Source organism: Candidatus Eremiobacteraceae bacterium (assembly GCA_035295225.1).
GTDB lineage: Bacteria > Vulcanimicrobiota > Vulcanimicrobiia > Eremiobacterales > Eremiobacteraceae > JABCYQ01.
Genome location: DATGJI010000026.1, coordinates 1 through 44,067 on the forward strand (window position 1 = coordinate 1; position 44,067 = coordinate 44,067).

The window sequence follows — 44,067 nt, forward strand, 5'->3', positions numbered from 1 at the left end:
TGATCACGCACCAGGAGGTCCGTTTCGGCGGCGACGGGGAGACGCTCGCGATCGTGCACGACTCGTCTTCGCGCGCATCGTTCGTGCCCGGCATCCTGATGGCGGTTCGTGCGGCTCGCGGCCTCAATCGCTTCGTCGACGGAATCGGAGAACTGCTGTGAAGCGCGGCGCGCGCATCGCGATCGTCGGTGCGACCGGACTGGTCGGTGAGTCGCTCTTGGCGACGCTGGAAGAGCGCGGCTTCGAACCTTCGAAGCTCGCACTGTTCGCAAGCGCTCGGTCGGGGGGTTCCACGCGCGCGGCGTTTGGCAAATCGTGGCCGGTGCGCGAACTCGCCGGCGCCGGCGACTTGGCGGGCGTCGATATCGCGTTTTTCGCCGCCGGATCCGCGACGAGCTCGGCGTATGCGCGCGCAGCGGCTTCGAGCGGCGCGCTCGTGATCGACAAATCGGCCGCGTTCAGACTCGACGAGAGCGTGCCGCTCGTCGTGCCGGAGATCAATGCTGCACGGGCGATCGGCGCCCGCCTCATCGCAAACCCCAACTGCGCCACGATCCCGCTTGCGTTGACGCTTGCACCGATCGCGCAAGAATTTGGACTCGTCTGGACGAGCGTCGCTACCTATCAGAGCGTCTCGGGCGCCGGGCGAGCCGCGCTCGACGAATATCGCGCACAGTGCGCGGGAGCGCAAGAGGTTGAGGCGCTGCCGCGCCGCGTCGCAGGGAGCGTCATACCAGAGAACGGTTCGTTCGATGCGGACGGCCACGCCGACGAAGAACGGAAGATCGCTGCGGAGTTGAAGAAGATACTCGAACTCCCAGATCTGCGCGTCTCGGCCACGTCCGTGCGCGTGCCGGTCGCCGTCGGGCACTGCGAGGCGGTTTCGTTCGGCACGCGGCGGCCGGCCACGCGGGCGCAAATCGCCGGCGTATTGCGTGCTGCGCACGGGCTGAAGTTTCTCGACGGCAACGGCTACGCCACGCCGCTCGACGTCGTCGGCACCGACGACGTCGTTGTCGGGCGATTGCGCCCCGACGATGCCCATGAGTCAGCGTGGCTCTGCTGGATCGCATGCGACAACTTGCGCAAGGGCGCTGCGACGAATGCGGTACAGATCGCCGAAGCTATCGGCGCGGCGAGCGGCGTCGCCACATGAGCGCGCAGGCGGCGCGCGACAGCCTTAAGATCGTCGTCTTGAAATTCGGCGGTTCGTCGCTTGCCACCGCCGAATTGCGCGGTCTTGCGGCCCAGCGCGTGATGGATGCGCTGCGGTCGGGTCACGCGCCGATCGTCGTCGCGTCGGCTATCGGGAGGACGCCGGATCCGTACGCCACCGACTCGCTCCTCGCGCTTGCGCAGACCGCGGCGGATGGACCGAACCGAGATCTGCTGCTTGCATGCGGCGAGACGATCGCTGCTGCGGTGTTCGCCGAAGTGCTCGAGTCAAAGGGCGTCAAAGCGCTCGCTCTGACCGGCGCGCAGGCCGGCATCACGACCGATGAATCGCACGGCGATGCCGCGATCCGCTCCGTCGACGCTCGGCGGCTGCTCGATCTCCTGGCGGCGGGCGTCACGCCGATCGTCGCCGGCTTCCAAGGCGCCACCGAGGACGGCATCATCACCACGCTCGGACGCGGCGGCAGCGATCTCACGGCGGTCGCGCTCGCGGACGCCCTGGGCAACGTACCGGTCGACGTCTATACCGACGTGGACGGCGTGATGACGGCCGATCCGCGGCGCGTGACCGATGCGCACACCATCGCGTCGCTCACATCCGAAGAACTATCCGAGCTTGCGTCGCACGGGGCGCGCGTCATGCACGACAAGGCGGCGGAAGTCGCGCATCGCTCTCGCCTGACGCTTCGTGTGCGGGGCCTGAAAAGCGGAGTCGGCACCGCGATCGACGATGACGCGGAGATCGACCGTGCCCATCCGGTCACGGGCATCGCGGCGGTGGACGGCTACACGTTCGTCCACGCGTCGCCTGAAGGCGCCGGCGGGGCGAGCGGCTGGGAGCGCGCGCTGTTCAAATCGCTTGCCGAAGAAAATATCAGCATCGACTGCGTCAATGTCAATGCAGCCGGCGTTTTCTTCATCGTCGCGGACGCACAGTTCGACGCGACCGAACGCGCGCTTGCGGGGCAGCCGATCTCGTTGCGCGCGCGCCGGGGATGCGCGAAGATCTCGATCGTCGGTGCCGGCATGCGCGGCACCCCAGGCGTCGTGTACCGCGTCGTCGATGCGCTCTCGGCAAGCGGCGTGACGATCATCCACAGCACCGATTCGAATATCACCGTCTCGGTGCTCGTGCCGGGGGCGCAAGCCTCGGTCGCCGAAAATGCGCTGCACGAATATTTTGGGTTGAAGGGGTAAAAGATGCGCCAAGGTCGATTCGGTCCGCTCATCACGGCGATGATCACGCCGATGAAGTCGGACGGTTCGGTCAACCTCGATGAAGCACGGCGACTCGCCGAATATTTGTGCGACAACGGCTCGACGGGGATCGTCGTCAGCGGCACGACCGGCGAGGGACCGACGCTCACCGACGCAGAGAAGATAGAGCTCTTTCGCGTAGTGGTCGCGGCTGTGGGCGACAACGCTTCGGTCATCGCGAACACGGGCGGCAACGACACGCGCTCGTCCGTGGAGCTCACGCGCCGCGCATGCTCGACCGGCGTGCACGGCATCCTCGCGGTCGGGCCGTTTTACAATAAGCCGCCGCAGGCCGGGCTCGTCGCTCATTTTCGCGCGATCGCGGATGCGTCCGTAGTTCCCGTGATGATCTACAATATTCCGGGGCGCACGGCAGTGAACGTCCTGCCCGAAACGCTCGTCACGCTTTCGGCGCATCCGCGGATTCGCGCGGTCAAGGAATCCAGCGGCGACCTCATGCAGATCGCCGAGATCGCCGCGAACCTGACGGACGATTTCGACGTGTACGCGGGCGACGATCACCTTGCTCTGCCCACAGCCTCCGTGGGAGGCTGCGGCGTGGTAAGCGTCGCGAGCCACGTCGCGGGGCGCGATATTCGTGCGATGTTCGCGGCATTCGCCTGCGGCGACAACGACGCTGCCCGCGCGCTGCATGCGAGCCTGCTGCCGTTGATCCGCGCGCTCTTCGCCGTGTCGAATCCGATACCGGTCAAGGCTGCGATGCGGCACTTCGGGTTCGACGTCGGCTCATGCCGGCCGCCGCTGTGCGACCTGAACGCCGAGCAAGAACGCGTTCTCGCCGCAGCGATCGCTCCTTGGTTGGCGACGGCTCAAACCACCGCCGCGGCGACGTGAGGCCAGGTTCAAGAACGACCATTGACCGGCGATAGCCCGCTCGTCGTCCTCGGCTGCCGCGTGGACGCCGTCGATGCGAGCTCAGCCGCCGAGACGATCACGAGTTGGATTCGGCAAGGCCGTCCGGCGCACGTCGTGACGCTCGGCGCGGAAATGGCGACGCTCGCTGCACGCGACGACGCGTATCGCGCGGCGATCAACGGCGCGGACCTCGTCGTGCCCGATACGGTCGGCATCGTCTGGGCCTCGCGCGTGTTGCGGCGGCCATTGCACGAACGCGTCGCCGGCATCGATCTCGTCGAACGCATCTTACGCGAAAGTCCGCCGGCTTCCATCCGCCTGTTCATCCTGGGAGCGGCGGCTGGTGTCGCGGAGAGCGCCGCGCAGGCGCTCGGCGGCGCGTTTCAAAGCGTGGTGATCTGCGGCATGCATCACGGATATTTCGATCGCGACCATGATGCGGAGCTCGCGAATGTGATCCGTGCATCTGGCGCGCGACTCGTGCTCGTGGGAATGGGTTTCCCGCTGCAAGAGGTCTGGATCCGGCAGAACTTCCAGACCCTCGGCGATGCGGTGTGCATCGGCGTCGGCGGAGCTCTGGACGTTTGGGCGGGTCGCGTCACGCGTGCGCCTGCGTCGTGGCGAAGAGCCGGATTGGAATGGTTCTATCGGCTTGTCCGCGAGCCGGCGCGGCTGCGGCGTCAACTCGCGCTGCCGCGTTTCGCGGCGCTCGTGCTCGCGCAGGCGTTGCGGGAGCGCGGCGCAAACCAAGCGCGCTGACCATGCGCGGAATGATTCTCGCGGGCGGACTCTCGACGCGTCTGCAGCCGCTGACGAACGATCTCCCGAAGCCGCTCGTGCCCGTGCTCGACCGGCCGGTGATCGGGCACGTCATCGACTATCTTGCCGTGCACGACGTCAGCGATCTCGTGGTCAACGTCCATTATTTCGCCGAGGATGTCGAGAGATATGTCGGCGACGGCGAGAACTTCAACGTCCGCATGTCGTACTTGCGCGAATCCACGCTGATGGGAAGCGCAGGTGCCGTCAAACAAGTCGAACAGCTTTTCGATTCGACGTTCGTCGTCATCGGCTGCGACGACGTGACCGACGTGGATCTTGGCGCTGCGCTTGCATTCCATCGGGAGCGCCGCGCAGAAGCGACGATCGTACTCGTGGAAGCCGATGACGTTTCGCAATACGGCGTCGTCGTCACGGAAGCGGACGGCCGGATCACCGATTTTCAAGAGAAGCCGGCCAAAGGAACCGAGCGCAGCAAACTCGTCAACACCGGCATCTACGTCTTTGAGCCGCAACTGCTCGCGCGCATTCCTGCCGCCACGTTTTACGACTTCGGCAAACAAGTGTTTCCCGAGCTCCTCGCGGCCGAAGCGCGATTCTTTGGAATGCGACAGCGCGCATATTGGTGCGACATCGGCACCCCGTCCGAATACCGTCGCGCGCACGCGAACGCGCTCACCGGCAAAGTGCGACTATCCATTGCGGACGGCGCGACGGTCCGCGACGGCGCGCTCATCGGCGCGGGTGCGACGATCGATCCGACCGTGCGCATCGAGGGTTTTGCGTCGATCGGCGCGGGATCCCGGATCGGCGCCGGCGCTATCATCGATTCGTCTATCGTGTGGCGCGGCGTCAAGGTCGGACCCAACGCGCATCTGCTCAATACGATTCTCGCTGACGACGTCGTCGTCGAACCCAATGCGTTCGTCGAAGGCGGCCTCTACGGCCGCGCCTCTCGCATTCGGTAATGTAGGGCGGACCTCTAAGGTCCGCCGGCGGACGATAAACGACCGCCCCACATTTCCAAAGCGGACGATAAACGTCCGTCCCACATTTCAAAAGGCGGACGATAAACGTCCGCCCTACATTTCCAATGAAAAGCGATTGCGTGATAACACGGCCTCATGCTCGCTCCGTTTGCCTGGATCGCAGGGATCGTGGCGCCGACGCGTTGCGCGGGTTGCGACGCTCTCGGCTCGACACTGTGTGAATATTGTTTGGCTGCGTGTATGCGTCACACGCCGGTGACCCGCGCTGCAAAGTCCGGCGCGCCATTCACCGTCGCTCTCGGCCCATATAGCGGCGCGCTCGCGCGAGCCATACGTCGCATCAAGTTCGGCGGCAGATGCGACGTCGCGCACACGCTTGGCTGTTTTCTTGCCGGGTCGATCGCGCTAAGCCTCGATATGGTAGTGCCGATGCCGCTGCATCCGGCGCGCATGCGAGAACGGGGATTCAACCAAGCCGCGCTCATCGCTCGCGCCGTCGCCGCGACACTTGGCGTCGCGCTCGAAAACCAAGCGGTTGTTCGCACAAACGCAACGGCACCGCAAAGCCGGCTGCCGCTCGCAGCGCGGCGCGCCAACGTCCGTGACGCGTTCGGCGCAGGGCGGCGGGCCACGCGTGTTCTCGGCCGACGCGTGCTGATCGTCGACGACGTCGTGACCACGGGGTCGACGTTAGCGTCGTGCGCCGCCGCGCTGCACTCGAGCGGTGCCGCGGCAGTCATCGGGGCGGCCTTGGCGATCCGACTCTGACCAACGTTCGGCCCGAGGGTAGCGCCCACAGCGGCGGCTAACAACCCGGCATGGACGATGCGAGATTCATGCAGCGTGCGCTCGAGCTCGCTGCGAAAGGTCGCGGCAATACAAGTCCAAATCCGATGGTTGGCGCGATCGTCGTCGCATCCGGCGGTGCGGTCGTCGGCGAAGGGTACCACGAGCGCGCTGGTTCCGACCACGCCGAGACGATCGCATTGCGAGCGGCGGGTGATCGAGCGCGAGGAGCCACGCTCTACGTCACGTTAGAACCTTGCGACCACCGAGGCAGAACGCCGGCGTGCACGCAGGCAATAGTGGAAGCGGGCATCAGGCGCGTGGTCGTTGCTATCGAAGACCCAGATCCGCGCGTGCGCGGAAAAGGCATCCAGCAACTCCGCGACGCCGGCATTGATGTCGCGGTCGGCGTTGAAGCAAGCGGCGCCGCGGCACTGAACTTCGCGTATCTCCATCACCGCAGCCGCGCGAGGTCGTTCGTGACGCTCAAAATGGCGGCGAGCATCGACGGGGCGATCGCGCCGCGCGCCGGCGTGCGCCACCGGCTGACAGGGGCAAAGGCCGCGGCGTTTGTCTACGATCTGCGCTTCGAACACGACGCGGTCTTGATCGGCGTCCACACGGCGATCACCGACAACCCGGAGCTCACCGTCCGTCCGGCACGGCCCCGCGCCGTGCCGTACTTGCGGATCATCGCGGATTCCAACGGCCGCACGCCGCTCGCAAGTCACGTCGTACAAGACGCCGCGACCACGCCGACAATGGTCGCCGCGACGACCGCGATCCCGGCGGAACGTCGCGACGCGCTGCTCGAACGAGGCGTGCAAGTCGTGACGTGCGCTTCCACGCCGGACGGCCACGTCGACCTCGCGGATCTCCTATCACAACTGGCGCAGCAAAATATTCTCAGCGTGCTGTGCGAAGGCGGACCGACCATCGCCACGGCCTTGCTCGCGCAAAAACTGGTCGGCAAGATCTACTGGTTCATAGCACCCGAGATCCTCGGCGCGGCAACGGTCGCTCCCGCCATCGACCGCGTTGCGGGCGCCGCTCGCCTGCACCTCGAATCTGCGGTGATGCTCGGGGAAGATCTTCTGGTCGAAGCGGTGCCCGCAACGTGATTGCGCCTTTGATCGCCGCGCTTCTCGTCACCTCACAGCCTGGACCGAATTCACGGCCGGTCCTTTCAGCCGAGCAGCGGCGTCGGATCGATTCGCTCGCCGCCGCGACCATGCTCCACCAACACCTTCCCGGCTTGTCGATCGCCATAGCGCGCAACGGCGCAATACTGTACGCCAACGGCTACGGCTACCGCGATGTACGGAAGCGCGCGCCGGCAGATCCGGGCACCGTCTATAATATCGCCTCCATGACTAAGCAGTTCACGGCCGTTGCCATACTGCTGCTGCAAGAAGACGGCAAGCTGAGCGTGGACGACAGCCTCGTGCGCTACCTTCCGGACTACCGCTACGCGCGGCAGATCACGTTGCGCGAGCTGCTCAACCACACATCGGGAATCCCCGACTACTCGATCGTGGACGGTGTGCCGCACAAAGCGACTGCTGCGCAGTTCGTCGACCTCATCAAGAACGCACCGCTCGACTTCTCACCGGGCTCTCGTTTTGAATACTCGAACACGAACTACGTCATACTCGGAATGATCGTCGAACAGGTCAGCGGCGAGTCGTACGGCAGCTTCCTCGCGCGACGTGTCTTCAGGCCGCTCGGCCTGCGCTCTACGAGTGCGCGCATGATCCCGCACGATCTTCCGGATGGTGCGGTCGGCTATACGTACGCGGGTGGCAAGATCGTCGAGGCGCCCCAAACAGCCGACGATCTCGGCTACGGCGACGGTACCGTTGATGCGTCGGTGACCGATCTCGTGCATTGGGATGCTGCTCTCGATAATGGAAGAGTCGTGAGCCGAGCGTCGTGGCGCGAGATGACGTTCTCGCCGCTCTCGCACGGGTATGGCATGCGCGGCGGCTACGGTTTCGGGCTCGACCTCGGGCATCTCTACGGCCGCCGTTACATCTTCCATCAAGGTCTGAACGTCGGGTTCGCCGGCGAGAACGCGACGTTTCCCGATGACGGTCTGGAGATCGCTGCGCTGAGCAACGGCGATCCTTTCGATGAAGATCTGTTCTTTCGCCGCGTCGTCTCGATCGTCGAACCGCCGAGCGCAGCCGCGGCAGCGGCCGACATGGTATCTGCAGCCGGCGAAGACTCCAGCATTACGCGAAAGGTGACTGCCGTGCTCGCCGGCATGCAGCGCGGATCGATCGACCCTGCGTTGGTCACGGCGGACTACGCGCGTGCGCTCGCACCTCCGACGATGCGTCAGATGTGCGCCGATGCCGGAATCAAAGGATCGCCGCAGCGTCTGATCTACCGCGGGCGCACCTATCGAGATCGAAAAGATTTCGTCTTCTACGACGTGTACTATCCCGACTCGGTCGTCGCTGTGGACGCAGCTATCGCTTCGAACGGTGCGCTCTCGCTCATCGAACTAGCGCGAGAAGATTGAACCGATGTTCACCGGCTTAGTCAGAGCACGCGGCGAAGTGCTGAAAAATGCACCGAACCCGATCGGCGGCACTCGCTTGACGATCGGTGCTGCCGAGATCGGCCGCGGAGCCGAATCGGGCGCAAGCGTCTCGGTCAACGGCGTCTGCCTGACGGTCGCCCTCATCGAAGCGTCGGCCGGTGAGCTGACCTTTGACGTCGTGCCGGAAACGCTCGCGCGGACCAATCTCGGTTCGCTGGTCGCCGGCGACGAAGTCAATCTCGAACCGAGCCTTCGCGTCGGGGATGCGCTCGACGGCCATGTCGTGTACGGTCACGTGGACGGCACGGCCACGATCTTGCGCATCGACCCCGAGGGCCAAGGCCTGCGCCTGTGGTGCGCGACGCCGCCCGCACTCGATCCGCTCATCTGCGAGAAAGGATACGTCGCGCTCGACGGGATCAGCCTTACCGTCGCCGCAGTCGACGACGGCAGGTTCGCCGTCGCGTTGATCCCCGAGACGTTGGCGCGAACGACGATGCGGTTGAAAGCACCGGGCGACGCATTGAATGTCGAAGCCGATCCATTCGCGCGCTATGTCGCGAACATCGTCCGAAAAGGTGCGCCGTGAGTCTTGAAGCGCTCAATACCTTCGCGTCCGTGGGGACGCTCGTCGTCATCGCGGCCACCGCGATCGCCGCGCTCGCGCAACTGCGCCACTCCAGAGGCGGCAATCAGATCGTCGCGCTCACCGAGTGCCGCGAGGTGCTCGAGTCGGAGGCGTTCGCCGCCGCGCTGGTTTTTGTGCGCCGCGAACTGCCGGAGAAGATGAACGATCCAGCGATCCGCGCGAAGATCCTGAGCCCGCCGCTTTCGGGCGACCTCCGCGCGATAAACATCGTCGGCAACTTTTTCGAGTCCATGGGGAGTTTCGTCAAACACGACATCATCGACGCGGATATCGCGTGCGATCTCTGGGGTGGAATCGTGGAGACCAGCTGGAAATCGCTGACGCCGGTCCTTGCGATCATGCGGCGATCTGCCGGCCCGGCGCTGTGGGAGAACTTCGAATATTTGGCTGCGGTCGCGTCAGCCTATACGGCGAAGTTCCCGGTTGGGACATATCCGAAGACGACCAAACGGATGGCGGTCGACGACGTCTGGCTCGATGCCGACAAAGCCGCCGGCATGTAGCCGCGACAATAGGCACAGCCGCCCAGCGGTAACCCGGCGGCCGCCCGTAGAACCTACCAATATGCCACTCAGCCCGGTAGAAGACGCCATCGCCGACATCCGCGCCGGCAAGATGGTCATCGTCATGGACGACGAGGATCGCGAGAACGAAGGCGATCTGACCATGGCCGCCGAGCTGGTCACACCCGACGCCGTGAATTTCATGACCAAGCACGGACGCGGCTTGATCTGCGTCTCCATGACCGGCACGCGGCTTGACGAACTGCACATCCCGATGATGGTGAGCGAGAACACGTCGCGCTTTGAGACCGCGTTCACCGTTTCGGTCGAAGCGCGCGTCCGCACCACGACCGGCATCTCAGCGTTCGATCGCGCCGCCACGATTCAAGCACTCGTCGAGCCGAATTCGACCGCTGCGGATTTCGTCAGCCCGGGCCACACCTTTCCGCTCCGCGCTCGAGAGGGCGGCGTGCTCGTTCGCGCGGGGCAGACGGAAGCGGCCGCCGATCTTGCCCGCCTCGCCGGATTCACAGCTGCGGGCGTGATCTGCGAGATCCTTGATGAGGACGGCACGATGATGCGCCGGCCGGGGCTGGAAGAGTTCGCCGCGCGCCACGATATCAAATTGATGACCGTCAAAGACCTCATCGCATATCGCATGCGCCACGAACTGCTCGTCAAGCGGATCGCGGAGTTCAGCATGCCGACGCGCCACGGCGCGTTCCGCGGCTTCGGCTACGAATCGCTGCTCGACGGAGCCTGCCACGTCGCGCTCGTGATGGGCGAACTCGGCGAAGGCAAGGATGTCTTGGTCCGCGTCCATTCCGAGTGTCTGACGGGCGACGCGCTCGGCAGCAAGCGCTGCGACTGCGCGGCACAACGCGACGCGGCCCTCGCGATCATCGCGCACGAAGGGCGCGGCGTGTTTCTCTACCTGCACCAAGAAGGCCGCGGGATCGGCCTTGCCAACAAACTGCGGGCCTACGAACTCCAGGACCGCGGCGCGGATACCGTCGAGGCAAACGTGAAACTTGGTCTGCCGGTCGACAAGCGCGAGTACGGCATCGGATCGCAGATCCTCTACGATCTCGGCGTGCGAGAGATGAAGATCATCACGAACAATCCCCGCAAGATCGTCGGCCTTGAAGGCTACGGTCTCAAGATGACCGGACGCGTTCCGCTCATCATGGATCGCGACGAGTTCAATACCGGATACCTCAAGACCAAAGAAGAGAAGCTCGGGCACCTGCTCGCCAACGCCGACGGCTCGCCGTGACGAAGGCCTCGGCGTTTGCGATCGTCCGAGCGCGATTCAACCACGAGATAACCGATGCGCTGCATGCCGGCGCGTTGCGCGCTTTTGCCGATCGCGCGGGCCGGGCAAGAGTGGAAACTTTTGAAGTGCCGGGCGCATTCGAGCTGCCCCTAGCGGCGTTATGGCTTGCCCGCAGCGGCGCATACGCCGCGGTGGTCTGCCTCGGCTGCGTGATCCGCGGCGAGACGCCGCACTTCGAGTACGTGGCCGGCGAATCGGCTCGTGGGATCGCTTACGTCGCGCTAGCCACGGGCGTGCCCGTGATTTTTGGTGTGCTCACCACGGAGAACGCCGGTCAGGCATGGGCCCGAGCCGGCAAGAAGCGGCGAGGCACCGCCTCGCATACAGCCGCCGATCCGGCCGGCGGCAACAAGGGCTACGAAGCAGCCGTCGCTGCCATCGAGATGGCGGCCCTCAGGAAGAAGCTGCGAGTTCCCCGGATGTAGGGCGCGCCTTTATGGCGCGCCGCCCCACATTCGCGCGCCGGCGGACCATAAAGGTCCGCCCTACATTCGCGCACCTAATTGTCCCGCAAAAGTGGGTTATTTACAATTTTGGGTGGGTATATTACAATACGTAAGTCACTTTAAATAGCCTACACACGAAAAGTGAGTACGTAGGCTGAACCTGAAAGGATCACCCACTCATGGATCTTACCAAAGACGTGCCACGCAGCGTGAAAGACACATCCCTCGACGGCGTCGTCATGCTCGCGCGGACGACCGATAAGGCGCGCGCACATGCGGCCGGAACGGTCGGCGAATATCATTACAACTGCGGCATGGATCAGAAAGTGCTCGCGTTCGTCGGCATCGACCACGAGACTTTCGAGAAACTCGCCTCGGAGAACGACGACAAGAAGCTCGGCGCATTGCTCGACGAGAAATATCTCAGCAAGAAAACGCCTGCTGAAATCGCTGCGTTCAACGCGGATTATCTCAAGATCTCGCCGGAGCCGAATTCGGACAGCTTCAAGTTCTTCATGGACTTGCGCAACAAAATCGCGCCCGATCGCGGCGACGTGACGACGTGGCCCGATCTGCTCGACCTTGACGAACACCGCGACGTGCCGCGCCGGAAGGCCGCGTAGTCATGCAGCGCGCAGCCGCACGCCACGACGTCAACATGATCGCGGCCGGGGTCGCCGCCGGTGTCACCGGCGGCGTCCTCATCGACGCGTTCCTCGCGGTCGTCAACCACATGAGCCCGATCGCCATCTGGCAATTCGTGGCTTCCGGACTCGTCGGCGGGGTCGCGTTCACATCGCCATCGTACGCCGTGCTTGGCTTCATCATGCATTTCGTGATCAGCATCGCCTGGGCGTTGATCTATGGAGCCGCCGCGCTCCGAGCGCCAGCGCTCGTCCAACGACCCGTGCTGAGCGGGCTGCTCTACGGCGTCGTTGTGATGCTCGGTATGACGATGCTGCTCGCGATCAAGCACCTCGGACCGGCCGGGGTGCCCGACGCGCTCACATTGGCGAAGAATCTGATCGGACACACCGTTTTCTTCGGATTACCGGTCGCGTTGACGATCGCTAAGGGCATGCGCGCCTAGGGTGCGAGCGATTCCAGCCGCCGGCCGCGCGAAAGCGGTCCGGCGGCTGCGATCACGCCGGCTGCGATAGCCATGCCGGCTGCGATGAACGCAAACGCGCCGCCCGGACCATACCGCGCCAAGATGTCGGCGATCCAAAACCCGACGAACACGGCGCTTAAACGACTCCAGGAGTAGACGAAACCGACCGCCCGCGCGCGAATGCGCGTCGGATAGAGCTCGGCTTGATAAGCGTGAAACGCGCTTGAGAACCAGTTGTTGGCGAGCGTCACGCCGATACCGGCGCAGATGATTCCGGCCGGCGCGCGTGTCACGGCCAGCGCCAACCCGAGAAACGCGCTCGCTGCGGCAAGCCCGACGATTTGCCATTTTCGCTCCCAGCGCTCTCCGACGAAAGCCGCAAGGGCGGGCCCGAGGGGCGCTGCCAAAGCGATGAGCGCCGTGTACAAAAGCGAGTGCACGAAACTCACGCCCTCTGCGAAGACCAGGATCGGCACCCACGAGGCGAAGCCGTAAAATCCGATCGTCTGGAAAAAATTGAAAATCACGAGCATCGCGCTGCGCGCGCGATACCTTTCATCCCACATCTCCGTCCATGAGGCGCGCGCGATGGGCGAACTTTCCGCCAACTCGATCGAAGCAGCGTCGGAACCGGCGCCGACGATGGTCTCGATGCGCAGAAGCGCGCCGACGGCTTGAACGTGCCGTCCGCGGGCCGCGAGCCAACGCGGCGATTCGGGCAGCGACCGGAACCACGGCGCTACAAAGACGGCGCCCAGACCGCCGGCGAGCGCGACGAGACGCCAGCCGTCGAAGCCGAAATACGCGTGGGGCACGAGCGCCTGCGCGATGAACGCGGCGGCCGGGACCGCGGTGAACGTGATCGTCTGACTGAGCGCGATCGCGCGTCCGCGCACGGACGGGGGCACGATCTCGCTGATGTACGCATCCACCGTCACGAGCTGGACGCCGATCCCGAGGCCCGCGAGAAACCGAAAACCGTCGATCGCGAATGGGCCGCCCGCGATCGACATCGTGACCGTCGCAACGGAATACCACACGAGCGACCACAGGAATGCCGAGCGCCGGCCGAATCGGTCCGAGATCGACCCGAACAGCAACGCGCCGGCGAACATTCCCAAGAAACCGGCCGCGGCGAAAGCCGGAATGCTGCCGAAACCGGATCCAGTGGCGGTATACACGCCTGAGCGGATCATGCCGAGCGAGATGTACGCGAGCATGAACAGATCGTAGCCTTCGAACCACGCGCCTGCCGAGATGCGGCCGACGAGCCCATAGAGGGCACGGCTGGACGGAAGCGCGTCAAGCCGCGCAGCGATCATCTCCGTCACCGAGCTCATCGTCGAATGCTTTTGGCGCGCAGGCGGCCGGACCTACCGCTGGAGGGGAAGGGGGCAGTCCGCACGGGCGAGAGAATTGCCGCAGCATGGGACCCGCATCGTTCTTCACGGGACCAGACTCGCTGCGTTGGCGCGGTGAGAATCGCGCGCTCTTCCTGACGCTTCTCTTCGCGCCTACGACCGCCGGACTCGTCGGCTTTGCGCTGCGCGAACAGATCACGGCGCAGCAGTTCGCGTTTCTGATCGTCGCTGCCATGATCTACGTCTCCATCGCACGCGGCAGGCTCCTTGGCACGAGCGTCCGCCTGCACGAACGACAGCTCCCTACCCCGTACGCCATCGCCACGCGCTGCGCGCGGACATTGGGAATGGCGGTTCCGCATGTCTTCGTGCGCGAAGATCCCTATTCGTGCGTCACCTCAGTCGGTCTGGAAGAGCCGTATGCCATCGTCGTTTCGAGCACGTGGCTGCCGCATCTCGACGACGATGAGCTGACCTTCCTCATCGGTCGCGAACTCGGGCACATCGCGGCCGGTCACACGCGCATCACGTCGCTTTTCTCGGCTTCGGGCAGGGAGAACCCATTCGTCTCGGCGGTCTTCGGAGCGTGGATGCGGCGCACGGAGTACACCGCCGACCGCATCGGTCTTTTGTGCTGCGGATCCATCGACGCCGCGGCGCGCGCGATCTTCACCTGCGCCTTTCGTCAAGTCTCGAAAAACGTCGACTACACGGCGTTCCGAGATCAGCGCCAAGAAGTTCAATCCGATCCCACGTTCAAACTTGGCGAGCTGCTCGGACAGGAACCCTACGCCACGAATCGTCTGCGCGAGCTCGAAGTCTTCGCGATCTCGCCGCTGTTCGCGACGTGGCGCGCGCGCCTCGACGAGGCAGCGGCCAAACCGCAGCCGGCGCTGCCGCAACCCGCTGCAGCGGCGCTGCCCCGCGAAGTGGACAAGAAGGCTTGCGCGAACGTGTGGCTGCGCGCCACCGCCTTCTTGCTCGACTGGGTCGTCGTCAGCGCTATCGTCAGCTCGGGCAAGGTCGTCCAAACGAGCATCACCACATCCGGCAAACCCGCCGTCGTCCACGCTTCGGACATAGCGGCGTCGACGCTGCAGCAGTTTGTGGACCAGTGGACCGCCGCGCATCTGCCGCTCATCGAGATGGGTCTGCCCGACGTCGTCGCGCTCCTACTCGTCTTCGTCTATAGCGCGATTCTCGTGGGGATCGTCGGACGCACATTCGGTATGATGGTGCTCGGGCTGCGCGTCGTGCGGCCGGATTACGGACGCGTCAGCGTTGGGCGCGCGATCTGGCAGTACTTCGTCGCCTTCTGGTCGCTCGCTCTCGTTCTGCCGCTCGCCGGTTTTTTCTGGCGGCCGTCGGTGCAGGATCGCATAACAGGAACGAGGATCGTCCGCGGTGTGATGATCCGCTGAGTCAACGTCTCGCGCACTAGGTGGCCGTCCTCGCGAAGCGAACGTCCGTTGCATGCGAGCAGCCCCTCCCCACATCGCGTACACCGACGGCATCGTAGAAATCCTCGATCAGACGCGCCTTCCGGCCGAGATGATCGTCGTCAAGCTGCGCTCCGTGCAGCGTGTGATCGACGCCATCCGAGGGCTCAAGGTCCGCGGTGCTCCGGCCATAGGCATCGTCGGCGCGTACGGCATGTGCATCGCGGCGCGGGCAGCCGGCGGCGTCGCGCGCAACGCCGATGATTTCTTCAAAGTTCTCGACGATGCCGGGCGGGCGATCGCGTCCGCGCGTCCGACGGCCGTGAACCTCTCGTGGGCTATCGAGAAGATGAAACGGCACGGGCGCGAGTTAAGCGCGACCGGACAGGGCGTCATGCAGCTGGTCGCAGCCCTTGAAGATATGGCCCGCTCGATCCACGCAGACGACGTCGCGACCTGCCGCGCGATCGGCGACGCGGGAGCGTCGCTGCTGCCGTCCGGCGCGGTCGTCTACACGCACTGCAACACCGGCACGCTTGCGACCGGCGGGTACGGCACGGCGCTCGGCGTCGTGCGTTCGGCATGGCAAGCAGGTTTTCTCAAGCACGTCTTCGTCGGAGAAACGAGACCGATGCTCCAGGGTGCGCGGTTGACTGCTTGGGAGCTCGCGCGCGACGGCATCCCGTTCACGCTCGTCACGGATTCGATGGCGGCATCGCTCATGCGTCGTGGCGAGATCAGCGCGGTGGTCGTCGGCGCCGATCGCATCGCGCGCAATGGCGACGTCGCGAACAAGATAGGCACCTACGGCCTTGCGCTCAGCGCGAGCGCACACGAGCTGCCCTTCTATGTCGCGGCGCCGAATTCAAGCATCGACGCGGCGATCGCGAGCGGCAGCGAGATAATCATAGAAGAGCGCGACGGTCTCGAAGTCCTTGAATGTGCCGGCGTGCGGATCGCGCCGGCGGAGGCGCAAGCTGCAAATCCTGCGTTCGACGTGACGCCGGCCGCGCTCATCTCCGCTATCATCACGGAGACCGGCGTCTTGCGGCCGCCATTCGAGGCGGCGATCGTCGCTGCAGTTGCCGGCGGCGGCGCGGCGAACGCAATCGCGTGAGTCCAAAAAAGACCGGCGAGAGCTCGCCAAGTTCGCCCAAGAAACCGGCCGCGAAACCTCGGGCGAGCGCGAAAGCGATCCTCTCGTTTTACAATTTCGCGGACGCGCAGCCGGACCCACTGCCGCGAATCATCGTGCTTACCGGTCCCCAACCGATGCTCGCTTCGATCGTCTATGCTCGCATGATCGCTTCAGTCCTGCCTGATGAATCGTCGCGCGCTCTCAACCTGGATGAGATCGACGCGTCGGACGAAGCGGCGGTGCGCGCGATTCCCGGCAAGGCGGCCGCGTTGCCGTTCTTGTCGTCAAGGCGCGCGGTGGTGGTGCGCGGCGTCATCGATCTCAAGGCCGACGATCGCGCCGCCCTCCGTTCGGCGCTCGAAGGCATGCCGGAACACGCGCTCGTCATCGTCGACCATTCCGGAGTGCCGCAGCGGGCGCAAGGCAGACGGTTGGCGGATGAGGCGGCTTCGCTCGCCGGCGCGGCCGACGACGGCATCGTCGTCGAGTGCGCGCTCGATGTGCGATCGAGCGGACGGTTCGTGGACGAAGTGGCCGCGCGAGCCCACGTCACCGTCGAACCGGCGGCGCGATCGCTCTTGGCCGGAAGTCAAGACGCGGCGGAGATCACAAACGTCATCGAAAGGCTCGCGCTCACTGCGAACAAGGGCCGGATCACGTCCGAGGCGGTCAAAAATTCGATCCAGCCGTACGATGATATCAAGCTCTGGAATTTCACGGCAGCGGTCCACGCAGGTGACACCGATGCCGCTCTGCGTCTCGTGCGCGAAGTCATGGATAAGCCGGACAACATCGCCGGCCCGGTCTTCGTCCTCGCCGCGGATGCGGTCGTCATCTGGGAGCTGAAACATTCGGCTGCGGCCGCGTATGCCGAAGCGGCGGGCTTGAGTCCATATCGCATCGCCGCCTTGCAGACCGCGGCGCGCACGGCAACGCCCGAGCAGGCGGCAAAGGCAGTCAGCTTGACGAAACGCGCGCTGGACTACATGTTCACCGGCCACGGCGAACCATCGGTCATGTTAGACGAATTGATCGTCCGGCTCTGTTCGTTGCGCCGAGGGCGCAGCCGCGCACCCCGCGAAGCGATGGCGTAAGTGACCTCATCCTACTCATCTCCATTTTCATGGCGCTACGGCAGCGCCGCGATGCGCGAGCTTTTCTCCGAAGAGACCAAACGCCGCATGTGGCGGCGCCTCTGGGTTGCTCTCGCGCGCTCGCAGATGGCTGCGGGAATCGTCTCGGCCGACGAACTGCGCGATCTCGAACGCAACGTCGACCGCGTGGATCTGGCAGCCGCTCAGGCGATAGAAGAAGAGATCGGCCACGACCTCATGGCAGAGGTGCGCGTCTTCGCTTCGCAGGCGAAGGCGGGCGGCGGCAAGATCCACCTCGGCGCTACGTCCATGGACGTCGAAGACAATGTGGAAACCGCGCGTATCCGCACGGGCCTCGCGATGCTGCAGCGCGCCACTCGCGACCTGCTCGAAGTCTTCGCCGGGCGGATCGAGGAATTCGCCGACCTGACGTGCATGGCATACACGCATCTGCAGGCCGCGGAGCCCACCACGCTGGGAATGCGATTGAGCCTATGGGCGCAAGATATCCGCTTCGATCACGCCGAGCTTCGCCGCCTCGCGGCGTGGGTGCCGGCGAAGGGGATGCGCGGTGCGGTCGGCACGTCGGCCTCTTATCACTCATTGCTTGATGGGACGAATCTCACGCCCGCGACGCTAGAGTCAGATGTCCTCGGGGAGTTCGGCCTGACCGCGGTCGCCGTGAGCGGCCAGACATATCCGCGCAAGCTGGACTACCAGGTCATCGCAGCGCTCGCCGGCCTTGCCGCTTCGTGCTCGAAATTCGCTTTCGACGTCCGAATCCTCGCATCGTCGCCGTTCGGTGAGGTCGGCGAACCGTTCGGGAAAAAGCAAGTCGGGTCGTCGTCGATGCCGTTCAAGCGCAATCCGATTCTGTGCGAGCGCATATGTTCGCTCGCTCGGCTCGTCGCTTCGCACGCCCAAGTCGCATGGCAGAACGCTGCTGAAAATTTGTTGGAGCGCACGCTCGACGATTCGGCGAACCGCCGCACGCTGCTCCCGGAAGCGTTCTTGGCTGCCGACGAAATCGTGCGGCTCGCGAAGCGCGTCGTGTCAGGCCTTCGCGTGGACGAGCGGCGCATCGCCCACAATCTCGCGGCGTTCGGACCGTTCTCTGGAACCGAAGCAATCCTCATGGCTGCGGCAAAGCGCGGGGCCGATCGTCAGGCGCTGCACGAGACGCTCCGTAACGCTTCCATGACAGCGTATGATGCGATCGCGCGCGGCGAAGCCAACCCGCTCCAGTCGCTTTTGTCGAAGGATGCGCAGGTCTGCCGCTACGTCAAACCGGAAGAATTGGGAGCGCTCATGGATCCGCAGCATCACGTCGGTGACGCAGCGGAACGCGCGCGATTATTCGCTAGATCTCTGCACGCCCTGGAGCGGGAATGAACAAAGGATCGGAAGTAGGCCGCGGCAAGACCAAGGTGCTTTTCGAACACCCCGAGCGGTCGGATGCACTCGTCATCGTCCAACAGGATCAGATCTCGGCCGGAGACGGCGCCAAGCGCCATGTGATTCAAGGCAAGGGCCGCTTGGCCGCGCTCACCACGGCGCGAATCTACCGGCTGCTCAACGCATGCGGCATTCCCACGCACTTTCTCAGCGGAGGCGAAGACGAAGACGGGAACGAGATGCTCGTCCGCCGCTGCACCATGATCCCCATCGAAGTGGTCGTGCGCGGAGTCGCTGCAGGCTCGTATCTCAAGCGCAATCCGGGGGTGAAATCCGGCACCGTGCTCGCGCCGAGACTCGTCGAATACTTCTTCAAGGACGACGCGAATCACGATCCGCAATACACAGCCGACCAGATCGTCGACGAAGGTATCGCTACCACCGCCGAATTAGCGCAGATGACCGACGTGGCCCGGCTGGTGTTCGACGTCCTTGCCCACGCGTGGCGCCGCGCAGACGTGTTGCTCGTGGATCTGAAAGTAGAATTCGGGCGCGCGACCGACGCGGACGGAAACACGGAGATCATCCTGGCAGACGTCATCGACAACGATTCGTGGCGCATCTGGCCCGGCGGCGATCAAGCGCTGATGCTCGATAAACAGATCTACCGGAACATGGCCGCGCCGACTTCGGACGACCTCGGCGCCGTCAAATCCAAATACGAAGAGGTGGCCGAACTCGTCGGGAAATTCCAGAAGAGCACGGGCGGATTCGTGGGAATCATCATGGGTTCGGCGGCCGACGCGCCGCACGCCGACAGGGTCGCAAAGGCGCTCGGTCAGCTCGGCGTGCCGTCGCGCAAGCACGTCGCATCGGCGCACAAGACGCCGACGTACGCGCTTCAGAGAGTACAGCAGCTCGACAACATGCTCGGCCGCGTGGTCTACGTGACCATCGCCGGCCGCTCGAACGCGCTCTCCGCTTTCGTCGACGCCGCCACCGCCAACCCGGTCATCGCGTGCCCGCCAATCGGCTCATCGTTCGGCGGCATGGACGTCCTCTCGAGCCTGCACCTGCCGTCAGGCATCGGAAGCACGGTCGTGCTTGAGCCCGAGAACGCCGCGTTAGCAGCGGCGAAGATCCTAGCCGTGGACGACACGGTGCTGTACGGTCGGGTGCTTGTGACCCAGTGGCGCAACCGCGTCCAGGTGATGGAAGGCGATTCGCGCGTGAACGCGCTGCCGCAGTCGAACGGCAAAGCGTAGGCGGTGGCCGCACAAGCACCGGCTTCTGCGGCGGAACGGATTCGGTGCTCGGGGACCGACGAAGAACTGCGCCGCGAGGCGCAGCGCGAACGGCTTGCCCTAACCCCTGACGAGCTGCGCCAGATCGCGCAGCGCATCGGCCGAGATCCGACGCGCGCGGAAGCCCACGCGTTTGCGATCCAATGGAGCGAGCATTGCTCGTATAAGAGCAGCCGCGCCTTGCTGAAGAAGCTGCCGACGCAAAGCAGCGATGTCATCGTTCCCGTCGGCGAAGACGCTGGGATCTTGCGTGCGGGGTTCGTCGACGGTGTCGAGTACGGCGTCGTCGTCGCGCACGAGAGTCACAATCATCCGTCGCAAGTCGTGCCCTTCGAAGGCGCCGCCACCGGCGTAGGCGGAATTCTGCGCGACGTCTTGTGCATGGGCGCCGAGGTCGTCGCGAGCGCCGACCCGCTGCGATTCGGGAAGCCGATCCCCGGGTCGCATGCCGCATACGTCGCCGCCGGCGCGGTGGACGGCATCGCAGCGTACGGCAACGCGGTTGGCGTGCCGAACATCGCCGGTGATATCTACTTCCACGATTCGTACACGGACAATTGTCTCGTGAACGTCGTCGCGCTCGGGCTTGTGCGCGCCGATCGCATCGTCCACAGTCGCGTGCCGCCGGGAGGCGCAGGCTACGACCTCGTGCTGGTCGGCAAAGCCACCGACGGTTCCGGATTCGGCGGCGCCGCCTTCGCATCGCTCATCCTCGACGCGAGTCAGTCGCAGGCGAACAAGAGCGCCGTCCAAGTGCCGGATCCGTTCCTCAAGAACGTGATCATGCGCGCCACGTATGCGGTCTGCGAACGGGTCTTCAAAGATGGGCTGGCCGTAGGCTTCAAAGATCTGGGCGCCGGCGGCATCATGGGGAGCAGCAGCGAGCTGTGCAGCGCGGGAGGGTTCGGGGCGCGGATCGAGATCGAATCCGTGCCGCAGGCCGTGGCCGGTCTGCCGCCGTTCGTCATCGCCTGCGCCGAGACGCAGGAGCGCATGCTTTGGGCGGTGCCGCCCTCGTTCACGCCCACGCTGCTTTCGATCTATAACGAGCGCTTCACGCTGCCCGATGTCGCGGCTGGCGCACGCGCTGCCGTCATCGGCAGCGTGACCGAAGAGAAGCGATACGTGGTCCTCTCGCGCGGCAGCGCGGTGATCGATCTTCCGATCGACGTCTTGACCGGCTCGATCGCGCGGGAAATCGGCGACGTTGGGCCGACTGGCGTCGGCCCCTTCAAAGATTCCGCGAACACCGACCTGACTGAAGGGGCCGACGCCTCTGAAGGGGCCGACGCCTCTGAAGGGGCCGACGCGAGTCGGCCCACAATCGACGACCTCGAAAAAATGATTCTTTCCGTGCTCGCGCACTCTGACGTCTGCAGCCGTCGTCCGTTGATCCAACATTACGATACGGTCGTCCGCGGCGCGACGGCGATACCGTCCGGCTACGCCGACGCGGGCGTCATCATCATCCGGCGCGGTGGACGAGCGGGCATCGCTCTCTCCGTTGACGGCAATCCCCGTTTTGGCGCGATCGATCCGCGCCTTGCCGCTGCGCACGCGGTCGTCGAGTCGGCGCGCAACGTCGCCGCCGTGGGAGCACAGCCGATCGGGCTTACGGACTGCTTGAACTATGGCAGCCCGGAAGATCCAGCAGCCTACGCGCAGCTCGCGGCCGGCATCGAAGGCTTGGCAGAAGCGGCCAATTCGCTGCACTTGGGAATCCCGGACGAACCGTTGCCCTTCGTCAGCGGCAACGTCTCGCTCTACAACGAGTCGAGTTCCGGTCGCGCGATCGTGCCATCGGCGATCGTGGCGTGCATCGGCCGCGTCGACGATGTGAGCCGTACGGTGACCATGCAGCTCACCGGCACAGGCAATCGATTGTTCTTGTTAGGCGGGCGCACGCCGCATCTCGGCGGCTCCGTCGCCGCGAACCTGGCGGGCGCGGGCGGAGGCCCGCTGCCGCCGATCGACTACACCGAAGCGAATGCTTCCATCCGTACGGTCTTCGACGCGGTACGAGGCGGCGCGATAAGCGCGGCGCACGACATCTCCGACGGCGGTCTCATCGCGTGCGTCGCTGAGATGTGCCTCGGCGGCGATGCGAAGGGTGCGATCGGCGCACGACTGGAACCGCCGGCGCGTTGGGCGCCGGCGATCGACCGCGATGCGGCGCTCTTCGGCGAAGCGGGTGGCTTTGTGGTGGAAGTCGCGCCGGCTCGCGTGGGCGCTTTCGAAGCGGTCTGCACCGCGATGGGCGCTCGGCCGGTCGCGATCGGCGTGAGCGGCGGATCTTCGCTTGCGATCGCGGGACTATTCGACATCGCTCTCAACCGCCTCGCGGCGGCGTGGTCCGCGCCTCTGCGCGAGCTCTTCGATTAGCATGCACGATCCGCTGGTAGCCGTCGTCGTCTTCCCGGGCACGAACTCCGAAGAGGAGACCGTAGACGCATGTCGCGATGCCGGTATGGACGCGCGGCTCTTCATGTGGAGCGACGACGCCGCGGCGCTGCGCGCATACGACGCCTACGTGCTGCCGGGCGGATTCGCTCACGAAGATCGCGTGCGCGCGGGCGCCATCGCCGCGAAAAGCGCGGCGGTCGCCACGATCGTCGAAGAGGCCGGGAAAGGAAAACTCGTCCTCGGGATATGCAACGGCGCCCAAGTCATCGCCGAGACCGGTCTGCTCGGAGACATCGCGATCGCACGAAATCTGCCGGCGCGCCGGTTCGAATCGCGCACGGTGGACGTCGTCGTCTCCGAATCGGCGGATCGTTGTGCGTTCACGCGCGGTCTGGCTCCAGGATCGATCTTGGTGATGGCGGCGGCGCACGGCGAAGGCAGATTCTTCGGAAGTTCCGAGACGTTCGCGGCGCTTGAGGCCAGCGGGTGCATCGTCTTGCGCTACGCCGGCGACGCGCACAACGGGTCCATGCACCGCGCCGCCGGCATCTGCAACGCCGGAGGAAACGTACTCGCGCTGATGCCGCATCCCGAACGCCTCGCATGGCGATTCAATGTCGCCTACCGCGATCCAGACGCGCGGGGCGGCGATCCGAACGAGCCCGCCGGCGCCCACGCGATCTTTCGGACCATGGCGACTTCGTTGCGCGAACAAAGCGCTGAGGCGACGCGATGATCGTCGAATGCGCGGTGGAGTTGTCCATTCCGGACAACACGGCGTACACGGTGCTCGTCGCTTTGCGCGCTCTCGGCTACGCCGAGCTGACGCGCGTGGAGCGAGCGGACCTCTTCCGTTTGGATGTACCGGACCAAGGTCTGTCGCGCGACGAAGTCGCCCGCGCGATCAGCGGAGCCGAGGTCATCTTCAACCCGAATAAACATCGCCTTTCGATTTCGGCGACATCGGACAAACGCACCGAACCCGTGGTGGGGCAAGCAACGCTTGCCCACACCGAATTCGAGGCCGTCGTCACGGATCGTGACGATGATTCGAGCAAGCTGACCCGTCTGTTGGCCGAGCGTTTCGGACTGGCAGGCCTGCGATCGGTAGAACAAGCCGTCGCCTGGCGTTTGTTCGAAGGGGACGTCCCCGCCACTGCCCAGCGTCTCGAGTGGGCGTGCCGCACGCTGCTCTGCAATCCGCATTCGCAGTCGTCGATCATTCGTGCACGGCCCGCAAGGACTCCGGTGGGTGTCGGAGCGGCGGTCGTTGAAACGTAGGCCATGAGACGCAAATCCGCGCAAACGCCTCACTTGCCGCAGCTCTTCACCATCGCCACGCTCGGCAGCCATTCGGCGCTGCAGATCCTCAAAGGCGCAAAGGACGAAGGGTTCCACACGCTGGCCGTCGTCACGCCGCAGAACGAACGGCTCTACGCCAGCTTCAATTTCGTCGACGAAGTCATCGTCATCCCGACATACAGCGATTTTCCAAAACTCGAGTCGGAACTCAATCGCCGCAAGGTGATCCTCGTGCCGCATGGTTCGTTCGTCGCGTATCTCTCGATGGATGAGCACAAAGCCATGAAGACGCCGTACTTCGGGAACAAAGCGGTGTTGGATTGGGAAGCCGACCGGCTGCGCCAGCGCGAGTGGCTCCTGCGCGCCGGGCTTCGGATGCCGCGTCAATTCACGAAGGCCGCCGAGATCGATCGGCCGGTGATCGTCAAGCTCTACGGCGCGCTCGGCGGCAAGGGCTATCTGTTCGTGAAGAACACCGAAGACTTTCAGCAGCGCGCGACGCATCTCGTCGAGCAGCAGTTCATCATGCAGGAGTACATCATCGGCGTTCCGGTGTACATCCACTATTTCTATTCGCCGCTCACCGGCAAGCTTGAGATTATGTCCATGGATCGCCGTTACGAATCGAACGTCGACTCGCTTGGCCGAATTCCGTCCGCGGATCAAGAAGGCTGGGATATCCACCCTTCGTACGTCGTCATCGGCAACCAGCCGATCTCACTGCGCGAATCGCTCCTGGCTGAAGCCTTTCACATGGGCGAAGCTGTGGTCCGCGTGAGCCGCGAGATCTGTCCGGACCGCGGTCTGTTCGGTGCGTTCTGCCTCGAGACGATCGTCACGCCGGAAGCCGAATTCTTCTTGATGGAGATTTCAGCGCGCATCGTGGCGGGCACGAATCTCTTCATCGATGGTTCGCCGTACTCGTACCTCAACTACGACGAGCCCATGTCCACGGGTCGCCGCATCGCCCGCGAGATAAAGAATGCGCTCTTCAGCGAAAGCCTTGACCTCGTGCTGGATCAATCCGGCAGGATGACGTTCGACCTGCCCACGCTCGACAACCCCGCGGTCGCGATTCCCGGTCCTGGCGTGCGCGCGAATTGACGCAGGTCGGTCACGCTGCGCTCGCCGGTTATGACCGATCGCGGCTGACCATCTCGTGCGTCGGTTCGCACTCCGCGTTAGACGTCTGCCTTGGAGCGCGGCGCGAAGGTCTGCGCAATCTCGTCGTCACTGCGCGCGGCCGCGAGAAGACGTACGCCGACTACTTCGCCTCACGGGCGGACGGTTCGGGCTGCGTGGACGAAACGCTCATGGTCGATCATTTCGCCGACATCCTCAGGCCGGACGTGCAGAGCGAACTGCTCTCCCGAAACGCGATCTTCGTGCCGAACCGGTCCTTTGAGGTCTACGCGCGGCAGAAGTATCCCTATGCGGAAATCGAGCGGCTCTTCACAGCTCCCATGTTCGGCTCGCGCAAGCTGCTGCGCGCTGAAGAGCGCGACGAGCCATCCAATCAATATGCGCTGTTAGAGAGCGCCGGCATCCGCTTCCCGCGTCGCTTTGCGTCGCCCGATGAGATCGACGGCTTCGCGCTCGTGAAGGCGCCGCATGCAAAAGTCTCGTTCGAACGCGCGTTTTTTCTCGCGTCGAGCCCCGCGCACTACCGGCGCCGTTCCGACGAACTCATCGCAGCCGGGGTCGTCGACAAAAAGGGCCTCTCGACGGCCGTTATCGAGGAGTACGTGTTCGGTCCCACGGTCAATCTTAATTTCTTCTGGTCGCCGGTTCTCGGCGAACTCGAATTGTTGGGCACGGATACCCGGCGTCAGACGAACATCGACGGCGTCCGGAATCTGCTCGCGGCGGATCAGGCGTCGCTCGCCGATTCGTTCGCGCCGTCCATGGAAGAAGCGGGGCATATCGCGGCGACGCTCACCGAATCGATGCTTGAGCAGGCGTTTGATATGGGTGAGCGATTCGTTCGTGCCGCGCGAGAAGCGCAGCCGCCCGGCATCATCGGGCCGTTCGCGCTCCAGTGCGTGATCGCGTCGGGTCCGCCGAAATCGTTCGTCGTCTACGATGTCAGCTTGCGCATTCCAGGGTCGCCCGGCACGAAGTTCACGCCGTATTCGGGCTATCGCTGGGGACGAGAGATCTCGGTAGGCGAACGCATAGCGCGCGAGGTCGTCTTGGCCAGAGACGCAGGGCGGTTGGAAGATGTTTGCACATGAAGGGAAAGGCAAGGATGCGCGCATGCAGACCGTAGAGCTATCGATAGCCGATAAGTACCGGCGCTACGTCAACACGTATTTCTTGAAGAAGGTCCAGCCGATCGTGATCGACCGGGCCGAGGGAGCGACGGTCTGGGATGAGAGCGGCCGCGCGTACGTGGACTTGTACTCCGGCATATCGGTCGTCAACGCCGGCCACAACCGGCCCGAGGTCATCGATGCCGCCATCGCGCAGATGCGCAAGCTCATCCACTGCAATTCCTACATCTACCATAATAAGCCCACAGCGGACTTCGCGGAAGCGCTCGCGTCGATCATGCCGAGCCCAGACCTACGCGTCTCGTTCTTCGGCTCGAGCGGCGCCGAGGCGGTTGAAGGCGCCATGCGGATCGCAAAACAGTTCACGAAGCGCACGGAGTTCGTCGCGCTGGAGATGTCGTTTCACGGCCGCACCGCCGCCACGCTCAGCGTGACCGGCAATTGGAATCGCAAGAAGGGCGGCGGACCGTACATGCCAGGCGTCGCGTTTGCACCCGCGCCGTTCGCCTATCGGAGCGAGCACGGTGCAGATCCGGAACGGTTGGCGCGCGAAGCCGCCGATGCGATCGAATGGGTCATCGACACGCAGACGTCTGGTTCGGTGGCCGCGTTCATCGCGGAGCCGGTCATGGGCGAGGGCGGCATCATCGTGCCGCCGCCGAACTACTTCAAATACGTGAAAGAAATCCTCGACCGGCGCGGCATTTTGTTCATCGCCGACGAGGTGCAGAGCGGATTCGGCCGCACGGGCAAAATGCTGGCCATCGAGCATTTCGGAGTCGTGCCGGATATCGTGGTCACGGCCAAGGGGATCGCCGATGGCTTCCCGCTTGCGGCGTTCACCACGCGCGAGGAGATCGCACGAGCCTTCACGCCGGGCGACCACCTCTCCACGTTCGGTGGTAATCCTGTCGCGTGCGCGGCGGCACTCGCCAATCTGGAAGTCCACCGCCGCGAGCGGCTTTCGGAGCGATCGGAAGAAAAAGGTGCGCGCACGCTCGCCTTGCTTCGCGAGCTCGCCGCCAAGCACAAAGCGATCGGCGATGTTCGCGGTGCCGGATTGATGATCGGCATCGAAATCGTCGCAGATCAAAAATCGAAATCGCCCGACGCTGCACGCGCGACGCTTATTCAAGATCGGTTGCTCACGGACGGCTTCTTGATCGGGCTGGGCGGATACCACGGCAACGTGCTGCGTCTGCAGCCGCCGCTCGTCATCTCGGACGAGGACCTAAACCGCGGCGTTCGCGCTCTCGATGCGGCGCTCGCGTAAAAAGGCGCTCCTGCGGCAACGCAGGAATTGACCGGGATGCAGCAAGCCACTCGGGAGGCGCCTCAGGTCTCGGTCGGCGCGGAGACCGTCATCATCCTTGATTTCGGCGCACAGTACGCGCAGCTTATCGCGCGACGCGTGCGCGAAGCCCACGTCTACTCAGAGATTCTTCCTTACGATACACCATGGGCCGAAATCGAGGCGCGCAATCCGGCGGCATTCATCTTGACCGGCGGCCCCGAATCGTGCATCGCGCCGGGCGCGCCGCATCTCCAGAAGCAGGTCCTCGACAGCGGGAAGCCCATCCTCGGCATCTGCTACGGATTGCAGGAGCTTGCGCGCATCTGCGGCGGTCGCGTCTCGCCCGGCACGACAAGCGAATACGGCAAGGCGGATCTCAAAGTTCTGGCGACGGATTCGCCATTGTTCGCCGGCGTCAGCGATCGATCGCAGGCATGGATGAATCACACCGACACGGTGACCGAGCTGCCGGCCGGATTCGTGCCGCTCGCTTCGACTTCGAACTGCGCGCTTGCCGCCGTCGGCGATCGGGCGCGAGGGCTCTATGGAGTACAGTTCCATCCCGAGGTGATGCACACCACGGATGGTCGCATCGTCTTAGACAATTTTCTGCGCCGCGTCGCCGGCTTGCGCGATCGATGGGAGATGTCGTCGTTTGCGACTCGAGCCATCGAAGAGATCCGACAACAGGTCGGCGACGCACGCGCGATCTGTGCGCTCTCCGGCGGTGTCGACAGCGCCGTCGCGGCGACGCTTGTCGCGCGTTCGATCGGCGACCGCCTCACGTGCATATTCGTCGATCACGGTTTGCTGCGCGAGCATGAAGCGGAAGAAGTGGTCGCGGCGTTTCGCGACGTCATGCACCTTGACGTCGTCGCAGTTGATGCGCGCGACCGCTTCTTACGTGCCCTGACCGGCGTCAGCGATCCGGAAGAGAAACGAAAGATCATCGGCCGCGAGTTCATCGCCGTGTTCGAAGAGCATGCGCGCGCGATTCCGGGCGTTGAATTCCTCGTCCAGGGTACGCTCTATCCGGATGTCATCGAGAGCAAGACCGCCGCAAGCAAGGTCGGTGCGAAGATCAAGACGCATCACAACGTTGGCGGACTTCCCGAGCGCATGGCGTTGCGGTTGATCGAGCCGCTGCGGCTGCTGTTCAAAGATGAAGTCCGTGCGCTCGGCCGCGAACTCGACTTGCCGGAGACGATCGTCGGCCGACAGCCATTCCCGGGACCGGGTCTTGCCGTCCGCGTCTTGGGCGCGGTGACCGAAGAACGCTTGCGAGTGCTGCGTCGCGCGGACGCCATCGCGCGCGAAGAGATCAAACGCGGTGCGACGCCCGAACCTTGGCAGTACTTCGCCGTGCTGACGCCGCTGCAAAGCGTCGGCGTGATGGGAGACGGACGGACGTATGCCGACTTGATCGCGATTCGCGCCGTGACCAGCGACGACGGCATGACCGCCGATTGGGCGCGCCTTCCATACGAAGTTCTGCAGAGGATATCCACGCGCATCGTCAACGAGGTTCCGGGCGTGAACCGCGTGGTCTACGACGTCACCTCGAAGCCGCCCGCGACCATCGAGTGGGAATGACGGATCTCGCCGCGCTTGCGGCGCCGATCATCGATACACGCTTTCGAGACCTATTCCAGCTGACGAGCGTCATCTCGCTCGTGTTCCAGATCAGCGTCACGGCGCTGATCGCGCTTGTCTCGTTCATCGTGTCGCGAGCTGTCCGGCGCGGGCTCTTTCCGTACTGGGCGAGCGGCTGGGCGTGTTACACGTGCTCGCTCGTGGCTATCTTACTGGCAAACCGCGTCACGGCGATAGCACCTGTCTTCTATTTTGCCTATTTCTTCTTTGAGTACGCAGCCATCGTTTTCATCTTCGCCGCCTGCCGCCACACCGCCGGCACCGATCTACCCAGCGGGCGCGTTTGGTCGACGCTTGTTCCGGCCGCCATCGTAGCGATCGTGCTCGTCGGGTTTCCGACGGTGTTCCTCTGGCGCTATACGTTTCACAACGGCATCCTCGGCTTTGGGTGGGCCGCCTGTCTTGTGGCGCTCTTGCCTGCCCTGCGCGAGCGCGCGAGCGGACCTGGCGTCCGCCTCACGGCAGCCGGTCTCGCGCTGCTCTCGCTCGACTATCTTCAGCATTGCGCCTCGAATTGGTACCTCCACGCGCAGCACGTCGCCTTGAGTCCCTACTATTATACTGTGACATCGCTGATCGACGGGATGTTCGAGCTCATGCTCGGTTTCGGAAGCGTCGTCGTGATCGTGGATAGGGTTCGCGCTGAATTGGCGGCGGCCAACGAAGGATTGCGTGTGGCGCACGACCGCACAGCGTCCGCGCTGAATCGCGATGCGCTGACTGGGGCGCTAAGCCGGTACTCGTTCGAACACGAACATCGCGAAGCCGAGAAGAGCGACCGGCGTGGTACGATCGTGGTGGTCGATCTCGACGGCCTCAAGCAGATCAACGACTCGCTGGGACACGCGACCGGCGACGCCGCCATTCGGGCGGTCGCGCGGGGACTTGCCGATCTCGTGCGCGGAGAAGACAAAGTCTATCGGCTCGGCGGCGACGAGTTCGTCGTCGTCATGCCGGGCATGCCGCTCGAATTGGCGCGAAGCCGGATGCAACGGCTCGACGATGCCATCAACGCGCGCATGGAACCCGGATCTTCGTGGCTCACCGTCAGTCACGGGCTTTCCGAATTCACCGGCGACGACACGGAGAGCGCGCTGACCGCGGCAGACGCGGCGATGTACGCGGAGAAGAGCGGTCGCAAGGCAGCCCAGGAGAAGGCGTGAAGGTTCTCGTCGTCGGCTCCGGCGCGCGCGAGCACGCGTTGGCGTGGAAACTCGCGCAGTCGCCGTCCGTCAAATCCGTGTGCGCCGCTCCCGGGAACGCCGGCACCGCATCGTACGGCGAGAACTGGACGGGCGTCGCCGTCACAGCGTCGCCGACGCTCGTGGAGCGCTCGGTCGCGGCGAAGATCGGCCTCGCGGTGATCGGCCCCGAAGCTGCTCTCGCAGCCGGCGTCTCGGATGCGTTGCGCGCCGCCGGCATTCCCACATTCGGACCGGGGCGAGCCGGCGCACGACTTGAGTCGAGCAAGGCGTATGCAAAACAGTTCATGGCGCGAAACGGCATACCCACGAGCCGCTTCCGCATCGCGCACGATGCAAAGCAAGCGCTGAAGCACCTGAATGAATGGGAATGGCAGGGCGTCGTCGTCAAAGCCGATGGCTTGGCTTCCGGAAAGGGCGTGGTCGTGTGCGACACGTCGGAAGAAGCAGCGGCGCTTGTCGAAGCGTGGTATCGCGACCATCGAGTGCCCGGCGGCGGCGCGACGATCGTGCTCGAAGAACGATTGACCGGCCCCGAAGCGTCGATCATGGTCGTCACTGACGGCGAGACCGCGCACATCTTCGCCCCCGCGTGCGACTACAAGCGCGCCGGCGACGCCGATTCCGGTCCGAACACCGGCGGCATGGGAGCGTATTCACCCGCATCGGACGTGTTGGACGAGCAAGCGCTTGCGCGCATTCGGCGCGAGGTGATAGATCCGGCACTCGACGGCTTGCGCCGCGACGGCATCGAGTACCGCGGATGCCTGTATGCGGGACTCATGATGACCGAGCGCGGACCGATGGTGCTTGAATTCAACGCCCGCTTCGGCGACCCGGAAACGCAAGTCGTGCTGCCGCGGCTCGAGAGCGATTTCGCCGAATTGCTGCTCGCCGCCGCGACCGGAACGCTCGCGAAGACCGCGCCGCCGGTATTTTCCAAAAACGCCTGCGTGGGCGTCGTGCTCACGACCGCCGGATACCCTGGAACTTCGACGCCGCTCGCAGGCTTGCCGGACGCCGAAATCTCGTCGTTTTGGGGCACGTCCACGCGGCACGGCTTGGTCGTCGACGCGGTCGGCGGCCGCGTGCTCACCGTCACGGCGCTTGGCACAACGATCGCCGAAGCGCGGATCAATGCCTACGAGGCTTGCGCAGCCTATGTCGGCAAGCTGCCGGACGGCACGACGCTGGTCTCTCGCCGTGATATCGCAGCGCGCGTCAAGATCGAATGACGACGAACGTCGACCGCGTCGCGAAAATGCGCATCGTTGCAGCGCTAGTCCTGTCGCTGCTCGCTGTCGGCTCGCCTCTGGGCGCTCGCGGTCGAAGTGAATACGGTGCGAGTCCGCCATCACCGACCCCGGCTCCCGCGTCGACGGAATGTTGGATTTACAAAGCAGCCTTCCCAGCGACGCGCGCCGCTTTCGAGAGCCAACATGTAACGCGCGCGGATCAGGCGGAGATCGAGAAGTGGGCGCGGCCGGCCTCGCCCGCGCAGACGAAGCTCGTCAAGGCGGCTTCGCCCTGGGCAGCGCCGCCGACGGCTGCCGAACTTGGTCTGGTTCGCTGGATGCGCGATGCCGAGGACGGCTCGATCTTGGTCTTCGTCGAGCGGCCGCTCTTCACCGCGGACTCGTCCGGCTATTCGCCGTGGCTCGCTCTGAATACCAATATGTTCATCAATCCCGTGAGTTGCGAGGTCGGCGCGTATCCGACCGCCTAGTGCCGCTTGTGCCGCAAAGGAAACGTTGACACTGCCGTGTCCATACGGTAGTGTCTGAAGTATGGACGTCGCGTTGCCGCAAGACTGGAACGGCTACCTTCCAAAGCCGCAGGGCAGCGAGGACGCGCTGCACGACGCCTGCGGAGTCTGCGGCATATACGCGCCTGGACAAGACGTGGCCCGCGCCACGTTTTTCGCGCTCTATGCCCTCCAGCATCGCGGCCAGGAAAGCGCCGGGATGGCCGTCTCGGACGGGGCCGTCCTGCGTTGTCATAAAGAGATGGGCCTCATCTCGCAGGTGTTCGACGAAGAGCACCTCGGCGCGCTTCCCGGCCATCTCTCCATCGGCCACACGCGTTATTCCACCAGCGGTTCCTCGGTCGTCTACAACGCGCAGCCGCTGCTGACGCACTGCGATCTGGGCTGGTTCGCGCTCGCGCACAACGGAAATCTCGTGAACACCGCGGCGCTGCGCGACGGCCTTCACGACACGACCGTGCCCACGAGCAATTCCGATACCGATATCATGGCTCGTTACATCGCCTCTGAGCCCGAAGGCGACATGGAAGAGCGCATCGTCCGCACGATGCAGCGCAGCATCGGCGCGTTCTCGATCGTGCTGTGCACCGAGACGCAGCTCTTCGGTTTCCGGGATCCGTGGGGCATCCGCCCGCTCTGCTTAGGAAAGTATGCGGGCGGCTGGATGCTCGCTTCAGAGTCCTGTGCGCTCTCAACCGTCGGTGCGGAATTCGTGCGCGAGGTAGAGCCGGGCGAGATCGTCGTGATCGACTCAGGCGGATTGCGCAGCCGCATGGTGCCCACCGAGCACAAGCGCGCCAACTGCATATTCGAATACATCTATTTCTCGCGTCCGGACACGGTGTACGCGGGTCGCGAGTTGTATCTCGCGCGCTACCGCATGGGTCGCGAGCTTGCGAAGGAACATGCCGTCGAAGCCGACGTCGTGATGGGCGTGCCGGATAGCGCCACTGCAGCCGCGATAGGCTACTCCGATGAATCGGGTCTGCCGTACATCGAAGGCTTGATGAAGAACCGGTATATCGGCCGCACGTTCATCCAGCCGGATCAGCAGATCCGCGCGCAAGGCGTCAAACTGAAATTCAATCCGTTGCTCGCAAATCTCAACGGGCGCCGCGTTGTGCTCGTGGATGATTCGATCGTGCGCGGCACCACCACGCGTCAGCTCGTCGCGCTCCTGCGGCGGTCGGGCGCGAGAGAAGTACACGTTCGCATCACGAGCCCTCCGATGCGCCATCCATGCTTCTTAGGCGTTGACACAGCGACGTACGATCAACTCATCGCTGCGAATATGACCGTACCGCAGATCCGCGAGACGATCGGCGCCGATTCCTTGGGTTATCTCAGTCTCGACGGATTGATCGCCGCAACCGAGCGCGACCGCCACGAGATGTGCACGGGTTGCTTCACGGGCAAATATCCCGAAGGTATCGACGAGGAATTGGTAGACGTCGTACGCCGCCCGACCGCCGAGGCCGTCCCTTAGTCGCCCGCATAGAGACAGGCGGACCATAAAGGTCCGCCCTACATCCGGATTCTTGCAAAATAGCTTTAAATATCATATATTTAGGCTCAAAGCACTTATCCCGGCGGAGTAGCGAATGCGCATCGTCTGCATCGGCGGAGGTCCGGCTGGGCTCTACTTCGCCCTGCTGATGAAGCGCGCTCGGCCCGATGCCTCCGTCAAGGTCATCGAGCGCAACCGCCCCGGCGATACATTCGGCTGGGGCGTCGTCTTTTCGGATCAGACACTCGGCAATCTGGCCGCGGCCGATCCCCCGAGCTACCTCGCGATCATCAAGGACTTCGTCCGTTGGGACGACATCGACATCCACTTCCGCGGCCGCGTCATCACCGCAGGTGGCCAAGGTTTCTGCGGTATCGCCCGCAAGAAGCTGCTCGCCGTGCTGCAGCAGCGGGCGCGAGACGTCGGCGTCGATCTGGTTTTCAGGACCGAAGTCACGGATCTCGCTGAATTCGGCGACGCCGACGTCGTGATCCTGAGCGACGGTGCGAATAGCGCGATGCGGCGCCTCTACGCCAGCACGTTTCAGCCGGCGCTGCACGAGCGGCGCTGCCGCTACGTTTGGCTCGGCACCCACAAGCGGTTCGACGCGTTCACCTTCGCGTTCGAGAAGACCGATGCCGGATGGTTCCAGATCCACGCTTACCGCTTTGACCACGACACGGGTACGGTCATCGTCGAGACGCGCGAGGAGACGTGGCGGGCTGCCGGCCTTGAAGGAGCGGACACGAAGCGCACGATCGAATTTTGCGAGGCGCTGTTCGGGAAGTATCTCGACGGCGGCGGCTTGATGAGCAACGCCGCGCACCTCGCGAACCCGTGGCTGAAATTCGTGCAGGTGAGCAACAAACATTGGCACGCGGGCAATCTCGTCTTGCTCGGCGACGCCGCTCATACCGCGCACTTCTCGGTCGGGTCGGGAACGAAACTCGCGATGGAAGACGCGATCGTGCTCGCGCGCGAGCTCGCCGGCGGCGGCGACATAACGAAGGCATTCGAGAACTACGAAGCCGAGCGCCGCATCGAAGTGCTGAAGCTCCAAAACGCGGCGCGCAACAGCCTGGAATGGTTCGAAAACGTCGACCGCTATGCACGCCTCGAACCCGAACAATTCGCCTACAGCCTGCTCACGCGCAGCCAGCGCGTCGGACACGCAAATCTCAAACTGCGCGATGCACGATATGTCGAAGGAATGGAGAAGTGGGTCGCTCGGCACGCAGACGGCGGCGCGGCGCCTTCATCGCGCCGCCCGGAAGCCGTTCCGCCGATGTTCACGCCGTTTCGCATCGGCTCGATGCGCGTCGAGAATCGCGTCGCCGTCTCACCGATGGCGATGTACAGCGCCGTCGACGGCACGCCCAACGATTTCCACTTCGTCCATTTCGGGTCGCGCGCGCTTGGCGGCGCAGGACTCATCTTCACGGAGATGACATGCGTCACGGCCGACGGGCGAATCTCGCCCGGCTGCTGCGGCATGTTCGATCCGGCGCACGAGACGGCGTGGCGCCGCATCGTCGAATTTGTGCACGAACGCTCGAGCGCGAAGTTCGCGCTGCAGCTCGGGCACGCTGGGCCAAAGGGAAGCACCCAACTCGGCTGGCAAGATGCCGACGAGCCATTGCGCGAAGGGAATTGGCCGCTTATCGCGCCGTCTGCGCTGGCGTGGGGACCGGCGAATCAGGTTCCAAGGGCGATGACGCGTTCGGATATGGACGCCGTCAAAGCCGCTTTCGTGCGCGCGGCGCAGATGGGCGCCCGCTGCGGTTTTGACATGCTCGAACTGCACTGCGCGCACGGCTATCTGCTTTCCGCGTTCATCACCCCGCTCAGCAATCGCCGCACCGACGAATATGGCGGCTCGCTCGAAGGCAGACTGCGTTTCCCGCTCGAGGTGTTCGCCGCGATTCGCGCGGTCTGGCCGCGCGAGAAGCCCATGTCGGTGCGTATCTCCGCCACGGATTGGGTCGACGACGGGATCTCGGGCGAAGACTCTGTCGCGATCGCCGCTGCATTCAAAGCGGCCGGCGCGGATCTCATCGATGTCTCCGCCGGTCAGACGTCGCGCAAGGCGCAGCCGGTCTACGGTCGCATGTTCCAAACCCCATACTCGGACCGGATCCGCAATGAGGTCGGCATCGCAACGATGGCCGTCGGCAACATCACAGAACCCGATCAAGTCAACGGCATCATCGCGGCCGGACGCGCAGACCTGTGCGCGCTTGCGCGTCCGCACCTCGCCGATCCGTATTGGACGCTGCACGCTGCGGCGAGTCTGGGTTACGACGGCGTGAAGTGGCCCGATCAGTACCTCACCGGCCGCGATCAGCTGCTGCGGAATCTCGCACGAGCCGCGCAAACGGGGACAAACGCATGAGCGAATCACTCGCCGGCAAACACGCGCTCATCACGGGCGGCGGCGGCGGCATTGGATCCGCGATAGCCGCGGCGCTGCACGATCTCGGCGCGCGGGTGACACTCGCGGGCCGCACGCAGGCGACGCTTGACGCCAGCGCACAAAGGCTCGGCGACGCGGGGCGGGTGTGCACCGTGCTGGCAGACGTGACCGACGAAGCCGCGGTCACAACGATGTTCGCGCAGGCGCGCGCGGCGCTGGGGCGCATCGACATTCTCGTGAACAACGCGGGGGCCGCCTTCAGCATGCCGTTCGCGAAGACCAGCTTGAGCGAATGGGAGCGCATGCTGGCCGTGAACCTCACGAGCGCATTTCTCTGCTCGCGCGAGGGGCTGCCGCCGATGGTGGATGCTCGTGACGGGCGCGTGGTCAACGTCGCGAGCGTAGCCGGACTTGCCGGGGCGCCGTACATCAGCGCGTACTGCGCCGCAAAACACGGGCTCGTCGGCTTGACGCGCGCGCTCGCGATGGAGGTCGCCGCAAGCGGCGTCACCGTCAACGCCGTCTGCCCGGGCTACACCGACACGGACATGGTACGCGCCGCCACGTCGAACATCGTCGCGAAGACCGGTCGAACGCCGGACGCGGCTCGCAAACTCCTTGTCGAACGCAACCCTCAGGGCCGCCTCGTCCGCCCGGAAGAGGTGGCAGACGCGGTGGTCTGGCTATGCCAGCCCGGCGCTTCTGCGATCACGGCACAAGCTATGGCGGTAGCAGGCGGAGAACAGCAATGATCGCACGCACGAATGGAGCTCAACGCGTTCGGATAGAGCAGCAGGCCGATGCCGAGTCCCGCGCCGCCGATGAGCATCATCTCGCGTTGCGGGTCTGGCTTCGGTTCTTGGCGTGCACGAATATCGTGCAGGGCCGCACGCGCGCGGCGCTTCGGCAAGAATTCGACAGCACGTTGCCTCGTTTTGATCTGATGGCGCAACTCGAGCGCTTCCCCTCGGGCTTGAAGATGAGCGATATCTCCAAACGCATGATGGTCACCGGCGGGAACGTCACCGGCATCACGGACCAGCTCGTCAGCGAAGGACTTGTGAGCCGCCGGTCGGCACCGCTCGATCGCCGCGCCTACACGGTGCGCCTGACGCCGGCTGGGCGCCGCGCGTTCCGCGAGATGGCGCGCGCGCACGAACGCTGGATCGTCTCCATGTTCGGCGGCCTGACGAAATCCGAGACGGGGCAACTGCACGCACTGCTCGCAAAGCTCAAGCAGCATCTCATGTCGCGGCCGAACGGAGCGGCTTCGTGATGGCAGATCACATCGGCGATCCCGCGAGGTACGCAGCCAAGAATTTTCGCTTTGCGGTGACGGATCGCGTGGCCACCCTGACGCTCGATCGGCCGGAGCGCAAGAACCCGTTGACGTTCGACTCATACGCCGAGATGCGCGATCTATTCCAGGCGCTGGCACGATCGCGAGATGTCCGAGCCGTGGTCCTCACGGGCGCGGGCGGCAATTTCTGTTCCGGCGGCGATGTGCACGAGATCATCGCGCCGCTTCTCTCGATGAATCCGACCGACCAACTCGCGTTCACCACGATGACCGGCGACCTCGTGAAAGCGATGCGGGCGTGCCCGCAGCCCATCGTCGCGGCGGTGGACGGCGCCTGCGCCGGCGCCGGCGCGATCTTGGCTCTGGCATCGGATCTGCGGTACGGCACCTCGCGGGCGAAGGTGGCGTTCCTTTTCGTCAAGGTTGGTCTAGCCGGCTGCGACATGGGCGCCTGCGCCATGCTTCCTCGCGTCGTCGGATTGGGCCGCGCCGCCGAGCTTCTCTTCACGGGCCGAACCCTGAGCGGGGACGAGGGCGCCGCGTGGGGATTCTTCAATAGGCTCTGCGAGCCGGAGCGGCTTCTCGAGGCGGCGACGACCCTGGCCCGGGAGCTCGCGAACGGACCGGCCGCAGCGCATGCGCTGACGAAGAAGATGCTGCACGCCGAATGGGCGATGCCGCTCGACGAAGCGATCGATTCGGAAGCGCGCGCGCAAGCGCAGTGCATGCGCGGTAACGATTTCCGGCGGGCGTACGAAGCGTTCGCTGCAAAGCGTGCGCCGGCATTCGAAGGAGATTGATGAGCGACGCGAGTTACCGGTCCTGGCCGTTCTTCGACGATTCCCACCGCCGCCTCGCCGAATCGGTCGACGCGTGGGCCGATGAACACCTCCGATCGGCCGAAAGCGTCACCGCAGACACGGTACACGCGGCGTGCCGTCGATTTGTGGCGCTCTTCGGCCGGTCAGGCTGGCTGCGCTACTGCGTCCCAAAGGAGTTCGGCGGCGCAGCCGAACGGATCGACACTCGCTCGATCTGTCTCATCCGCGAGGCGCTCGCGCAACGCGATGCGCTTGCCGAATTTGCGTTCGCGATGCAAGGTCTTGGAAGTCATCCTATTTCGATGCACGGCAGCGACGAGGTCAAGCGGCGCTATCTGCCGCGCGTCGTCACTGGCGACGCTATCGCGGCCTTCGCAATTTCGGAGCGCGACGCGGGTACGGATGTCGGCGCGATGGCCACGAGCGCGAAGCGCGAAGGCGATCGCTACGTCTTGGACGGAGAGAAAACGTGGATATCCAACGGCGGAATCGCCGACTTCTACGTCGTGTTCGCGCGCACTGGTGAGGCACCGGGCAACAAAGGCCTGAGTGCCTTCGCCGTAGATGCGACTGCGCGGGGTCTCCGGGTCGCCGAACGCATCGACGTCATCGCCCCGCATCCGTTGGCGACGCTGCGTTTCGAGAACTGCAGCGTGCCCGCGAGCGATATGCTCGGCGAGCCGGGTGAAGGCTTTGCGATCGCCATGCGGACCCTTGATGCGTTCCGCCCGACCGTCGCGGCCGCTGCGCTGGGCATGGCGCGTCGCGCCCTCCACGAGGCCATCGGCCACGCGGCGCAGCGCGAGATGTTCGGTTCGAAGCTCATCGACTTCCAGTTGACCCAAGCGGCCGTGGCCGACATGGCCACGGGCGTCGACGTCAGCGCGCTCTTGACCTATCGGGCGGCTTGGACGCGCGATGTGCTCGCGCAAGCCGGCACCCGCGAATCGGCGATGGCGAAATTCACAGCCACCGAGACCGCGCAGGCCGTGATCGATCGCGCGCTCCAGCTATTCGGGGGGCTGGGGCTCGTGAGCGGCAATATCATCGAACGTCTCTATCGCGAGATCCGCGCGCTGCGCATCTATGAGGGCGCGACAGAAGTGCAGAAGCTCGTGGTCGCGCGCGAAACGCTGCGTGCCGCGGGCGGAGCGGCCGCACGGCCCGCCGCGGTGGTGCGATGACGGGGCGGAGCGCGCACGTCGACCGCTTCGCGGCCGACAACCTTCCGCCCATGGACCAGTGGCCTGATTTCATCTTCGAACTTCCGGAACTGCGTTACCCTGCGCAATTGAATTGCGCGCAGTCGCTGATCGACGGCCACATCGCAGCCGGTCGAGGCGAGCGCGCGGCGATCGTCGACGCTGCCGGCACGCGGACGTACGCACAATTGTCGGACGACGCGAATCGGATCGCGGGCGTGCTGCGGAACGACCTCGGCCTGGCTCCTGGCGCCAGGGTCCTTATCCGCGGCTTCAACAACGCGGTCTTTGCCGCGAGTTGGCTTGGCGTCGTCAAAGCGGGGTGCATCGCCGTGTCGACGATGCCGCTCCTTCGCTCGAAAGAACTCACCGAGGTCATCGAAAAAGCGCAAGTCGGCGCGGCGATATGCGACCGCAGGCTGGCGGAGGAGTTCGACCGCGCGGCGCGAGCATGCCCCACGATGCAACGCGTCGTCTATAGCCATGACGATGGAACGGACGGTCTCGCCGCACGGATGCGCCGGCAGACAGGCGCACCGCTCACCATCGACACCGCCGCCGACGACGTCTGCATGATCGCGTTCACATCCGGCACCACGGGCAAGCCGAAAGGCACGATGCACTTCCACCGCGATGTCCTCGCGATCTGCGATACGTTCTCGGCGAAATTGACGAAGCCGAGTGCCGACGACGTCTTCATGGGTTCGCCGCCGCTTGCATTCACGTTCGGTCTCGGCGGCGTTCTGCTTTTCCCGCTGCACGCGGGCGCATCGGTGGTCATGCTCGAGAAGCCGACGCCCGATGCGATGCTCGAAGCCGTCGCTCGACACCGCGTCACGACGTGCTATACAGCCCCGACCGCCTATCGAGCGATGACGCCGCTCGTCGCCGGCCACGATGTGTCGTCGCTGCACACATGTGTTTCGGCCGGCGAGATGTTGCCGATCGCGACCCGCGCGGCGTGGCGCGAGAAGACCGGCATCGATATCATCGACGGCATCGGATCCACCGAGATGCTGCACATCTTCATCGCCGCGGCCGGCGACGACATCCGCCCCGGCGCGACCGGCAAGCCTGTTCCAGGTTATAAAGCGTGCGTGCTCGATGACGACGGAAAGCCCGCGCCCAACGGGACCGTGGGGCGGCTTGCGGTCAAAGGGCCGACGGGATGCCGCTACTTGTCCGACGATCGTCAGCGGCAGTACGTCTCGGGCGGCTGGAATCTCACCGGCGATTCGTACATCGAAGACGCTGACGGCTATTTCTACTATCAGGCTCGCAGCGACGATATGATCATCTCCGCCGGCTACAACATCGCGGGGCCCGAGGTCGAATCAGCGCTGCTCACGCACGCCGACGTCCTCGAATGTGCGGTCGTCGGCATGCCGGACGAAGATCGCGGCATGATCGTCAAGGCGTTTGTCGTGTTGCGCGACGGTGTCGCAGGCGATGACGCTCTCGCCAAGCGCCTGCAGGATCACGTAAAGGCCGAGATCGCGCCATACAAGTATCCGCGCAGCATCGCATTCTTACCGGCGCTGCCGCGAACGGAAACGGGCAAGTTGCAGCGCTTCAAGCTGCGCCAGGGGACATGAGATGAAAATCCTATCGCCTGCCGGTCTCGCCGAGCCTCGGGGCTACGCGCACGGCGTTTCGTGCGACGGCGCGATCGTCTTCGTCAGCGGACAGATCGGCTGGAACGACGATCGCTCGTTCACCGCATCGGACATCGCCGGTCAGGTGCGACAAGCGCTCACGAACATCGTGCGCATCCTCGCTGTGGCGAGCGCGCGACCCCACCACATCGCGCGCATGACGTGGTACGTCACCGACAAACGCGCGTACCTCGCGGCGCAGAACGACATCGGCGTGGCGTATCGGGAAGTCATCGGCCGCCACTACCCCGCGATGTCTGTGGTCGAGGTGCGAGCGCTCGTGGAGGACGCTGCGCTGGTCGAGATCGAGGCGACCGCCGTGGTTCCGCGATGAACGCTTTCGCATGGCACGATCCGCTCCGCTTCGACGCGCTGCTGCAAGACGACGAGCGGCACGTGCGCGACGCCGCCCGCGCGTACTGCAAGGAGAAACTCTTCCCGCGCGTTCTGGAAGCGAACCGGCACGAGCGCTTCGACGGCGAGATATTGCGCGAAATGGGCGCGCTCGGATTTCTTGGATCCACCATCGAGGGCTATGGCTGTGCGGGCGTGAGCCACGTCTGCTACGGTCTTGTTGCGCGCGAAGTCGAGCGAGTGGACAGCGGTTACCGGTCGGCGATGAGCGTGCAGTCGAGTCTCGTGATGCATCCGATTCACGCTTATGGGACTGAAGAGCAGCGTGCGCGGCTGCTTCCGGCGCTCGCGCGCGGCGAACTTGTGGGCTGCTTCGGCCTCACGGAACCCGACCACGGCTCCGATCCGGCGAGCATGGTCACGCGCGCCCGCAAAACATCCGGCGGCTATACACTCAGCGGCGCGAAGACCTGGATCACGAACTCGCCGATCGCCGATGTGTTCATCGTGTGGGCGAAAGACGACGCCGATGTCATCCGCGGATTCATCCTTGAGAAAGGGATGAAAGGCTTGCAGGCGCCGCCGATCCAGGGGAAGTTCAGCCTGCGAGCGTCGAGCACCGGCATGATCAGCATGGACGACGTCTTCGTCCCCGACGCGAACTACCTGCCCGGAGCCGCCGGGCTCGCGGGGCCGTTCGGCTGCCTGAACAAAGCGCGCTACGGCATCGCGTGGGGTGCGCTCGGCGCAGCGGAGTTCTGTTGGCACGCGGCGCGCAAGTACGTGCTGGAGCGATCCCAGTTCGGCAGGCCGCTGGCGGCCGCGCAGCTCATCCAAGTGAAGTTAGCCGACATGCAGACGGAGATCGCGCTCGGACTTCACGCCGTCCTCCAGCTTGGGCGGCTTTTCGATCAGGGCGAAGCCACTCCCGAGATGGTTTCGATGCTCAAGCGGAACTCATGCGGCAAAGCTCTTGAGATCGCGCGTGCTGCGCGAGACATGCATGGGGGAAACGGCATCTCCGATGAGTTCCACGTGATCCGGCACGTGATGAATCTCGAAGCGGTCAACACGTACGAGGGCACGCACGACATCCACGCGCTGATCCTCGGCCGCGCGATAACGGGCATCCAAGCCTTCAACTGATGTAGGGCGGACCTTTACGGTCCGCCGGTTGACCGAAGGGGCCGACGTCAGTCGGCCCTAGCGACCGAAACGAGGGCCGACTGACGTCGGCCCGTTCAGAACAGTCTAGCCGCCGCCGGAGTCGTCCACCGGCGCTTCAGGTTCGGGCGCGGGCTCAGAGTATGACTCCGATGACGAATCGGACGACGAGTAGTTGGCGTCATCCTGTGCTTGCGCCGCTGCAGCTTCTTGATCCGCCTGATTGTACTCAGCGTCTTGTTGTGCTTGAGCGGCGTCGTTTTCGGCCTGCTGCTGAGCGTACTGCGCATCTTCGACCGCCGCTTGCGCTTGGTCTTTGTCGTCTTGTTCGCTCGCTTGCGCGGAACTGAGTCCCCACGACATGCATTCGGAGTAGTAGTCGGAGCCGGAATCGTAGTGGCTGCCGCAGGTCTGAGAAAGTTGCGCGTACGCGTCACCGGTCGGGGCCGGCGACGGTTCTTCCATCGCGGTGGTCAGGTTGGAAAGCTCCGGCTGCCACTGCGGAACGTCGCGGTTCTGATCCACCCAGGAGATGAGCCACGTCCGATTCTGTTTCGCGAGCGCAAGATCCGGAGAGAAGTGCAGCGCCATCGCATAGTCGGCGAAGGCTCCGCGGATGTCGCCGATGTTCTGGCGCGCATAGCCGCGATTGTTGTATGCCATCGCGTAGCTGGGGACGTACTTGATCGCGGCCGACGCGTCGGCGATCCCATCACGAAAGTCGCCTTGATTGATGTTCGTCCGGCTTCGGTCGACGAACGCCTCGGCGAAGTGCGGCGCGATATGGATGGCGCGCGTGCAATCGTACATCGCGTCGCTGTAGTCGGAGACGTCGTTATACGCGTCGCAGCGCTGATCGAAAAGCCAGGCGTTGTTCGAATCGAGACGAAGGGCGGCCGTAAAGTCCGCGATGGCGTCCGAATAGTCTCGCAAGTCTGACTCCGCCACGCCGCGGTCGGCATAGGCCAAAGGATAGCTGCGCGTGATGCGCAGCGCCGAGTTGAAGTCGTCGATCGATTGCCGCGGATTGCCGGTCTGGATGCGCGCCCACCCCAATAACGTGTAGGCCTGCGCGGTGCGCGCGCCTTCGGCGAACGCTTTCACGTATTCGAGTATCGCGTCGTGGTAGCGGCCTGTCTGTGCGTACGAAAAACCGATGTTCAAGCGGGCCAGCGCCGACGCCGGCTTCAGCGCGAGCGCCGCTCGCTCGTCGGACAGCGCCGAGGTGTAGTCGGCGAGGTACTCGTCTGCTATTCCGCCGTAGAGATATGCGTAGTAACGCGTCAGCGACGGCAGCGGCGAGCCGCTGTCTGCTTTGCTGAGCGCGGTGTGAAAGTCCGCGACCACCGCGCGATATTGCCCCATACGATACTCGACCGCGCCTCTATCGTACAATGCGACGGCCGAATCCGGATCCGCGCTAAGCGCGGCATTGTAATCTGCGAGCGCGCCGTGCGCATCGCCACGATTCATTTTCGCCAGACCGCTCGCGATGAGCGGGGCCGCTTTGTCGCGGGCGGCCTTCGCCGCGGCGGCAGCGTTCGCGTGGTGCGCACAGCCGGAGACGATGA

General features: G+C 64.5%; 40 protein-coding genes. 38 read left to right on the plus strand and 2 right to left on the minus strand.

Features of this window, described 5'->3' with window-relative positions; all coding sequences use genetic code 11:
* The first annotated feature begins 157 nt into the window (after positions 1–157).
* From VKT51_04745 to VKT51_04810, 14 genes are all read left to right on the plus strand, one after another.
* Positions 158–1,156 carry an aspartate-semialdehyde dehydrogenase gene (locus VKT51_04745; protein ID HLJ83460.1) on the plus strand — a complete coding sequence of 333 codons (999 nt, stop codon included), beginning with the start codon at positions 158–160 and terminating at the stop codon, positions 1,154–1,156.
* Entirely contained in the window at positions 1,153–2,373 is a 1,221-nt protein-coding gene (locus tag VKT51_04750) for an aspartate kinase (GenBank protein ID HLJ83461.1), read from the plus strand. The genes VKT51_04745 and VKT51_04750 overlap by 4 nt, the downstream gene beginning before the upstream one ends.
* A 3-nt stretch (positions 2,374–2,376) precedes the next feature.
* On the plus strand, positions 2,377–3,288 hold the full coding sequence (gene dapA / locus VKT51_04755; protein HLJ83462.1) for a 4-hydroxy-tetrahydrodipicolinate synthase: 912 nt from the start codon (positions 2,377–2,379) through the stop codon (positions 3,286–3,288).
* 21 nt (positions 3,289–3,309) lie between these two features.
* A complete protein-coding gene (locus VKT51_04760; GenBank protein ID HLJ83463.1) occupies positions 3,310–4,068 on the plus strand; it encodes a WecB/TagA/CpsF family glycosyltransferase in 759 nt (252 codons plus the stop codon).
* Between the two features lie 2 nt (positions 4,069–4,070).
* Positions 4,071–5,057 carry an NDP-sugar synthase gene (locus tag VKT51_04765; GenBank protein HLJ83464.1) on the plus strand — a complete coding sequence of 329 codons (987 nt, stop codon included), beginning with the start codon at positions 4,071–4,073 and terminating at the stop codon, positions 5,055–5,057.
* Positions 5,058–5,333: 276 nt separating this feature from the next.
* Entirely contained in the window at positions 5,334–5,846 is a 513-nt protein-coding gene (locus VKT51_04770) for a phosphoribosyltransferase family protein (GenBank protein ID HLJ83465.1), read from the plus strand.
* Between the two features lie 50 nt (positions 5,847–5,896).
* Complete coding sequence (gene ribD / locus VKT51_04775; GenBank protein ID HLJ83466.1) at positions 5,897–6,985, plus strand: bifunctional diaminohydroxyphosphoribosylaminopyrimidine deaminase/5-amino-6-(5-phosphoribosylamino)uracil reductase RibD; 1,089 nt, start codon at positions 5,897–5,899, stop codon at positions 6,983–6,985.
* On the plus strand, positions 6,982–8,391 hold the full coding sequence (locus VKT51_04780) for a serine hydrolase domain-containing protein (protein ID HLJ83467.1): 1,410 nt from the start codon (positions 6,982–6,984) through the stop codon (positions 8,389–8,391). The genes ribD and VKT51_04780 overlap by 4 nt, the downstream gene beginning before the upstream one ends.
* A 4-nt stretch (positions 8,392–8,395) precedes the next feature.
* A complete protein-coding gene (locus tag VKT51_04785; protein HLJ83468.1) occupies positions 8,396–9,001 on the plus strand; it encodes a riboflavin synthase in 606 nt (201 codons plus the stop codon).
* Positions 8,998–9,564 (plus strand): hypothetical protein, encoded by a 567-nt coding sequence (locus VKT51_04790; GenBank protein HLJ83469.1) that lies wholly within the window; start codon positions 8,998–9,000, stop codon positions 9,562–9,564. Before VKT51_04785 ends, VKT51_04790 begins: the two co-directional genes overlap by 4 nt.
* A 61-nt stretch (positions 9,565–9,625) precedes the next feature.
* Positions 9,626–10,840, plus strand: a complete 1,215-nt coding sequence (locus VKT51_04795) for a bifunctional 3,4-dihydroxy-2-butanone-4-phosphate synthase/GTP cyclohydrolase II (GenBank protein HLJ83470.1) — start codon at positions 9,626–9,628, stop codon at positions 10,838–10,840.
* Entirely contained in the window at positions 10,837–11,325 is a 489-nt protein-coding gene (ribH, locus tag VKT51_04800; GenBank protein ID HLJ83471.1) for a 6,7-dimethyl-8-ribityllumazine synthase, read from the plus strand. The genes VKT51_04795 and ribH overlap by 4 nt, the downstream gene beginning before the upstream one ends.
* Before the next feature lie 200 nt (positions 11,326–11,525).
* Entirely contained in the window at positions 11,526–11,969 is a 444-nt protein-coding gene (locus VKT51_04805; GenBank protein ID HLJ83472.1) for a DUF5069 domain-containing protein, read from the plus strand.
* Between the two features lie 2 nt (positions 11,970–11,971).
* A complete protein-coding gene (locus VKT51_04810; protein HLJ83473.1) occupies positions 11,972–12,436 on the plus strand; it encodes a hypothetical protein in 465 nt (154 codons plus the stop codon).
* Here the strand turns inward: VKT51_04810 and VKT51_04815 are convergent.
* The gene (locus VKT51_04815) at positions 12,433–13,797 is read right to left on the minus strand and encodes an MFS transporter (protein HLJ83474.1); all 1,365 of its coding nucleotides are present in this window, start codon (positions 13,795–13,797) and stop codon (positions 12,433–12,435) included. The two genes, VKT51_04810 and VKT51_04815, sit on opposite strands and share 4 nt — an antisense overlap.
* Before the next feature lie 86 nt (positions 13,798–13,883).
* Between VKT51_04815 and VKT51_04820 the strand changes: the two genes are divergently transcribed.
* From VKT51_04820 to VKT51_04935, 24 genes are all read left to right on the plus strand, one after another.
* The gene (locus tag VKT51_04820; GenBank protein HLJ83475.1) at positions 13,884–15,239 is read left to right on the plus strand and encodes a M48 family metalloprotease; all 1,356 of its coding nucleotides are present in this window, start codon (positions 13,884–13,886) and stop codon (positions 15,237–15,239) included.
* A gap of 52 nt (positions 15,240–15,291) precedes the next feature.
* The gene (gene mtnA / locus VKT51_04825) at positions 15,292–16,374 is read left to right on the plus strand and encodes an S-methyl-5-thioribose-1-phosphate isomerase (GenBank protein HLJ83476.1); all 1,083 of its coding nucleotides are present in this window, start codon (positions 15,292–15,294) and stop codon (positions 16,372–16,374) included.
* On the plus strand, positions 16,371–17,489 hold the full coding sequence (locus VKT51_04830; protein ID HLJ83477.1) for a hypothetical protein: 1,119 nt from the start codon (positions 16,371–16,373) through the stop codon (positions 17,487–17,489). Before mtnA ends, VKT51_04830 begins: the two co-directional genes overlap by 4 nt.
* Positions 17,490–18,881, plus strand: a complete 1,392-nt coding sequence (purB, locus tag VKT51_04835) for an adenylosuccinate lyase (GenBank protein HLJ83478.1) — start codon at positions 17,490–17,492, stop codon at positions 18,879–18,881.
* A complete protein-coding gene (locus tag VKT51_04840; GenBank protein ID HLJ83479.1) occupies positions 18,878–20,149 on the plus strand; it encodes a phosphoribosylaminoimidazolesuccinocarboxamide synthase in 1,272 nt (423 codons plus the stop codon). The genes purB and VKT51_04840 overlap by 4 nt, the downstream gene beginning before the upstream one ends.
* Positions 20,150–20,152: 3 nt before the next feature.
* Positions 20,153–22,570, plus strand: coding sequence for a phosphoribosylformylglycinamidine synthase subunit PurL (gene purL, locus VKT51_04845; protein ID HLJ83480.1), 2,418 nt, complete (start codon positions 20,153–20,155; stop codon positions 22,568–22,570).
* 1 nt (position 22,571) lies between these two features.
* Positions 22,572–23,327, plus strand: coding sequence for a phosphoribosylformylglycinamidine synthase I (purQ, locus tag VKT51_04850; protein HLJ83481.1), 756 nt, complete (start codon positions 22,572–22,574; stop codon positions 23,325–23,327).
* Entirely contained in the window at positions 23,324–23,872 is a 549-nt protein-coding gene (locus VKT51_04855; GenBank protein ID HLJ83482.1) for a hypothetical protein, read from the plus strand. The genes purQ and VKT51_04855 overlap by 4 nt, the downstream gene beginning before the upstream one ends.
* 3 nt (positions 23,873–23,875) lie before the next feature.
* Positions 23,876–24,997, plus strand: a complete 1,122-nt coding sequence (locus VKT51_04860; protein ID HLJ83483.1) for a formate--phosphoribosylaminoimidazolecarboxamide ligase — start codon at positions 23,876–23,878, stop codon at positions 24,995–24,997.
* The gene (locus VKT51_04865; GenBank protein ID HLJ83484.1) at positions 24,994–26,127 is read left to right on the plus strand and encodes a DUF1297 domain-containing protein; all 1,134 of its coding nucleotides are present in this window, start codon (positions 24,994–24,996) and stop codon (positions 26,125–26,127) included. Before VKT51_04860 ends, VKT51_04865 begins: the two co-directional genes overlap by 4 nt.
* Positions 26,128–26,149: 22 nt before the next feature.
* The gene (locus tag VKT51_04870; GenBank protein ID HLJ83485.1) at positions 26,150–27,439 is read left to right on the plus strand and encodes an aspartate aminotransferase family protein; all 1,290 of its coding nucleotides are present in this window, start codon (positions 26,150–26,152) and stop codon (positions 27,437–27,439) included.
* 36 nt (positions 27,440–27,475) lie between these two features.
* Complete coding sequence (gene guaA, locus VKT51_04875; protein ID HLJ83486.1) at positions 27,476–29,053, plus strand: glutamine-hydrolyzing GMP synthase; 1,578 nt, start codon at positions 27,476–27,478, stop codon at positions 29,051–29,053.
* A complete protein-coding gene (locus VKT51_04880; GenBank protein ID HLJ83487.1) occupies positions 29,050–30,276 on the plus strand; it encodes a GGDEF domain-containing protein in 1,227 nt (408 codons plus the stop codon). Before guaA ends, VKT51_04880 begins: the two co-directional genes overlap by 4 nt.
* On the plus strand, positions 30,273–31,550 hold the full coding sequence (purD, locus tag VKT51_04885) for a phosphoribosylamine--glycine ligase (GenBank protein HLJ83488.1): 1,278 nt from the start codon (positions 30,273–30,275) through the stop codon (positions 31,548–31,550). The genes VKT51_04880 and purD overlap by 4 nt, the downstream gene beginning before the upstream one ends.
* Complete coding sequence (locus tag VKT51_04890) at positions 31,547–32,041, plus strand: hypothetical protein (GenBank protein HLJ83489.1); 495 nt, start codon at positions 31,547–31,549, stop codon at positions 32,039–32,041. Before purD ends, VKT51_04890 begins: the two co-directional genes overlap by 4 nt.
* A gap of 73 nt (positions 32,042–32,114) precedes the next feature.
* Positions 32,115–33,566, plus strand: coding sequence for an amidophosphoribosyltransferase (gene purF / locus VKT51_04895; protein HLJ83490.1), 1,452 nt, complete (start codon positions 32,115–32,117; stop codon positions 33,564–33,566).
* Positions 33,567–33,681: 115 nt separating this feature from the next.
* Positions 33,682–35,979 carry a bifunctional salicylyl-CoA 5-hydroxylase/oxidoreductase gene (locus tag VKT51_04900; protein ID HLJ83491.1) on the plus strand — a complete coding sequence of 766 codons (2,298 nt, stop codon included), beginning with the start codon at positions 33,682–33,684 and terminating at the stop codon, positions 35,977–35,979.
* Positions 35,976–36,752, plus strand: a complete 777-nt coding sequence (locus VKT51_04905; protein ID HLJ83492.1) for an SDR family NAD(P)-dependent oxidoreductase — start codon at positions 35,976–35,978, stop codon at positions 36,750–36,752. The genes VKT51_04900 and VKT51_04905 overlap by 4 nt, the downstream gene beginning before the upstream one ends.
* On the plus strand, positions 36,749–37,276 hold the full coding sequence (locus VKT51_04910; GenBank protein ID HLJ83493.1) for a MarR family transcriptional regulator: 528 nt from the start codon (positions 36,749–36,751) through the stop codon (positions 37,274–37,276). Before VKT51_04905 ends, VKT51_04910 begins: the two co-directional genes overlap by 4 nt.
* Positions 37,276–38,100 carry an enoyl-CoA hydratase family protein gene (locus VKT51_04915; protein ID HLJ83494.1) on the plus strand — a complete coding sequence of 275 codons (825 nt, stop codon included), beginning with the start codon at positions 37,276–37,278 and terminating at the stop codon, positions 38,098–38,100. The genes VKT51_04910 and VKT51_04915 overlap by 1 nt, the downstream gene beginning before the upstream one ends.
* Positions 38,100–39,305, plus strand: coding sequence for an acyl-CoA dehydrogenase family protein (locus VKT51_04920; GenBank protein HLJ83495.1), 1,206 nt, complete (start codon positions 38,100–38,102; stop codon positions 39,303–39,305). Before VKT51_04915 ends, VKT51_04920 begins: the two co-directional genes overlap by 1 nt.
* Positions 39,302–40,918, plus strand: coding sequence for a benzoate-CoA ligase family protein (locus tag VKT51_04925; GenBank protein ID HLJ83496.1), 1,617 nt, complete (start codon positions 39,302–39,304; stop codon positions 40,916–40,918). The genes VKT51_04920 and VKT51_04925 overlap by 4 nt, the downstream gene beginning before the upstream one ends.
* A 1-nt stretch (position 40,919) precedes the next feature.
* Positions 40,920–41,312: a RidA family protein gene (locus tag VKT51_04930; GenBank protein ID HLJ83497.1), complete on the plus strand. Its 393-nt coding sequence runs from the start codon at positions 40,920–40,922 to the stop codon at positions 41,310–41,312.
* A complete protein-coding gene (locus VKT51_04935) occupies positions 41,309–42,478 on the plus strand; it encodes an acyl-CoA dehydrogenase (GenBank protein HLJ83498.1) in 1,170 nt (389 codons plus the stop codon). The genes VKT51_04930 and VKT51_04935 overlap by 4 nt, the downstream gene beginning before the upstream one ends.
* 105 nt (positions 42,479–42,583) lie before the next feature.
* Here the strand turns inward: VKT51_04935 and VKT51_04940 are convergent.
* A partial coding sequence (locus tag VKT51_04940; protein ID HLJ83499.1) for a tetratricopeptide repeat protein occupies positions 42,584–44,067 on the minus strand: 1,484 nt, incomplete at its 5' end.

Excerpts from the sequence above, each read along its gene's own strand:
- VKT51_04750 (HLJ83461.1), top strand. The coding sequence starts at position 1,153 with ATGAGCGCGCAGGCGGCGCGCGACAGCCTTAAGATCGTCGTCTTGAAA.
- dapA (HLJ83462.1), top strand. The coding sequence starts at position 2,377 with ATGCGCCAAGGTCGATTCGGTCCGCTCATCACGGCGATGATCACGCCG.
- VKT51_04765 (HLJ83464.1), top strand. The coding sequence starts at position 4,071 with ATGCGCGGAATGATTCTCGCGGGCGGACTCTCGACGCGTCTGCAGCCG.
- ribD (HLJ83466.1), top strand. The coding sequence starts at position 5,897 with ATGGACGATGCGAGATTCATGCAGCGTGCGCTCGAGCTCGCTGCGAAA.
- VKT51_04785 (HLJ83468.1), top strand. The coding sequence starts at position 8,396 with ATGTTCACCGGCTTAGTCAGAGCACGCGGCGAAGTGCTGAAAAATGCA.
- VKT51_04795 (HLJ83470.1), top strand. The coding sequence starts at position 9,626 with ATGCCACTCAGCCCGGTAGAAGACGCCATCGCCGACATCCGCGCCGGC.
- VKT51_04805 (HLJ83472.1), top strand. The coding sequence starts at position 11,526 with ATGGATCTTACCAAAGACGTGCCACGCAGCGTGAAAGACACATCCCTC.
- VKT51_04810 (HLJ83473.1), top strand. The coding sequence starts at position 11,972 with ATGCAGCGCGCAGCCGCACGCCACGACGTCAACATGATCGCGGCCGGG.
- VKT51_04815 (HLJ83474.1), bottom strand. The coding sequence starts at position 13,797 with ATGAGCTCGGTGACGGAGATGATCGCTGCGCGGCTTGACGCGCTTCCG.
- VKT51_04820 (HLJ83475.1), top strand. The coding sequence starts at position 13,884 with ATGGGACCCGCATCGTTCTTCACGGGACCAGACTCGCTGCGTTGGCGC.
- mtnA (HLJ83476.1), top strand. The coding sequence starts at position 15,292 with ATGCGAGCAGCCCCTCCCCACATCGCGTACACCGACGGCATCGTAGAA.
- VKT51_04840 (HLJ83479.1), top strand. The coding sequence starts at position 18,878 with ATGAACAAAGGATCGGAAGTAGGCCGCGGCAAGACCAAGGTGCTTTTC.
- purQ (HLJ83481.1), top strand. The coding sequence starts at position 22,572 with ATGCACGATCCGCTGGTAGCCGTCGTCGTCTTCCCGGGCACGAACTCC.
- VKT51_04855 (HLJ83482.1), top strand. The coding sequence starts at position 23,324 with ATGATCGTCGAATGCGCGGTGGAGTTGTCCATTCCGGACAACACGGCG.
- VKT51_04860 (HLJ83483.1), top strand. The coding sequence starts at position 23,876 with ATGAGACGCAAATCCGCGCAAACGCCTCACTTGCCGCAGCTCTTCACC.
- VKT51_04870 (HLJ83485.1), top strand. The coding sequence starts at position 26,150 with ATGCAGACCGTAGAGCTATCGATAGCCGATAAGTACCGGCGCTACGTC.
- guaA (HLJ83486.1), top strand. The coding sequence starts at position 27,476 with ATGCAGCAAGCCACTCGGGAGGCGCCTCAGGTCTCGGTCGGCGCGGAG.
- VKT51_04880 (HLJ83487.1), top strand. The coding sequence starts at position 29,050 with ATGACGGATCTCGCCGCGCTTGCGGCGCCGATCATCGATACACGCTTT.
- VKT51_04890 (HLJ83489.1), top strand. The coding sequence starts at position 31,547 with ATGACGACGAACGTCGACCGCGTCGCGAAAATGCGCATCGTTGCAGCG.
- VKT51_04900 (HLJ83491.1), top strand. The coding sequence starts at position 33,682 with ATGCGCATCGTCTGCATCGGCGGAGGTCCGGCTGGGCTCTACTTCGCC.
- VKT51_04905 (HLJ83492.1), top strand. The coding sequence starts at position 35,976 with ATGAGCGAATCACTCGCCGGCAAACACGCGCTCATCACGGGCGGCGGC.
- VKT51_04910 (HLJ83493.1), top strand. The coding sequence starts at position 36,749 with ATGATCGCACGCACGAATGGAGCTCAACGCGTTCGGATAGAGCAGCAG.
- VKT51_04915 (HLJ83494.1), top strand. The coding sequence starts at position 37,276 with ATGGCAGATCACATCGGCGATCCCGCGAGGTACGCAGCCAAGAATTTT.
- VKT51_04920 (HLJ83495.1), top strand. The coding sequence starts at position 38,100 with ATGAGCGACGCGAGTTACCGGTCCTGGCCGTTCTTCGACGATTCCCAC.
- VKT51_04925 (HLJ83496.1), top strand. The coding sequence starts at position 39,302 with ATGACGGGGCGGAGCGCGCACGTCGACCGCTTCGCGGCCGACAACCTT.
- VKT51_04930 (HLJ83497.1), top strand. The coding sequence starts at position 40,920 with ATGAAAATCCTATCGCCTGCCGGTCTCGCCGAGCCTCGGGGCTACGCG.
- VKT51_04935 (HLJ83498.1), top strand. The coding sequence starts at position 41,309 with ATGAACGCTTTCGCATGGCACGATCCGCTCCGCTTCGACGCGCTGCTG.